At 65.6% G+C, this 57013-nt stretch carries 50 protein-coding genes and 1 pseudogene (2 of these 51 cut by a window edge); 19 read left to right on the top strand and 32 right to left on the bottom strand.

Features of this window, described 5'->3' with window-relative positions; all coding sequences use genetic code 11:
* Positions 1-2448, bottom strand: partial view of a PD-(D/E)XK nuclease family protein gene (locus BSY239_RS07860; RefSeq protein ID WP_236944158.1) — the 5' portion only. It extends 198 nt beyond the left edge of the window; 2448 of the gene's 2646 nt are visible here — the first part of the coding sequence; the start codon lies at positions 2446-2448; its stop codon lies beyond the left edge, outside the window.
* Between the two features lie 121 nt (positions 2449-2569).
* Here BSY239_RS07860 and trxA point away from each other — a divergent pair, with 121 nt between their 5' ends.
* The 4 genes from trxA to BSY239_RS07840 all read left to right on the top strand — a co-directional run bounded on the left by trxA (position 2570) and on the right by BSY239_RS07840 (position 6581).
* A complete protein-coding gene (gene trxA, locus BSY239_RS07855) occupies positions 2570-2902 on the top strand; it encodes a thioredoxin TrxA (protein WP_056274740.1) in 333 nt (110 codons plus the stop codon).
* A gap of 184 nt (positions 2903-3086) precedes the next feature.
* Positions 3087-4349, top strand: a complete 1263-nt coding sequence (gene rho / locus BSY239_RS07850) for a transcription termination factor Rho (RefSeq protein WP_056274742.1) — start codon at positions 3087-3089, stop codon at positions 4347-4349.
* Positions 4350-4448: 99 nt separating this feature from the next.
* Positions 4449-4712, top strand: coding sequence for a type B 50S ribosomal protein L31 (locus tag BSY239_RS07845; protein ID WP_056274744.1), 264 nt, complete (start codon positions 4449-4451; stop codon positions 4710-4712).
* Between the two features lie 141 nt (positions 4713-4853).
* Positions 4854-6581 carry a hypothetical protein gene (locus tag BSY239_RS07840; protein ID WP_069046352.1) on the top strand — a complete coding sequence of 576 codons (1728 nt, stop codon included), beginning with the start codon at positions 4854-4856 and terminating at the stop codon, positions 6579-6581.
* A gap of 7 nt (positions 6582-6588) precedes the next feature.
* On the opposite strand, the pseudogene phoR reads toward BSY239_RS07840, so the two are convergent.
* From phoR to pstS, 7 genes and pseudogenes are all read right to left on the bottom strand, one after another.
* Positions 6589-7908 (bottom strand): annotated as a pseudogene (phoR, locus tag BSY239_RS07835) (phosphate regulon sensor histidine kinase PhoR).
* Positions 7905-8636 carry a phosphate regulon transcriptional regulator PhoB gene (gene phoB / locus BSY239_RS07830; protein ID WP_069046351.1) on the bottom strand — a complete coding sequence of 244 codons (732 nt, stop codon included), beginning with the start codon at positions 8634-8636 and terminating at the stop codon, positions 7905-7907. The pseudogene phoR and the gene phoB overlap by 4 nt, the downstream one beginning before the upstream one ends.
* The gene (gene phoU / locus BSY239_RS07825; protein WP_069046350.1) at positions 8633-9334 is read right to left on the bottom strand and encodes a phosphate signaling complex protein PhoU; all 702 of its coding nucleotides are present in this window, start codon (positions 9332-9334) and stop codon (positions 8633-8635) included. The genes phoB and phoU overlap by 4 nt, the downstream gene beginning before the upstream one ends.
* Before the next feature lie 53 nt (positions 9335-9387).
* Positions 9388-10176, bottom strand: coding sequence for a phosphate ABC transporter ATP-binding protein PstB (gene pstB / locus BSY239_RS07820; protein ID WP_069046349.1), 789 nt, complete (start codon positions 10174-10176; stop codon positions 9388-9390).
* Positions 10177-10221: 45 nt separating this feature from the next.
* The gene (gene pstA / locus BSY239_RS07815; RefSeq protein ID WP_069046348.1) at positions 10222-11076 is read right to left on the bottom strand and encodes a phosphate ABC transporter permease PstA; all 855 of its coding nucleotides are present in this window, start codon (positions 11074-11076) and stop codon (positions 10222-10224) included.
* Position 11077: 1 nt separating this feature from the next.
* Positions 11078-12076 carry a phosphate ABC transporter permease subunit PstC gene (gene pstC, locus BSY239_RS07810; RefSeq protein WP_069046347.1) on the bottom strand — a complete coding sequence of 333 codons (999 nt, stop codon included), beginning with the start codon at positions 12074-12076 and terminating at the stop codon, positions 11078-11080.
* Positions 12077-12170: 94 nt separating this feature from the next.
* Positions 12171-13202: a phosphate ABC transporter substrate-binding protein PstS gene (pstS, locus tag BSY239_RS07805; RefSeq protein ID WP_069046346.1), complete on the bottom strand. Its 1032-nt coding sequence runs from the start codon at positions 13200-13202 to the stop codon at positions 12171-12173.
* Positions 13203-13419: 217 nt separating this feature from the next.
* On the opposite strand from pstS, the gene ppx reads away from it, so the two are divergent.
* Together ppx and BSY239_RS22695 are read left to right on the top strand one after the other, a co-directional pair.
* On the top strand, positions 13420-14904 hold the full coding sequence (ppx, locus tag BSY239_RS07800) for an exopolyphosphatase (RefSeq protein WP_069046345.1): 1485 nt from the start codon (positions 13420-13422) through the stop codon (positions 14902-14904).
* 135 nt (positions 14905-15039) lie between these two features.
* Complete coding sequence (locus BSY239_RS22695) at positions 15040-15489, top strand: hypothetical protein (protein ID WP_216637509.1); 450 nt, start codon at positions 15040-15042, stop codon at positions 15487-15489.
* A 31-nt stretch (positions 15490-15520) separates the two neighbouring features.
* Here the strand turns inward: BSY239_RS22695 and BSY239_RS07790 are convergent, their stop codons facing one another.
* The 5 genes from BSY239_RS07790 to BSY239_RS07770 all read right to left on the bottom strand — a co-directional run bounded on the left by BSY239_RS07790 (position 15521) and on the right by BSY239_RS07770 (position 20938).
* Positions 15521-16003: a SixA phosphatase family protein gene (locus tag BSY239_RS07790; protein ID WP_069048862.1), complete on the bottom strand. Its 483-nt coding sequence runs from the start codon at positions 16001-16003 to the stop codon at positions 15521-15523.
* Between the two features lie 17 nt (positions 16004-16020).
* The gene (gene ppk1, locus BSY239_RS07785) at positions 16021-18099 is read right to left on the bottom strand and encodes a polyphosphate kinase 1 (protein ID WP_069046344.1); all 2079 of its coding nucleotides are present in this window, start codon (positions 18097-18099) and stop codon (positions 16021-16023) included.
* Between the two features lie 85 nt (positions 18100-18184).
* Complete coding sequence (locus tag BSY239_RS07780) at positions 18185-19291, bottom strand: glycosyltransferase family 4 protein (protein WP_083239872.1); 1107 nt, start codon at positions 19289-19291, stop codon at positions 18185-18187.
* Positions 19224-20186 (bottom strand): UDP-2,3-diacylglucosamine diphosphatase, encoded by a 963-nt coding sequence (locus BSY239_RS07775; RefSeq protein WP_083239871.1) that lies wholly within the window; start codon positions 20184-20186, stop codon positions 19224-19226. The genes BSY239_RS07780 and BSY239_RS07775 overlap by 68 nt, the downstream gene beginning before the upstream one ends.
* Entirely contained in the window at positions 20186-20938 is a 753-nt protein-coding gene (locus BSY239_RS07770; protein ID WP_236944190.1) for a GNAT family N-acetyltransferase, read from the bottom strand. Before BSY239_RS07770 ends, BSY239_RS07775 begins: the two co-directional genes overlap by 1 nt.
* Positions 20939-21129: 191 nt before the next feature.
* Between BSY239_RS07770 and BSY239_RS07765 the strand changes: the two genes are divergently transcribed.
* From BSY239_RS07765 to BSY239_RS07730, 8 genes are read left to right on the top strand one after another with little or no spacing between them, the layout of a single operon-like run.
* Positions 21130-22461, top strand: a complete 1332-nt coding sequence (locus tag BSY239_RS07765; RefSeq protein ID WP_216637508.1) for a hypothetical protein — start codon at positions 21130-21132, stop codon at positions 22459-22461.
* A 43-nt stretch (positions 22462-22504) separates the two neighbouring features.
* Positions 22505-23548 (top strand): ArsJ-associated glyceraldehyde-3-phosphate dehydrogenase, encoded by a 1044-nt coding sequence (locus BSY239_RS07760; protein ID WP_069046341.1) that lies wholly within the window; start codon positions 22505-22507, stop codon positions 23546-23548.
* A gap of 2 nt (positions 23549-23550) precedes the next feature.
* Positions 23551-24789, top strand: coding sequence for an organoarsenical effux MFS transporter ArsJ (gene arsJ, locus BSY239_RS07755; protein WP_069046340.1), 1239 nt, complete (start codon positions 23551-23553; stop codon positions 24787-24789).
* A gap of 10 nt (positions 24790-24799) precedes the next feature.
* Positions 24800-25129 (top strand): ArsR/SmtB family transcription factor, encoded by a 330-nt coding sequence (locus BSY239_RS07750; RefSeq protein WP_069046339.1) that lies wholly within the window; start codon positions 24800-24802, stop codon positions 25127-25129.
* Between the two features lie 10 nt (positions 25130-25139).
* Positions 25140-25640, top strand: a complete 501-nt coding sequence (locus tag BSY239_RS07745; protein WP_069046338.1) for an arsenate reductase ArsC — start codon at positions 25140-25142, stop codon at positions 25638-25640.
* Positions 25640-26677: an ACR3 family arsenite efflux transporter gene (arsB, locus tag BSY239_RS07740; RefSeq protein WP_069046337.1), complete on the top strand. Its 1038-nt coding sequence runs from the start codon at positions 25640-25642 to the stop codon at positions 26675-26677. Before BSY239_RS07745 ends, arsB begins: the two co-directional genes overlap by 1 nt.
* Before the next feature lie 35 nt (positions 26678-26712).
* A complete protein-coding gene (locus tag BSY239_RS07735; RefSeq protein ID WP_083239869.1) occupies positions 26713-27258 on the top strand; it encodes a DOMON-like domain-containing protein in 546 nt (181 codons plus the stop codon).
* A gap of 5 nt (positions 27259-27263) precedes the next feature.
* On the top strand, positions 27264-28466 hold the full coding sequence (locus tag BSY239_RS07730) for an exo-beta-N-acetylmuramidase NamZ family protein (protein ID WP_069046335.1): 1203 nt from the start codon (positions 27264-27266) through the stop codon (positions 28464-28466).
* Positions 28467-28473: 7 nt separating this feature from the next.
* Here BSY239_RS07730 and BSY239_RS07725 read toward each other — a convergent pair whose 3' ends face one another.
* The 5 genes from BSY239_RS07725 to BSY239_RS07705 all read right to left on the bottom strand — a co-directional run bounded on the left by BSY239_RS07725 (position 28474) and on the right by BSY239_RS07705 (position 34048).
* Positions 28474-28962 (bottom strand): GNAT family N-acetyltransferase, encoded by a 489-nt coding sequence (locus BSY239_RS07725; protein WP_069046334.1) that lies wholly within the window; start codon positions 28960-28962, stop codon positions 28474-28476.
* Positions 28959-30302 (bottom strand): phosphoglucosamine mutase, encoded by a 1344-nt coding sequence (glmM, locus tag BSY239_RS07720; RefSeq protein ID WP_069046333.1) that lies wholly within the window; start codon positions 30300-30302, stop codon positions 28959-28961. The genes BSY239_RS07725 and glmM overlap by 4 nt, the downstream gene beginning before the upstream one ends.
* Before the next feature lie 103 nt (positions 30303-30405).
* Complete coding sequence (gene folP / locus BSY239_RS07715; protein ID WP_069046332.1) at positions 30406-31236, bottom strand: dihydropteroate synthase; 831 nt, start codon at positions 31234-31236, stop codon at positions 30406-30408.
* Positions 31237-31305: 69 nt separating this feature from the next.
* Entirely contained in the window at positions 31306-33225 is a 1920-nt protein-coding gene (gene ftsH / locus BSY239_RS07710; protein ID WP_069046331.1) for an ATP-dependent zinc metalloprotease FtsH, read from the bottom strand.
* Between the two features lie 145 nt (positions 33226-33370).
* Positions 33371-34048: an RlmE family RNA methyltransferase gene (locus tag BSY239_RS07705; protein ID WP_069048861.1), complete on the bottom strand. Its 678-nt coding sequence runs from the start codon at positions 34046-34048 to the stop codon at positions 33371-33373.
* A gap of 44 nt (positions 34049-34092) precedes the next feature.
* Here BSY239_RS07705 and BSY239_RS07700 point away from each other — a divergent pair, with 44 nt between their 5' ends.
* The 3 genes from BSY239_RS07700 (at position 34093) to BSY239_RS07690 (ending at position 37400) form a co-directional block, all read left to right on the top strand.
* Positions 34093-34569, top strand: coding sequence for a YhbY family RNA-binding protein (locus tag BSY239_RS07700; RefSeq protein WP_069046330.1), 477 nt, complete (start codon positions 34093-34095; stop codon positions 34567-34569).
* Positions 34570-34639: 70 nt separating this feature from the next.
* The gene (locus BSY239_RS07695; RefSeq protein WP_069046329.1) at positions 34640-36721 is read left to right on the top strand and encodes a M3 family metallopeptidase; all 2082 of its coding nucleotides are present in this window, start codon (positions 34640-34642) and stop codon (positions 36719-36721) included.
* Positions 36722-36752: 31 nt separating this feature from the next.
* On the top strand, positions 36753-37400 hold the full coding sequence (locus tag BSY239_RS07690; protein WP_069046328.1) for a glutaredoxin family protein: 648 nt from the start codon (positions 36753-36755) through the stop codon (positions 37398-37400).
* 25 nt (positions 37401-37425) lie between these two features.
* On the opposite strand, the gene rpiA is transcribed toward BSY239_RS07690, so the two are convergent.
* Complete coding sequence (gene rpiA / locus BSY239_RS07685; protein WP_069046327.1) at positions 37426-38097, bottom strand: ribose-5-phosphate isomerase RpiA; 672 nt, start codon at positions 38095-38097, stop codon at positions 37426-37428.
* Positions 38098-38135: 38 nt separating this feature from the next.
* On the opposite strand from rpiA, the gene BSY239_RS07680 reads away from it, so the two are divergent.
* Entirely contained in the window at positions 38136-39218 is a 1083-nt protein-coding gene (locus BSY239_RS07680) for a quinone-dependent dihydroorotate dehydrogenase (protein WP_069046326.1), read from the top strand.
* Here the strand turns inward: BSY239_RS07680 and BSY239_RS07675 are convergent, their stop codons facing one another.
* The 13 genes from BSY239_RS07675 to BSY239_RS07615 form a co-directional block, all read right to left on the bottom strand.
* Complete coding sequence (locus BSY239_RS07675) at positions 39219-40337, bottom strand: NAD(P)/FAD-dependent oxidoreductase (RefSeq protein WP_069046325.1); 1119 nt, start codon at positions 40335-40337, stop codon at positions 39219-39221. It lies immediately after the preceding gene.
* A gap of 13 nt (positions 40338-40350) precedes the next feature.
* The gene (locus tag BSY239_RS07670) at positions 40351-41118 is read right to left on the bottom strand and encodes a S1 family peptidase (protein WP_069046324.1); all 768 of its coding nucleotides are present in this window, start codon (positions 41116-41118) and stop codon (positions 40351-40353) included.
* Positions 41115-42218, bottom strand: a complete 1104-nt coding sequence (locus tag BSY239_RS07665; protein WP_069046323.1) for a nucleotidyltransferase domain-containing protein — start codon at positions 42216-42218, stop codon at positions 41115-41117. Before BSY239_RS07665 ends, BSY239_RS07670 begins: the two co-directional genes overlap by 4 nt.
* Complete coding sequence (locus BSY239_RS07660; RefSeq protein ID WP_216637507.1) at positions 42215-43132, bottom strand: HprK-related kinase A; 918 nt, start codon at positions 43130-43132, stop codon at positions 42215-42217. The genes BSY239_RS07665 and BSY239_RS07660 overlap by 4 nt, the downstream gene beginning before the upstream one ends.
* Complete coding sequence (locus BSY239_RS07655) at positions 43129-43407, bottom strand: hypothetical protein (RefSeq protein ID WP_156775439.1); 279 nt, start codon at positions 43405-43407, stop codon at positions 43129-43131. The genes BSY239_RS07660 and BSY239_RS07655 overlap by 4 nt, the downstream gene beginning before the upstream one ends.
* Before the next feature lie 11 nt (positions 43408-43418).
* Positions 43419-44030 (bottom strand): hypothetical protein, encoded by a 612-nt coding sequence (locus tag BSY239_RS07650; RefSeq protein WP_156775438.1) that lies wholly within the window; start codon positions 44028-44030, stop codon positions 43419-43421.
* Positions 44031-44250: 220 nt separating this feature from the next.
* A complete protein-coding gene (gene prsT, locus BSY239_RS07645) occupies positions 44251-47028 on the bottom strand; it encodes an XrtA/PEP-CTERM system TPR-repeat protein PrsT (protein ID WP_069046320.1) in 2778 nt (925 codons plus the stop codon).
* Positions 47029-47056: 28 nt separating this feature from the next.
* Positions 47057-48418 carry a PEP-CTERM-box response regulator transcription factor gene (gene prsR, locus BSY239_RS07640; RefSeq protein WP_069046319.1) on the bottom strand — a complete coding sequence of 454 codons (1362 nt, stop codon included), beginning with the start codon at positions 48416-48418 and terminating at the stop codon, positions 47057-47059.
* The gene (prsK, locus tag BSY239_RS07635; protein ID WP_069046318.1) at positions 48415-50523 is read right to left on the bottom strand and encodes an XrtA/PEP-CTERM system histidine kinase PrsK; all 2109 of its coding nucleotides are present in this window, start codon (positions 50521-50523) and stop codon (positions 48415-48417) included. Before prsK ends, prsR begins: the two co-directional genes overlap by 4 nt.
* A 33-nt stretch (positions 50524-50556) precedes the next feature.
* The gene (locus tag BSY239_RS07630) at positions 50557-51951 is read right to left on the bottom strand and encodes a TIGR03013 family XrtA/PEP-CTERM system glycosyltransferase (protein ID WP_069046317.1); all 1395 of its coding nucleotides are present in this window, start codon (positions 51949-51951) and stop codon (positions 50557-50559) included.
* Between the two features lie 84 nt (positions 51952-52035).
* Entirely contained in the window at positions 52036-53991 is a 1956-nt protein-coding gene (locus tag BSY239_RS07625; protein WP_069046316.1) for a hypothetical protein, read from the bottom strand.
* 8 nt (positions 53992-53999) lie between these two features.
* Positions 54000-55205 carry a pyridoxal-dependent decarboxylase, exosortase A system-associated gene (locus tag BSY239_RS07620; RefSeq protein WP_069046315.1) on the bottom strand — a complete coding sequence of 402 codons (1206 nt, stop codon included), beginning with the start codon at positions 55203-55205 and terminating at the stop codon, positions 54000-54002.
* The gene (locus tag BSY239_RS07615) at positions 55202-56839 is read right to left on the bottom strand and encodes an acyl-CoA ligase (AMP-forming), exosortase A system-associated (RefSeq protein ID WP_083239868.1); all 1638 of its coding nucleotides are present in this window, start codon (positions 56837-56839) and stop codon (positions 55202-55204) included. The genes BSY239_RS07620 and BSY239_RS07615 overlap by 4 nt, the downstream gene beginning before the upstream one ends.
* A 110-nt stretch (positions 56840-56949) precedes the next feature.
* Between BSY239_RS07615 and BSY239_RS07610 the strand changes: the two genes are divergently transcribed.
* On the top strand, positions 56950-57013 hold the 5' end (the start) of the coding sequence (locus BSY239_RS07610) for an acyl carrier protein (RefSeq protein WP_069046314.1). It continues 197 nt past the right edge of the window; the window shows 64 of its 261 coding nt (coding positions 1-64); its start codon is at positions 56950-56952; its stop codon lies beyond the right edge, outside the window.

Raw genomic sequence — 57013 nt, 5'->3', positions numbered from 1 at the left:
CGAGCCGGGCCGGTCGTTGATGCTCAGATAGGCAGCGCGCAAGGTGTCGTCGGGCAGCAGCGCCGCGTAGAACGCCAGCTGCACATCCTCCAGCGGTTCTTTCAAGCGGTCGGTGGTGGTCTTGCGGCTTTCGGTCTTGTAATCGATCACGAACGGGATCGGCCCTTCCGGGCTGTCCTGCGCGTCCACGCGGTCGAGCTTGCCGTAGAGCTTCCACGGGCCCACGCTGGATGTCATGACCGCTTCAGCTTCCACGAAACGTGGACCTGGCCGATCGGCGGTGGCTTCGAACGTGGCCAGCCATTCCAGGTAACCATCGCGCGTGGCGGGCCACACCACCTCGTAAGGGAGGAAGCCCGCCCCACCCTCGCCCGCGTTCAACCCCATGGCAGCTGCGGTCTCCAGGGCGAGCTGGTCGAGCGCCGCACGGTCGGCATCGACACCGGGTCGTGCATCACCGCGTTGTTCGTGGAACGCACGCAGCACCGCGTGCAGCCAGTTGCCCATGTCCCGCTGGTCGGGCTCGGCTGCGAGTTCGGGTGCATCGACCAGCCGCAGCTGGCGCAATGCAAAGAACTTGTAGGGGCAATCGCGCAGGTCCTGGTAGGCGCTGGCCGACAGCGAGCCGGGCAACACGTCGGCGGCCGAGGGCCCGGGGCGCACGGAAGGGGCTGACACCAGCGCCGTCGGTGTGCGCGGGTCGTCTGAGCCGTGCGCAACCTCGGATTGCAGCGCCAGCACCCAGGCGCTCGGCATCACCGGCTCACCCATGTCCTGTGTGCGCCACAACACGTCCAGCCGAGGCATGCGCAACAACGACTGCCAGGCGCTCGCTGCCGCCAGGGCCAGGGTCTCGCGCGATGGCAGGCCCAGCAACTCGCGCTGCGCTGCCGTCCACGAGCCCGGCGGCTCGGGGCTGGGGTTGAGGTGCACCTCGTCACAACCGGGCACCACCGTGGCGGCGAACGTGCGGCCGAGCATCTGCGCCATCGGCAGGATCACCACCGACGCCTCGCCGGTGCCGCGCGGCATGAAGGTCGCGCCCTCCAGCACGTCGCGTACCCAGGCCGCGAACGGGGCCAGCGGCTTGCGCCCGGAGGATCGGCTGGTCGCAGCCGTGAGCGAGGCTTCGTCGATGTCGGCGAGTTCGCGCGCTGCGCCCTCTTCCAGCCGCAGCACCTGCAAGGCTTGTTGACCTGCCGCGTCCGCCTGAAGCGCGTCCCACAAGCCGGTGGCCTTCAAGGCTTTCGCCCCCGCATCCAGCCATTGCACCAGACTGCGAGGCGCCTGCAGGGCGCCCAGGATGTCGGTCAGCCCTTCCGGCAAGGCATGTGCCAGGCTGGCCGTGCGCACGGCGGCGCGCCACTGCGACACACCGGCTTCGCGAGCGAGTTGCTCCAGCATGAGCACGGATTCCTCTGGCCAGCGTGGCGCTTGTTTGAGCAGATCCAGCACATCGTCCATGGAAGCACGCGGTGACGCCGCGCGCAGCAGGCTCATGAGTTGGGCGGCGGCGTGGGTGGTGGAGAGTTTCCAGCCGGTCTCGTCGCGCACTGCCACGCCAGCACCATGCAGCAGCGCGCTGATGCGCCGCATAAGCAGGCGGTCGGTGGCGATGAGCGCCACGGGCTGATGGCCCTGGTTGATGCGCGCGATCACGCAGGCAGCAGCCCGCTGCGCCTCGTCCTCGGCGTCACCGCAAGCGTGCAGGGCGACATCCGGGTCACCTGAAGGGTCAAGGCTCCACGACAGGTTCAGCACGCGCGCTCCCCAATGCTTCACCAGCGCAGCGGCCAGCGGATCGGTCTGGAAACCTTGCAGCATGACCAGCGCCTGCGCGCCCGAGCCCGGACGGGCCTGCGGGCTCCACAACACGTCGGTGGCATAGGCGGATGTGCTGGCCCAGGTCAGCGCCAGTGTGGCCACCAAACCTTCCCACTGCAGCGAGGCCGGGCCCGGCAACAGGTCCTGGCGCAACGATTCGGCCCAGGCTGCGCGGTGTTCGGGGGGCTGCGCGGCGGCCAGGGGCGCGAGTTGTCGCGCCGCTTCCACGAGGCGCGTGACCATGACCGCGCGCAACTCGGCGTCGGCCCGCGCAGGCGCCACGCGATCGATGAAGGCCGAGGCCACGAGGCTGTCGCGCGCCATGTCCATGGTCAGGTCGGTGGGGCCGGGCATGAAGGGCTGCAGCGATGCCGCCCAGTTGCGGCTCGACTCGAACCTCGGCGCAAAGCCATCGGGATGGTGGGTGGACCAGGCGCGCCGGCCCACGTCCATGAGCTGTGCGTAGGGCACCAGAACCACCGCGCTGCCGGCCTCGATGCCACGCTCTGCGAGCATCCGGGACAGGGTTGCGATCAGCGATGACCAACCGCTGGCACCGCCTTCGATTTCTTGCCCGGGCGAGGCGGGAAGACCGGATTCGGAAGGCGGGTTGGCTGGCGTCATGAAATGGGGGTTTCTGTCACAATGGCGCGGACCGGTTGGCCGGCTGTGACCTTCAAGCTCTTGAAGCCCGCGCATGTGCCCAAACTTTAACCTCCCCATTCAACGTTTTTTAGGATGAATCATGGCGAGCGACCTGATCAAACATGTTTCCGATGCAAGCTTCCAGGCCGACGTGCTGGACGCACAGGCGCCCGTTCTGGTCGACTTCTGGGCCGAGTGGTGCGGCCCTTGCAAGATGATTGCCCCCATCCTCGATGAAGTGGCAGGCTCCTACGACGGCAAGCTCAAGATCGCCAAGCTCAACGTCGACGACAACCGCGACGTGCCCGCCAAGTTCGGCATCCGCGGCATCCCCACGCTGATGCTGTTCAAAGATGGCCAGCTGGCCGCGACCAAGGTCGGCGCCATGAGCAAGGCCCAGCTCACCGCATTCATCGACCAGCAACTGGCCTGATTTCCTTCGACGCGTGCCTGGGTGCAATGCCCGGGCACCTTTTCAGCGGCATTCTTTTCCTGTCATAATTTCCCGCAGGCGGATCCGAGACAGACCCCGCCTCTCATCTGCGCACCGTCCGACATCCGGACGCCAGCGCCCCCTCCCCCGGTTCCCGACCCAACTCCCTCCCGGAGTGAATTCCATGCACCTCAACGAACTCAAGGCACTGCACGTGTCTGAAGTCCTCAAGCAGGCTGAAGCGCTTGAGATCGAAAACACCGGCCGCATGCGCAAGCAGGAGCTGATGTTCGCCATCATCAAAAAGCGCGCCAAGGGCGGCGAGCTGGTGTACGCCGACGGTGTGCTCGAAGTGCTGCCCGACGGCTTCGGTTTCCTGCGTGCACCCGATACCAGTTACACCGCCAGCACCGACGACATCTACATCTCGCCCAGCCAGATCCGCCGCTTCAACCTGCACACCGGCGACATGATCGAGGGCGAGGTTCGCATTCCCAAGGACGGCGAGCGCTACTTCGCGCTCAACAAGCTTGACAAGATCAACGGCCTGCCTCCCGAGGACAACAAGCACAAGATCATGTTCGAGAACCTGACGCCGCTGTTCCCCAAGGAACAGATGCGCCTGGAACGCGACATCAAGAGCGAAGAGAACATCACGGGCCGTGTCATCGACATCATTGCGCCCATCGGCCGTGGTCAGCGCGCGCTGATCGTGGCGCCGCCCAAGAGCGGCAAGACGGTCATGATGCAGCACATCTGCCATGCCATTTCCGCCAACCACCCCGAGGTGGTGCTCATGGTGCTGCTGGTGGACGAGCGCCCGGAAGAAGTGACCGAGATGCAGCGCACCGTGCGCGGCGAGGTCATCGCCTCCACGTTCGACGAACCCGCGGCGCGCCACGTGCACGTGGCCGAGATGGTGATCGAGCGCGCCAAGCGCCTGGTCGAACTCGGCAAGGACGTGGTGATCATGCTCGACTCCATCACCCGCCTGGCCCGCGCCTACAACAACGTGCTGCCCTCCAGCGGCAAGGTGCTCACCGGCGGTGTGGACGCCAACGCGCTGCAGCGCCCCAAGCGCTTCTTTGGTGCGGCCCGCAAGATCGAGGAAGGTGGCTCGCTCACCATCATCGCCACCGCGCTGGTGGACACCGGCTCGCGCATGGACGAGGTGATCTTTGAAGAGTTCAAGGGCACCGGCAACTGCGAGATCCACCTGGACCGCCGCCTGTACGAGAAACGCGTGTTCCCCTCGATCCAGCTCAACCGCAGCGGCACCCGTCGCGAAGAGTTGTTGCTGCAGCCCGAGATCCTGCAAAAGACCCGAATCCTGCGCCAGTTCATGTACAACATGGACGAAATCGAGGCGATGGAGATGGTGCTCAAGAGCATGAAATCCACCAAAAACAATTCCGAATTCTTCGACATGATGCGTCGGGGCGGCTGATTCGGACATTCCTGCTAAAATCGCAGGCTTTGCTAATTGCGACAAGTACAGGGAAATGGTTTCCCTGCGGCTGCCGCACCTGAACCTCAAGGACACGTCATGAAAGACGGCATTCACCCCAACTACCGCGAAGTCTGCTTCCAGGACCTCTCCAATGGCTTCAAGTTCGTGACCCGCTCGTGCGCGAACACGAAAGAGATGATCAAGATGGAAGACGGCCGCGAGCTGCCGCTGTACAAGCTGGACACCTCCAGCGAATCGCACCCCTTCTACACCGGCACGCAGAAAAGCGTGGACAACATGGGTGGTCGTGTGGAGCGTTTCCGCAACCGCTATGGCAAGGCAACGCCCGCCGCCAAGTAAGCGGCTGGCCGGTCAGCGTCCTGCGGGGCGCTGCGTCCTGCACAAGAAAAGCAGCTGGTTGCCCGGCTGCTTTTTTTTCGCCTGTCTTGCGCATTCCTCCTTGCCGTCCCGCTGTCTCGGGCGCCTTGTATATTCCCCGCAGTGAACCAGCCTACCCCCGCCATCGTCACCCAGTCGGCCGTGCGCCGCTTGCCGCGGATCGCCCTCTTCCTGTTCTGCGTCGCTTATGTGCTGCCGGGCTTTCTGGGGCGCGAACCCTGGAAGAACGCCGACGTGTCCGCCTTCGGTGTGATGCTGGAGATGGCCGCGGGCCACAGCGACTGGTGGAGCCCGCGGGTCCTGGGGGTGGCGGTTGAAGAGGCCGGCCCGCTGCCTTACTGGCTCGGGGCGGCGTTCATCAAGCTGCTGCCCTTCCTCTCGCCCGAGTTCGCCGTCCGCGTTCCTTTTGCGATGCTGCTGGCCCTCACACTGGTTTGCACCTGGTACACGGTTTACCACCTCGCGCGCCAGCCGGCTGCGCAGCCGGTTCAGTTTGCATTTGGCGGGGAGGCGAAACCCACGGACTACGCGCGTGCGCTGGCCGACGCCGGCTTGCTCGCGCTCATGGCCTGTCTGGGCCTGGCCCAGCTGTCGCATGAGACCACGCCCGACCTGGCACGGCTCGCGCTGGTGTCGTTGCTGCTCCTGACGGCCTCTCGAATGGCCCACACGGGCCATCGACAACCGCTGCGCAGCGTCGGCCTGTGGGCTGTCACGCTGCTTGCGTTGGTGTTCAGCGGCGCGCCGTGGATCGCGACCACGCTGGGCGGCGGCCTGCTGCTGATCCTGTGGCTCTCACGCCGCCACGCCAGCGAACCCGACACAGCGTGGCTCTCAGACGAAGCACCTTCGCAGCGCGATCCCCTGGTTTGGGCCGCCTCGCTGCTGGTGCTGATCCTGGTTCTCTCGACGCTGGCCGGGCAGGTGCCGGTGCCGGCCCTGCAAACCGCGCTGGCGCAGGTGCAGTGGCGCAGTTGGGGCAAGTTGCTGGTCTGGTTCACCTGGCCGGCCTGGCCGCTGGTGCTCTGGACGCTGTGGCGCTGGCGGCATCAGTTGCTGCGGCCCCATGTGGCCCTGCCTTTGTGGGCGGCCGTGGTGAGCGTGGTGGACAGCGCGCTCTCGCCCGAGCGCGACCGTGCCCTGCTGCTGGCCCTGCCCGCTTTGGCGGCACTCGCCGCTTTTGCGCTGCCCACCTTGAGGCGCAGCGTTTCGGCCCTGGTGGACTGGTTCACGCTGCTCTTTTTCTCGGGCTGCGCACTGGTCATCTGGGTGATCTGGTTCGCCATGCAGACCGGTGTGCCGGCCAAGCCCGCGGCCAACGTGGCCAAGCTCGCGCCCGGCTTTGTGCCGGAGTTCTCGCTGTGGTTGTTCCTCGCGGGCGCGGTGGCCACCGGTGCCTGGCTCTGGTTGGTGGCATGGCGCGTGGGCAAACACCGTCAGGCGCTGTGGAAGAGCCTGGTGTTGCCCGCCGCAGGCAGCACCCTGTGCTGGTTGTTGCTCATGACACTGTGGCTGCCCCTGCTGGACTTTGGCCGCAGCTATGGCCCGGTGTCGCGGCGCATTGCCACGCTGGTGCCGGCGCAAGGCTGCGTGGTGGTGGACGGCTTGAGCCAAGCGCAGATTGCGGCGCTGCAGTACCACGGTGCACTGAAGCTGGTGCGCAGCGGTGGCAACGCAGGGACCGATTGCCAAAGCATGGTGGTGGCCCCCGCGAGCCAGGCCACGTTGCACCAACGCGTCGAACTCACCCACTGGGCCTTCAAGTCCACGGTCAGCCGCCTGACCGACAGCAAGGAAAGCCTGCTGGTCTACCAGCGCGTGGGCAACTGAAACCGGCTCAGCCGGTGACGCGCTCGCGCACCCGGTTGGGCGGCAAGGCGATCGCGAACCGGGAGCCTTCGCCCACCGTGCTGTCGGCGTCGATGTGGCCACCATGGCGCTGGGCCACGTGTTTCACGATGGCCAGACCCAGACCAGTGCCACCGGTTTCCCGCGAACGGCTGCGGTCCACACGGTAGAAGCGCTCGGTCAGTCGCGGCAGGTGTTCAGCCGCAATGCCGGGGCCGGTGTCTTTCACAAAGAATTCCACCCAGCCGTCGCTGCGCAATCGCCAGCCGGTCTCGATGAGTCCACCGCCTGGCGTGTAACGCACGGCGTTGCTGAGCAGGTTGGACATGGCGCTGAGCAGTTCAGTCTTGGCACCCGACACCCAGATCGCGGGCCCGGGCACCGGTTCGATGCGGTGCTGCGTCGTCGAGATGGCCTGGGTCAGACCCCGGGCCTCCTGCACCACGTGCGTGAGCAGTTCTTCGCCGTCGATCCACTCGCCCGGCCCGGGTGCGGGGCTGCCTTCCAGCCGCGAGAGAGTGAGCAGATCGCTCACCAGCGTCTGCATGCGGTGGGCCTGTTGGCTCATGAGGCTCAGGTAACGCGTGCGATCGGCCTCTTCCAACGGGATGCTCTGCATGGTTTCCACAAAGCCGCTGAGAACGGTCAGCGGTGTGCGGATCTCGTGCGAGACGTTGGCCACGAAGTCGCGGCGCATGGTTTCTGCCAGCTGCACGGCCGTCACGTCGCGCGTGATCATGAGCTTGCGCTTTTTGCCGTAGGGGTGGATCTGCAGCGAGATCTTGGATGGCTGGGAGGGGCGCGGCCCGATGCCGTCGATCTGGATCTCGTGGTTGAACTCACCACCCGCGAGGTAGGCGGTGAACGCCGGATTTCGCACCATGTTGCGCACGTACTGACCCAGATCGCGTTGCGGATCAAAACCCAGGTGGTTGGCCGCCGTGAGGTTGGACCACTCGATGCGGCCTGCGGAATCGAGCAACACCACGCCGTTGGGCGAGGCCTGGATGGCGGCCAGAAAATCCTCCAGCCGGGCGTCGCTGTTCTGCGCCTTTTTCTACAGCTTCTTGATCAGCTTGCGGGAGCGGTCCACCATCTCGCCCCAGGTGCCCGAGAGGCGCGGCTGGCGGGTGACGTCGGCCTTGTTGAGCCAACGCAGGAAGCTGCGGGCGCGCAGGCCATCCAGCACCGACCATGCCAGCGCGCCCACCAGCGCTCCGGCAAAGGTCCAGCCCGGTGAATCCTGCGTCCAGCCCAGCACCGCTCCCAGTGCGACCAGGAGCAACAGCTCGATGGCGCGCCGGGTCATGTGGCGGAGATGGGGGTGCCCTGCGCCGGTCGCCCGGTGTTGTTCATCGACGTGAGCCGGTAGCCCGCACCACGCACCGTTTCGATCATGCCGGAGGCTTCACCCAGTGATTCCCTCAATCGTTTGACATGCACGTCCACGGTCCGCTCCTCGATGAAAACATGGTCTCCCCAGACCTTGTCGAGCAGCGTACCACGGGTGTGCACCCGCTCTGCGTGCTTCATGAGGTAGTGCAGCAGCTTGAATTCGGTGGGCCCGACCTTGAGCTCGGAACCGCGGAACGTGATGCGGTAGGTGGCCGCGTCCAGGGCCAGTTCACCCACCTGCACCGAGTCGTTGACGATTTCGGGCGCGCGCCGGCGCAGCACCGCTCGGATGCGCGCCAGCAGCTCCTGGGTTGAAAACGGTTTGGTGATGTAGTCGTCCGCACCTGCGTCCAGCCCCTGCACCTTGTCGCTTTCGTCGCTGCGCGCGGTGAGCATGAGGATGGGGATGGTCTTGGTGCGCTCGTTCTTGCGCCAGCCGCGGGCCAGCGAGGCGCCGCTTTCACCGGGCAGCATCCAGTCGAGCAGGATCACGTCGGGCAACACCGCGTCCACCTCGCGCTGCGCGGCCACCCCGTCGAACACGACGGTGGGCGCGAAGCCGTTGTGCCGCAGGTTGACGGCGATCAGCTCGGCGATGGAGGGTTCGTCCTCGACCACGAGGACTCTGGGCAGCTTCCTCATCCGACCACCGACTCCACCTGGGACATGGGGGTGTGCCGAACGTCTTCACCTTTGACAATGAAGATGATCTGCTCGGCGATGTTCTTGGCGTGGTCGCCCACGCGTTCGATCGACTTGGCCAGGAACAGCAGGTCCAGGCTGGGCGAGATGGTTCGGGGATCTTCCATCATGTAGGTGATGAGCTTGCGCAGGAAACCGTTGTACTCGTCGTCGATGGCGTTGTCGCCCTTGATGATGGCCACGGCCATGGTGGTGTCCAGCCGCGCGAACGAATCCAGCGTCTTGCGCAGCAGGGCCGAGGCCAGGTCGGCGGCCACGCGAAGTTCGGAGCTGGGCAGGTTGCGCGGTGAACCGTTTTCGATGATGGACTTGACCATGCGTGCGATGCGGGCGACTTCGTCACCCGCGCGCTCCAGGTTCTGCGTGGTGCGCGAGATCGCCATGAGAAACCGCAAATCGCGCGCGGTGGGTTGGCGCCGGCCGATGGTGGAGATGATCTCGTGATCGATCTGCAGCTCCATCTGGTTGATGCGGTTCTCGTTTTCGATCACCTGCTCGGCCGACTCCATGCTCATGTGCACCAGGGCGTACACCGCCTGGTGCAGCTGGGATTCGACCAGGCCACCCATTTCAAGGACCTGGGAAGAGATGGAGTTCAACTCGGCGTCGAACTGGCTGGAAATGTGTTTGTCGCTCATGAAAGATCTCCCGTTGTGGCTCGGAACTGCTCGATTTTCAGCGTTGGCTGCAATCAGCCGAAGCGCCCGGTGATGTAGTCCTCGGTCTCGGTCTTGGCAGGCTTGAAGAAGATCTGCTCGGTGGAGCCGAACTCGACCAGCTCGCCGAGGTACATGTAGGCGGTGTAGTCGCTGCAGCGGGCGGCCTGCTGCATGTTGTGGGTGACGATGGCGATGGTGTAGTCCTGCTTGAGTTCGTGCACCAGCTCTTCCACCTTGCCGGTGGAGATCGGGTCCAGCGCCGAGGTGGGCTCGTCCAGCAGCAACACCGACGGCTTCACCGCCACGCTGCGCGCAATGCACAAGCGCTGCTGCTGACCGCCCGAGAGCGACAGACCGCTCTGGTTGAGTTTGTCCTTCACCTCGTTCCACAGCGCAGCCTTGGACAGTGCCCACTCCACGCGGTCGTCCATCTCGCTCTTGCCCAGGTTCTCGTAGAGCTTCACGCCGAAGGCGATGTTGTCGTAGATCGACATGGGAAACGGCGTGGGCTTCTGGAACACCATGCCGATGCGCGCGCGCAGCAGGTTGATGTCCTGCTTTTCGTCCAGGATGTTCTGACCGTAGAAATTGATCTGGCCTTCGGCGCGCTGGCCGGGGTACAGGCTGTACATGCGGTTGAGCGTGCGCAACAAGGTTGACTTGCCGCAGCCCGAGGGGCCGATGAAGGCGGTGACCTTGCGCTCCTCGATGTTCATGTTGACGTTCTTCAGGCCCTGGAACTTGCCGTAGAAGAAGTTGAGGTTGCGCAGTTCCAGCGCGTTCTTGGCGGCGACAGCGGGTTGGGCAGCGGTGTTGGGCATGGTTCTGTCCGGATTTTTGGTTGTTTGGATACGGATGCGCCGGCTTCAGCCTGGCGTCTTCTCGCGCAGGAAAACCCGCGCCACGATGTTGAGCACCAGCACCGACAGGGTGATGAGCAGCGCGCCACCCCAGGCCAGGCGGATCCAGTTGTCGTAAGGGCTCAGCGCGAACTGGAAGATCACCACCGGCAGGTTGGCCATGGGTGCGCCCATGTCGGTGCTGAAGAACTGGTTGTTGAGCGCGGTGAACAGCAGGGGCGCGGTTTCGCCGCTGATGCGGGCCACGGCCAGCAGCAGACCGGTCATGACGCCGCTCTTGGCCGCGCGCAGCGTGACCAGGGTGGCCACTTTCCAGCGCGGCGCACCCAGCGCAAAGGCCGCTTCGCGCAGGCTGCCGGGCACCAGGCGCAGCATGTTTTCGGTGGTGCGCACGACCACCGGCACGGCGATCAGCGACAGCGCCAGGCTGCCTGCCCAACCCGAGAAGTTGCCCACGGTGGCCACGGCGATCGCGTAGACGAACAGACCCAGCACGATGGACGGCGCCGACAACATGATGTCGGTCACAAACCGGGTGAGTTCGGCGGTCTTGCTCGTGTCGCCGTACTCGGCCAGGTAGACGCCGGCAAACACGCCGATGGGCGTGGACACCAGCACCGAGAAGCCGACCATCATCAAGCTGCCCACGATGGCGTTGGCCAGGCCACCACCTTCGCTGCCGGGAGCCGGGGTGGACTGCGTGAACATGTTCCAGTCGAGGGCGGCCAGGCCGTTGGTCAGCAGAACGCTCAGGATCCAGAGCAGCACAACCAAACCCAGCACCATGGCACCCATGGACAAGGTCAGGCCGATGGCGTTGGTGCGCTGGCGGCTTTTGTAAATGGCGTTGTCGAGTTCCATGTCAGAAACCTTTGGCTTTTTCGGCGCGCAACATCAGGATCTTGGCCGCCGAGAGCACCAGGAAGGTGATCACGAACAGCAGGAAGCCCAGCGCAAACAAGGTGGAGAGGTGGAAGTCGGCGGCTTCGCCGAATTCGTTGGCCAAGGTGGAGGCGATCGAGGTGCCTGGCGAGAACAGCGATGTGGGCATGCGGTTGGCGTTGCCGATCACGAAGGTGACCGCCATGGTCTCGCCCAGGGCACGCCCCAGGCCGAGCATGATGCCGCCGATGACACCCTTCTGCGTGTAGGGCAACACCACGCGGCGCACCACCTCCCAGGTCGTGCAACCCAGGCCGTAGGCCGATTCGCGCAAGATGGGTGGAACGATCTCGAACACGTCGCGCATCACCGCCGCCACAAAAGGCAGCACCATGAACGCCAGCACGATGCCCGCAGCCAGAATGCCGAAGCCGTTGGTGCTCCCGCCGAACAGGAAACCCACCAGCGGCATGCCGCCGAGCACGTTCTGCACCGGCACCTGAAAGTAGTCGGCGAACAGTGGCGCGAACACGAACAGGCCGAACATGCCGTAAATGATGGAAGGCACAGCCGCCAGCAGCTCGACCGCCGTTCCCAGCGGGCGGCGCAGCCACACGGGGCAGGTCTCGGTGAGGAACAGCGCGATGCCGAAGGCCAGCGGCACGGCGATCAGCATGGCGATCGACGCGCTGGCGATGGTGCCGACGATGGCGATCGCAGCACCGAATTCTTCATTGATGATGTCCCACTCGACGCGCCAGATGAAGTTGAAACCGAACTTCTGGAACGTGGGCCAGGCGTTGATGAACAGCGAAACGATGATGCCCATCAAGGCGACCAGCACCAGCAGCGAAAAACTCTGTGTGATGCGGTGAAACAGGACGTCGTGAAAGCGTTGCCGTTTGGCAATCGACGCCATGTTGGGGTTGTCCAGTTCAATGGACACGGGTTGCGAACTCATGGTGGTTCCCAGGCTCATGGTGACTCCGATCCGGTGGTTGACCGGCCCCACAAGTCAACATCCGCCGGCCCGACTGAACCGACCGGCGGATGCGACTTGGAAGCAGCCTAACTTACTTGGCGATCTGCGACCACACCTTGGAGCGGATGTCGGCGGTCAGGCTGTCAGGCAGCGGCACGTAGTCCAGCTCGGCGGCCATGCCCTTGCCACTCTTGAAAGCCCAGTCGAAGAACTTCAGCACTTCAGCGGACTGCGCCTTGTCGGCCGGGTTCTTGTACATCAGGATGAACGAGGCGGTGCTGATGGGCCAGCTCTCGGCGCCCTTGGCGTTCACCATCGACACGCCCATGCCGGGCACGCTGAACCAGTCGGCGCCGGCGGCGGCCGAGGCGAAGGTCTTGTCGTCCGGGCTCACGTACTTGCCGTCGGCGTTTTGCAGCTGCAGGAAGTTCATGTTGTTCTTCTTGACGTAGGCGTATTCCACGTAACCCACGCCGCCCTTGACGCGGTTCACGTTGGCGGCCACGCCTTCGTTGCCCTTGCCACCCACCGACGACGGTGCTGGCCACTTCACGGCAGCGCCCTTGCCAACGGTGTCGGCCCAGGGCTTGCTCACGGCGCTGAGGTAGTCGGTGAAGTTGAAGGTGGTGCCCGAGCCGTCAGCGCGGTGGATCACGGTCACGTTCTGGTCAGGCAGGGTTTTGCCGGGGTTCAGGGCGGCCAGCTTGGGGTCGTTCCACTTGGTGATGGTGCCCAGGAACAGCTCGGCCAGCACGGGACCGGTCACGCGCAGTTCGCCCGGCTTGAAGCCGTCGAGGTTGATCACGGGCACGGTGCCGCCGATGATGGCCGGGAACTGGACCATGCCGTCCTTGTCGAGGTCGGCACCGGACACAGGCGCGTCGGATGCGCCGAAAGCCACGGTCTTGGCGCGAATCTGGCGCAGGCCGCCGGAGGAGCCGATCGACTGGTAGTTCAGGCCGGTGCCGGTCTGTGCCTTGTAGGCCTCGGCCCACTTGGCGTAGATCGGGAAGGGGAAGGTGGCGCCAGCGCCGGTGATGTCGGCGGCGATGGCCGAGCCCATGCCGGCAGTGGCCATGGCCGCAGCAGCGACGGCCTGGAGGAAGATGCGTTTGTTGATCATTGGGAAGCTCCTTGCGGTTGGGGAAACAGAACAAGAGCGACTCTAGGCAGGCAATGTGACAAGCTCGTGACATCGCCCGCTTGTCACAGAACGATCTGGGCGGCCCGTTGGCACGATTGCGAACAGAGTCTGGCCCGGGCATGCGTCACAATCCGGACTCCCCCCGCCCTCCCCCGATCTCCGAGAAGCCGTTGCGGCTCGCCGACCTCCCCTTCGCATGCAAAACGGTACCCTTCTTGCCGCCATCGACCTCGGCTCCAACAGTTTTCGGCTCGAAATCGGCCGCTACCACTCGGGGCATATCGAGCGCATCGAATACCTCAAGGAGACGGTGCGCCAGGGCAACGGGCTGGACGAGGAAAAAAACCTGAGCCAGGCGGCCATGGAACGAGGCTGGGAGTGCCTGGCCCGTTTTGCCGAACGGCTGCACGGCTTCAAGCGCCAGCAGGTGCGCGCCGTGGCCACCCAGACCCTGCGCGAGGCCAAAAACCGCGACGATTTTGTGCGCCAGGCCCAGGCCATCCTGGGATTTTCCATCGACGTGGTCTCCGGTTACGAAGAAGCGCGCCTGATCTACCAGGGCGTTTCGCGCCTGCTGCCGCATTCCGACGAAAAACGCCTGGTGGTCGACATCGGCGGACGCTCCACCGAAATGATCCTCGGCGAGGGCTATTCGGCCCGCACCATGGAGTCGTACCGGCTGGGCAGCGTGGCCTGGTCCACGCGCTACTTCCCGCGCGGACAGTTCACCGCCGCCGCCTTCAAGACAGCCGAGGTCGCCGCCAAGGCGGTGATCGACGAAGCGCTGGACAAATTCCCGCCGGCCGACTGGACCGTGGCCTACGGCTCGTCGGGCACGGTGGGCGCCGTGGCGGACATGCTGGCCGCCAACGGCTGGGCGTCCGGCCTGGTCACCCGCGCCGGTCTGGACTGGTTGCAGGACCGCATGATCAAGGCGGGCAACGCCGACCAGTTGCGCCTGGAGGGCCTCAAGGACGACCGGCGTCCGGTGATCGGCGGCGGCGTGAGCGTGTTGCGCGCCATTTTTGACCTGTTCGGCATCGAGCAGATGCTGGTGGCCCAGGGCGCGCTGCGCCACGGTGCGCTCTACGACCTGATCGACCGCGACACCGACGGCGGCGACGTGCGCGAGCGAACCGTGAACTGGCTGACCCACCGCTTTTCGGCCGACGAAGCGCAGGGCAAGCGCGTGAGCACGGTCAGCACCGCCCTCTTCGCCCAGATCGCCGCGCTGGACGCGCAAAACGAGCGCTACTCGCAGAAGCTCGCCTGGGCCGCGCGGCTGCACGAGATCGGCACCCACATCTCCCACGAACGTTCGCACCACCACGGCGCCTACATCCTGGACAACGTGGACGCCCGCGGTTTCTCGTTGCCCGAACTGCACCGCATGAGCCAGTTGGTGATGGGTCAGCGTGGCAAGCTGCGCAAGCTCGAGGACGCGTTGCAGGACGAGTTGTTTGCCAAGCAACTCATGGCGCTGCGCCTGGCGGTGCTGCTGTGCCACGCGCGCCAGATGCCCGAGCACGAGTCGGTCACGCTGAGCTACAAGCCGCGCGCCTTCAAGCTGGCCACGGCGCCGGGCTGGGCCAAGCGCTACCCGCAGTCGGCATGGCTGCTGGGTGAAGAGGTGGTGGCCTGGCAGAAGTCGGCCTGGAAGTTCACAGCGGATATCCGCTAGGACCACCCTCCGCAAACCATTGCCACATAAGCGCTTCTTGCGCCGTCACACATCTGTCACGGTACGGTCACAACCGTATAAACGATTTATACGGTTTATACTGCCCTCCTTTTCACAGCCCAACGGAGTGCATTCATGGCCAGTCAGAGCAACAAGAAGCCCAAGCTCGTGCGCGACAGCTTCACCATCCCCAAGGCGGAATTCGCCGCCATTGAAACGCTGAAGACCCGCGCCATTGCGCTGGGCACCAGCGTGAAGAAAAGCGAGCTGCTGCGCGCCGGCCTCATGGCTCTGCAAGGCCTGAACGACGCAGCCTTCAAGGCCGCGCTGTCCGCCGTGCCCACGCTCAAGACCGGCCGCCCCACCGGCACCGAAAAGAAGCCCGAAGTTGCCAGGAAACCGGTGGTGAAGCCTGCGGCAAAGAAGGTTGCCACTCCCGCTGCGAAAGCCGCAGTGAAAGTGGCTGCCAAGGCGCCTGCCAAGCCGGCGGCCAAAGCTGCTGCCCGACCCGTCGCCAAAAAGGTGGCGACCAAGCCCGCAGCAAAGAAAGCGGCCGCTCCCGCCAAGAAGACAGCCGCTGTCTGAAGTCCACCCGGGGCACGGCCCCGGGTCGTGCTCAGATCAATTCAGGGGTTTGAACCGTCACCACGACGGTCTGGTTGCCGCTGGCGCGCTCACGGTGCCGCAGCCACCACAGGGCGCCCTTCTTCACCGAGCAGTCGTCCTCGGCCAGGTTGAGCAGACGGGCAATCACCCGCCCCAGCGTGGGCTGGTGGCCCACCACCACCACCGGCGATTTGCCGTGCGGCCACTGCACCAGTTCCAGCAGCGCCAGCGGATCACCTTCGGGCAACAACTCTTCACGCAGCTTGAACTTGCGGCCCAGGGCCATCGCGGTCTGTTCGCAGCGTGAGGCGGGGCTGCTGAAAATGCGCGCGCCGTCGGGCAATTGCCGGTCCAGCCAGGCGGCCATGCGCGTGGCCTGTTTTTCGCCGCGGGGCGTGAGGCGCCGCACCAGATCTTTGGCATCACCAGGCACCCCGGCCAAAGGATCCGGATGCTCATGGGCTTCGGCATGTCGCCAGAGGATCAGGTCCATGGTGCGGGCTTCCATTGCTATCCCTTGCTGCCGTAGCGCGCCATCAGGCTGGCCTGCGCTGAGTGCATGACGGCCCGGGTGCGTCCGTTGCCGGTGATGCTGGCGGGCACATAACGGCCGTCGGGTTGCAGCAGCCAGGCGTCCTTGGTGTCGTGCAGGTAGGCCGAGAGGCACTCGTCCATGATGCGGTGGCGCAGCGCGTGGTCGGTCACCGGCCAGGCCAGTTCGATGCGGCGCAGCATGTTGCGGTTCATCCAGTCGGCGCTCGAGAGCCACAGCTCCTCCGCCTCACCGGTGCGGAAATAAAACACCCGCGAATGCTCCAGCAAACGCCCGATCACCGAGCGAACGCGCACGTTGTCGGTGAAGCCGGGCACCTGCGCCGGCAGGATGCAGGCGCCGCGGATGATGAGGTCGATCTTCACGCCCTGCTGCGAGGCCACCGCCAGCGCACGCGCGAGCTGCTCGTCGGTCAGGGCGTTCATCTTCACGATCACGCGCGCGTCCTGCCCGGCCTTGGCGGCCGCGCCCGCCGCATCCAGCTTGTCCAGCATGGCCTTGTGCAAATGAAACGGAGCGATCAGCGCCTTGTTGAGCCTGGGCAGGCGGTTCTGGCTGGCCAGGTGCAGAAAGATCTGCTCCAGATCGGCGGTGAGCGCATCGTCGGCCGTGAGGTAGCTGATGTCGGTGTACAGCCGCGCCGTGCCGGGGTTGTAGTTGCCGGTGGACAGGTGGGCGTAGCGCTTGAGGCCGCTGGCTTCGCGGCGGGTCACCAGCAGCATCTTGGCGTGGGTCTTGAGGCCCACCACGCCATAAACCACCTGGGCACCCACCGATTCCAGCCGCTCGGCGTAGTTGATGTTGGCTTCTTCGTCGAAGCGCGCCTTGAGCTCCACCACGGCGGTCACTTCCTTGCCCCGGCGCACGGCTTCGCGCAGCAGGTTCATCAGCTCCGACTTGGCTCCGGTGCGGTAGATGGTCATCTTGATGGCCAGCACGTCCGGGTCTTCCACCGCCTCGCGCAAAAAGGCCAGCACGGCGTCAAAACTCTCGTAAGGCTGGTGGATCAGCACATCGCCCTGTTGCAGCCGCTCAAAGTACGACTGCCCCGGCGTGAGCTGCGCGGGCCAACCACCGTGGTAGGCCTCGAAACGCAGCGCGGGCGCGTCGACCTTGTCGATCAGCTGGTTCAGTCGAACCAGGTTCACCGGTCCCGGAACGCGGTAGAGCGCCTTGAAGGGCAATGCGAACTGTTCCCGCAAAAAGTCGGCCAGGAACTCGGAGCATCCGGCCGAGACTTCCAGCCGCAGGGCCTGGCCGTAGTGGCGCTGCTGCAAGCCCTTGCGCAGCGCGGTGCGCAGGTTCTTCACCTCTTCCTCGTCCACCGCCAGATCGGAATGGCGCGTGACGCGGAACTGCGAAAACTCCGTGACCTGCCGACCCGGAAACAGGTCACCCAGGTGCGAGCGGATCAGGCTGGAGATGGAGACGAAGTGCGTCTGCTTGGAGCCTTTGATGGGTGGCATGCGGAAGAAGCGCGGCAGGATGCGCGGCACCTTCACGATGGCGATTTCGTTCTCGCGGCCGAACGCGTCCTTGCCCGCCAGACGCACGATGAAGTTGAGTGACTTGTTGGCCACCTGCGGAAAGGGGTGTGCGGGGTCCAGGCCCACCGGCATCAGCAGCGGCTGCACCTCGTTGACAAAAAACTCCTTCACCCAGCGGCGCTGGCGCGGGTTGCGCTCACCGTGCGAGATCAGCTTGATGCCCTTTTTCTCCAGCAGCGGCAGCAACTCGTCGTTGTAGATGGCGTATTGCTGGGCCACCAGTTTGTGGACTTCTTCCGACAGCCACTCGAAGCTCTGCGCGGTGTACAGGCCACGCTGCTCGTTGGCCAGTGCGGCGGTGAGGTGGGGCGCGACACGAACCTCGAAAAACTCGTCGAGGTTGCTGGAGACGATGCTGAGGTAGCGCAGGCGCTCCAGCAGCGGCACGTCGGGGCGGCGTGCCCAGTCCATGACGCGTTCGTTGAAGGCCAGGATGCTGTGATCGCGATCGAGGAAGGGAAACTTGCTGTTGGAGTTGTTGCCGCTCATGTCTGGTCTTGTTGTCGACGGGGGCGTCCGTCCTGTGGCCCGGGACAGTATGCCCAGCCGCCTCCACGAACTCTGTGACGATTATTCAACGGGCGGATGACGTTTGTGTGACAGTTTCGCGAGCAATTCCCCGTCGCGACCCGGCACGCACAAGCCCGGGCGCTGGCTGCCTGGGGTGCCTCGGCAACACCACGAGGTGCGAGAGAAACAAGGCGCTCGCCCTGCCCCAGCCAAAGTGCAGCGCGCGGTCCCGCGCCTCGTGGCGTTTGACTTTGAGCGCCTCGACCCAGGCTTCCCGCAGGTCCTCGCGCATGGCGCCGGCCTGGCTCTGCCCCAGCACCTGCATCGGGCCGTCCACCGGGTAGGCGGCCACCGGCACGCCGCTGGACATGGCCTCCAGCATCGTGCGGCCAAAGGTCTCCCCTCGGGCCGGAAACACAAACACGTCGGCGCAGGCGTACACCTGCGCCAGTTCGTGCCGCGGCAACACACCGAGCCAGTGCACATTGGGGTAACGCGCCCGCAGGCTCGAGGCGAGCGGTCCGACACCACAGACGACCTTGCTGCCGGGCACGTCCAGCGCCAGAAAGGCCTCGACGTTTTTCTCGCGCGCGATGCGGCCGACATACAGGCTCACCGGGTGCGCCAGCGGCCCCAGCGGGGCGCAGGGCTGGCTGCTGTCGGACAGCGCAAACAGGCGCGTGTCCACACCGTGCGTCCACAGGAGCAGGCGGCGAAAGCCGCGTGTCTGCAGCATGTTCAGCACACCCTGGCTGGGGGCCATCACACCGCTGGCGGGCTTGTGAAACCAGCGCAGCAAGGCATAGCCCCAGCTCACCGGCAGGCCAAACGTGTCCTTGAGGATTTCGGGGAACCTGGTGTGGAACGCGGTGGTGAATGGCCAGCCACGCCGCAGGCAGTGGCGCCGCGCTGCCCAACCCAGGGGGCCTTCGGTGGCGATGTGGACGGCGTGTGCGTCGGCGCTGTCCATCAGTTCACGCAGGCGGGCACCGGGAAACCACGCGATGTCGAGGCTCGGAAAGCCCGGACACGGCCGGGTGCGGAACTGCCCGGGCTGGATGACCACGACCTCGTGGCCGCCGATCTGGAGCTGTCGAACCAGTTCAGCCAGCGTGGTGGCGACCGAATTCGCCTGGGGTTGCCAGGCGTCCGTCACGATCAGGATCTTCATGTGGGTCTCCCTGGGCACCAACGGGTGCCGCGGTCTGTGGACTCCAGTGCACGAGTTCCAGGCGACCGTCCATGTGTTCGACCAGGGCCGAGAGGCTTTCCACCCAGTCCCCATCGTTGCAATAGAGGGTGCCGTCGATGGTGCGCATTTCGGGGCGGTGGATGTGTCCGCAGACCACGCCCTGGTAACCGCGCGATCGGGCTTCGGCAGCGACCGCGCGCTCGAAGTCGGTCACGTAATTGAGCGCGCTCTTGACCTTGTGCTTGAGGTACTGCGAGAGCGACCAGTACGGCAGGCCCATGCGTGCTCGCAGCGAGTTGAGGTGGCGGTTGAGCTTGAGGGTGAACTCGTAGGCGTTGTCCCCCAGGTAGGCCAGCCACTTCGCGCACTGGATCACGCCGTCGAAATAGTCACCGTGCACCACCCACAGGCGGCGCCCGTCGGCGGTGGTGTGCACCGCTTCGTTGGCCACCTCGATGCCGCCGAAGTTGTGGCCGTCGAACTGGCGCGCGAACTCGTCGTGGTTGCCCGGCACGAAGACCACGCGGCAGCCCTTGCGCGAGCGGCGCAGCAGCTTCTGCACCACGTCGTTGTGCGCCTGCGGCCAGAACCATTTGCGGCGCAACTGCCAGCCGTCGATGATGTCGCCCACCAGGTAGAGCGTGTGGCTGGGGTGGTGTTTGAGGAAATCGAGCAGCGGACGCGCCTGGCAACCCGCAGTGCCCAGGTGCAGGTCGGAAATGAAAACGGCCCGAAAACGGGCCCGTTCACCACCCTCACCCGGGCCATCGTCATCACCGCCGCCGTCGGCGTCCCACGACCCGCCTGGACTTTGTCCTGGCGGCAAACCGCTCTTGAGAGCCCAGCCACCCAATACGTCGAGGGCGGCTCGCATCAAGCCACCAGGAAATATTTGCGGTAGCGTGCCGGCAGCTCGCGCAGTCGCATGAGCATGGGCAGATCCGCCGCGTTGAAGTCCGGATTCCAGGCCGGCGGCCCCATCACCTTCGCGCCCAGGCGCAAGTAGTCCCTGATGAGCGCGGGCGGCTGCACGCCCAGCGTGTCGTCCAGCCGCTCCACCGGCAGCGGCAGGCGCGGGCGCACATGGAAGTCGATCGGGGCCAGGTGCGTGGCCTTGAGCTGGCGCCAGATGCTGGCCGCCGCGTGGCCACCACCCACCACGCCATGCCGGCCTTCGTGCTGCATGGGGATGCTGGCGCAGCAGATCAAGGTGTCGAGCTGGTTGCGCTCCATGAAACCGGCCAGCCCGCCCCACAGCGCCATCCTCACCGCTCCCTGGCGATGATCTCGGTGCACGCAGCTGCGACCCACCTCCACCAGGCGTTCGCGGACACCGCGCAGGCGGGTGAGGTCAAACTGGGTGTCGCTGTGGGTGCTGCCCACGCGTTCGGCCTGGGCCGGCGTGAGCACACGGCAGGTGCCGATCACCTGGCGGGTGGCCTTGTCGCGCACCAGCAGGTGTTCGCAGAAGTCGTCGAACAGGTCGACGTCGTGGCCGGGCAGTGTGTTGGGCAGGCGCGCACCCATCTCGGTGGCAAACACGTCGAACCGCAGTTTCTGCGCCTCCTGCACCTCGCCCTGGTGCCGGGCCCAGGAGACCTCGATGCCGTGCGGGCCCGGTCCCATGGAAACGGGCACAACGCTCTGCTCTGGGGAAATGGCGTGGGGGAGGAAGGCTGTGTTCATGACCCTGCAGTTTGAAAACCGGTCGTGACCCTCCCAAGGCAGTCCCATGAAGTTTTGATGACACCGCACTCACCCGAGGTCATTTTTATCCTTCAAGTATTATTGAATCCTTGACACACCCCACCCCTGCCATGAACCTTGCCGACCAACTCAATCTGGGCTGCGCCTGCCAGACGCTGTCCCTGCCCCGCTTGCGGGAACAGCTGGAAACCGGCCCTGCGCTCGACGGCCTGGCCGCGCGCCTGAGCGTCAGCCACCCGCACCTCTTTTCGGCCACTGCGGTGTTCATCGACCCGGGCATGGCTCAGCGCATCCAGGATTCGGTGACAACCATCGAACGCGTGATTGCCCTGCCCGCCTGGCAGCAGCAGGCGCTGGCCCGGGCACCCGCGATCGCCGCGCTGGACCACGGCCCGGCGGGCGTGTTCATGGGTTACGACTTCCACCTCACCGACCACGGCCCGCGCCTGATTGAAATCAACAGCAACGCGGGGGGCGCACTGCTCAACGCGGCCCTGGCCCGCGCGCACAGCGCCTGCTGCCAAGCCATGGGCGAAGTGGTTGACCCGGTGGGTTCGCTGCGCGCGATCGATGCGGCGTTTGCCGACATGTTCCGCGCCGAATGGACGGCACAGCGGGGCGATGCCCCCCTGCGCACCGTGCTCATCGTGGACGACGCGCCCGCGCAGCAGTACCTCGCGCCCGAGTTCGACATGTTCCGCGAACTCTTTGCCTCCCACGGCCTGACGGCCCTGGTGGCCGACCCCGCCGAGCTGCAGTGGCACGCCGGCGCGCTGCACCACCCAGCCCTGCCGCCCGGAACTGCGGTGGACCTGGTCTACAACCGCCTCACCGACTTTTACTTGCAGGACGAGGCCCACCAGGCCTTGCGGCTCGCCTTTGAGGCGGGTGCGGTGGTGCTGACACCGAACCCCCGCACCCACGCGCTGTACGCCGACAAGCGCAACCTCGTTGCCCTGTCCGACGCCGACCTGCTCGCAAGCTGGGGCGTGAGCGAGCAAGACCGTGCCTTGCTGAGCGCTGTGGTGCCCGCCACGCATCGGGTAAGCGCCGACAACGCGGACGCGCTCTGGGCCGGACGCCGGAGCCTGTTCTTCAAACCAGCCGCCGGCTTCGGCGCGCGCGCGGCCTACCGCGGCGACAAGCTCACCCGCCGCGTGTGGGGCGAGATCCTGGCGGGCGACTACGTGGCCCAGGCACTCGTGCCGCCCAGCGAGCGGCTGGTTCGGGTACAGGACGGCACACAACGGCTCAAGCTGGACATTCGCGCCTACGCCTACCGGGGCCAGGTGCAGCTGCTGGCCGCGCGCACCTGGACCGGGCAGACCACCAACTTCCGCACCGAGGGCGGCGGCTTCTCGCCGGTGGTGGTGGTGCCCGACCCGGCCAGAGCGCTGTCACAGAGCGGTCATGAAGCCCTTCAACAATTCAATACAGATTGAATCAACCAGCGCGTCGCGCACTTTTCCCACAGGACATTCCCGCATGAAAGTTGGCATCAACGGCATGGGCCGCATCGGCCGCCTGGCTTTGCGCGCCGCCCTCGGCGCAGCCGAACGCGAAACCACCGACCCACGCGCCGGCAACCGGCTGCAGGTGGTGCACCTCAACGAGTTGAAGGGCGGCGCCGCCGCCACCGCCCACCTGCTGGCCTTTGACAGCGTGCAAGGCAAGTGGCGGGCCGACATCGAAGCCGAGGGCGAAGACGCCATCCGCATCGACCAGCAACGCATGTCGTTCAGTTCGCACGCCACCGCTGGCGATATCCCATGGGGTGACCTGGGTGTGGACCTGGTCCTGGAGTGCACCGGCAAGTTCCTCACGCCCGAGACCATCCAGGGCCATCTGGACCGTGGCGCCAAACGCGTCATCGTGGCAGCACCGGTGAAGACCGGTGGCGTGCTCAACATCGTGGTGGGCGTGAACGAAACGCTGTACGAACCCGCGCGCGACCGCATCGTGACCGCCGCCTCGTGCACCACCAACTGCCTGGCGCCGGTGGTGAAGGTGGTGCATGAGGCCATCGGCATCCGCCACGGCCAGATCACCACGCTGCACAACCCGACCAACACCAACCTGGTGGTGGACGCACCGCACAAGGACCTGCGCCGCGCCCGCAGCGCCCTCATGAGCCTGGCGCCCACGACCACCGGCAGCGCCACCGCCATCGCGCTGATCTACCCCGAACTCAAGGGCAAGCTCAACGGCCACGCGGTGCGGGTGCCGGCGCTCAATGCGTCGCTGACCGACTGCGTGTTCGAGCTGCAGCGCGAGACCACGGTGGACGAGGTGAACGCTTTGTTCGAAGTCGCTGCGAAGGGGCCTCTGGCCGGCATCCTGGGCTACGAGACACGCCCGCTGGTCAGCGTGGACTACGCGCGGGACACACGCTCCAGCATCGTGGACGCGCCCTCCACCATGGTGACCGACGGCACGCTGCTCAAGGTCTACGCCTGGTACGACAACGAGATGGGTTACGCCTGCCGCATGGTCGACCTGGCCTGCCACATGCACAAGGTTGGCATCTGAAGATGAACACCGCCGAACGCAACTACGCCATCGTCACCGCCGCCTATTGGGGGTTCACGCTCACCGACGGCGCGCTGCGCATGCTGGTGCTGCTGCACTTCTACGGCCTGGGCTACTCGCCGTTCACGCTGGCGTTTCTGTTTCTGCTGTACGAAGCCGCCGGCATCGTGGCCAACTTCGTCGGCGGCTGGCTGGCCACGCGCTACGGCATCACGCGCATGCTCACCGTCGGCCTGGTCACGCAGATCATCGGCTTCACCGTGCTGTCTTTCCTCGACCCCGCCTGGAGCGCGGCCATGTCGGTGGCCTGGGTGGTGCTGGCGCAAGGCATCTGCGGTGTGGCCAAGGACCTCACCAAGACCGCGAGCAAATCGGCCATCAAGGTCACGGCCGACCAGGCGAAGAACCAGGGCTCGGGCCAGCTCTTCAAATGGGTGGCGTGGTTCACCGGCAGCAAGAACGCCATGAAGGGCGTGGGTTTCTTCCTGGGTGGTTTGCTGCTGCAGACGCTGGGTTTCCAGCAGGCGCTGTGGGCCATGGCGGCGCTGCTGGCACTCGTGCTGGTGGGCGTGGTGAGCGCGCTGCCGCAGATGATGGGCAAGAGCAAGGCGTCGAAATCGGCCAGGGAACTGTTTGCGAAGAACACCGGGGTGAACGTGCTGGCCGCAGCACGCGTGGTGCTGTTCGGTGCGCGCGACGTGTGGTTTGTGGTGGGCGTGCCGGTGTACCTGTATTCACAGGGCTGGACCTTCACCATGGTCGGCACGTTTCTGGCCGCCTGGACCATCGGCTACGGCGCGGTGCAGGCCATGGCACCGGCGTTCGTCAAACGCAGCACCGACGGACTGAGCACCGAGGTGCCGGCCGCGCGGCTCTGGTCGGCCCTGCTGGCCTTGGTCCCCATCGGCCTGGCTGCAGCCGTGGCGCTGAAAGTGCCGCACCTGCCCTGGGTGGTGGTGGGCGGGTTGGGCGTTTTCGGCTTTGCGTTCGCGGTGAACTCGTCCGTGCACTCCTACCTGGTGCTGGCCTACGCCGGCTCGGAGAAAGCGGCCGAAGACGTGGGCTTTTACTACGCCGCCAACGCACTGGGCCGATTCAGCGGCACGCTGCTCTCGGGCCTGCTCTACCAGTGGGGCGGGTTGCTCTATGCCTTGCTGGGCTCGGCCCTCATGTTGATCGTTTGCTGGCTGGCCACGCTCAAGCTGCCCACCCAAGCCACCCTGCAACACACCACCGCCTGAAGGAGAACCCATGGACGAAACCCTCGCCGTCAAATCCCTTGGTGCCCTGGCGCAAGAGACGCGCCTGCGCATCTTCCGCGCGCTCGTGGCGCAGGGCCCCCAGGGCCTCACGCCGGGTCAGCTCAGCGAATCGCTCGGTGTGGCCAGCACGGCACTGTCGTTTCACCTCAAGGAACTCAGCCACGCCGGGTTGGTGTCGCAGGAGCGCGATGGCCGCCACCTGATCTACCGCGCCGAGTTCGGTGCCATGAACGATTTGCTGCAGTTCCTCACCGCCCATTGCTGCCAGGGTGAGCCCTGCGAAGTCACAGCCTCTGTTCCTGTCTGCACCGCCTGTTGAAAGGCTTTCCATGACCATGTCCACCTACAACGTCCTGTTCATCTGCACCGGCAATTCGGCGCGCAGCATCATGGCCGAGGCCATCCTCAACCAGATGGGAGCGGGCCGCTTTCGCGCCTGGAGCGCGGGCAGCCACCCCACAGGCGAGGTCAATCCGCACGCCATCGAACTGCTGGAGCGCAACCGCTTCAAGACCACCGGCTTGCGCAGCAAGAACTGGGACGAATTTGCGGCGATCGATGCGCCGCGCATGGACTTTGTGCTGACCGTGTGCAACAAGGCCGCCGGTGAGGTCTGCCCCATCTGGCCCGGCCAGCCCATGTCGGCCCACTGGGGTGTTGAAGATCCCGCCGCGGTCAGGGGCAGCAACGAGGTCATCCAGCGCGCGTTCAACGACTGTTTCATCGTGATGAACCGGCGCATCGCGCTGCTCACCGTGCTGCCCATCGACAAACTCGACAAGCTGGCGCTGAAAAAAGAGCTCGCCGGCATCGGCCAGGTCAAAGCCTGATGGGACTGTTTGAACGCTATCTGTCCGTGTGGGTGGAACTCGGCATCGTGGCCGGCGTGGGGCTGGGCCTGGTCGCTCCGTTGGTCTTTCAGGCCGTGGCGGCCATGGAGGTTGCGCAGGTCAACCTGGTGGTGGCTGTGTTCATCTGGGTGATGATTTATCCAATGATGATCCAGATCGACTGGCACGCCGTGCGCGATGTGGGCAAGAAGCCGCAAGGGCTCGTGCTCACCCTGGTGGTCAACTGGCTCATCAAGCCGTTCACCATGGCCGCACTCGGCGTGCTGTTCTTCCAGCACTTGTTTGCGCCCTGGGTCGATCCGCAATCGGCCAGCGAATACATCGCCGGCATGATCCTGCTGGGCGTGGCGCCCTGCACCGCCATGGTGTTCGTGTGGAGCCAGCTCGTCAAAGGCGACGCCAACTACACGCTGGTGCAGGTGTCGATCAACGACCTGATCATGGTGGTGGCGTTCGCGCCCATCGCGGCCTTTCTGCTCGGCGTGACCGACGTGACCGTGCCTTGGGAAACGCTGCTCCTGTCCACCGTGCTGTACGTGGTGATGCCCTTGGTGGTCGGCATGCTCACACGCCAGCTCTTGCTGCGACGCGGACCCGCTGCCGTGACGGCGTTTGTGGCCGCGCTCAAGCCGTGGTCGGTGATCGGGCTGATTGCCACCGTGGTGCTGCTGTTCGGTTTCCAGGCCGAGACCATCGTGCGCCAGCCGCTCGTGATCCTGCTCATCGCGGTGCCGCTGGTGCTGCAGAGCTACGGCATCTTCTTCATCGCCTGGTGGGGTGCGAAGTGGCTCAAGCTGCCGCACAACATCGCCGGCCCGGCCTGTCTGATCGGCACCTCCAACTTCTTCGAATTGGCTGTGGCGGTGGCCATTTCACTCTTCGGCTTGAACAGCGGCGCGGCGCTGGCCACGGTGGTCGGTGTCTTGGTCGAGGTGCCGGTGATGCTGTCGCTGGTGGCGCTGGTCAACGCCCGGCGACCGGCCGATCCCACGCAGCTGAAGGACGCGGGCGCCTGAGACAATACGGCGCTGTGACTTCCCACCAGCCCTCCTTGACCGTCGACCTCACCTGCCACCCGGCCACACCGGCGTCTGCGCCGTGGGAATTGAAGGCGACCGTGAGCCCGACCCGCATGGGCTTGCGCCTGGTGTACGCGCTGAGCGGCGACATTGCCGGACTGCGCATCCCCTCCGCCACCACGCCCGGACAGGCCGATGGCCTGTGGCAGCACACCTGCCTCGAAGCCTTTGTGGCAGCCGAGGGAGATGCGGCCTACCGCGAATTCAACTTCTCGCCCTCGGGCCAGTGGGCGGGCTACCGCTTTGCCGGCGAGCGGCAACGCGACACCTCGCCCGCACCCGACCTGCCCGCGCCTGCGATGCAATTCGCCATCACACCGACGTGTCTCACGCTGGACGTGCACCTGCCACTGGCTGCCCTGCCCTCGCCCGCCCAACACCTTGCACTGGCGCTGTGCGCTGTGATCGAAGAACACGACGGGCGCCTGAGCTACTGGGCGCTGCAGCACCCGCAAGCCCGCCCCGATTTCCACCACCCCGCCGGGCACTCGCTGCGCCTGGCCCTGCCCGCGAACTGACCGCCATGCAATTCGGCCTCGATCGTTTCCTGCAAGACCCCGCCATTCGCGCGCCGCTCAAAGGCCAGCGCGTGGCCTTGCTGGCCCACCCGGCCTCGGTGACGCGCGACCTCACACACGCACTCGACGCGCTGGCCGCCCTGCCCGACGTGACGCTGAGCGCCGCCTTCGGGCCGCAACACGGTCTGCGTGGCGACAAGCAGGACAACATGGTCGAGTCGCCCGACTACCTCGACCCGACACTGGGCATCCCGGTGTACAGCCTCTACGGTGAAGTGCGCCGACCGACCGACGCGATGATGGCCAGCTTCGACGTGCTGCTGGTCGACCTGCAAGACCTGGGCTGCCGCATCTACACCTTCATCACCACGCTGCGCTACGTGCTGGAAGCCGCGGCGCAACACGGCAAGGCGGTGTGGGTGCTGGACCGGCCCAACCCGGCCGGCCGGCCCATTGAGGGACTCACGCTGCGCGAAGGCTGGGAAAGTTTTGTGGGCGCCGGCCCCATGCCCATGCGCCACGGCATGACCATGGGCGAACTCGGCCACTGGTTCATCGCCACGCTGGGCCTGCGCGTGGACTACCGCGTGATCACCATGACGGGCTGGGAGCCGGAGGCCGCCCCCGGCTTTGGCTGGCCCACCGAGCGCAGCTGGATCAACCCCAGCCCGAACGCCGCTAACCTGAGCATGGCGCGCGCCTACGCCGGCACGGTGATGCTGGAGGGGACGACGCTCTCCGAAGGCCGTGGCACCACACGTGCGCTCGAGCTGTTTGGTGCGCCGGGCATCGACGTGCCGCGCCTGCTGGCCGACATGCGCCGCATCGCGCCGCAGTGGCTGCTGGGCTGCGTGCTGCGGCCGTGTTTCTTCGAGCCGACCTTCCACAAACACCAGGGGCAGTTGTGCGCCGGTGTGCAGATCCATGTGGAAGACCCGACCCACTACGACCACGCGGCCTTCAAGCCCTGGCGGCTGCAGTCCCTCGCGTTTCGCGCGCTGCGCCTGCAGGCGCCCGAGTACCCGCTGTGGCGCGATTTCGCCTACGAGTACGAGCACGAGCGCCTGGCGATCGACCTCATCAACGGCGGGCCGCTGCTGCGCGAATGGGTGGACGATGTGACCGCCGCGCCCGAGGTGCTGGAGACGGCGGCTGCCGCCGACGAAGCGGCCTGGGCGGCGGAACGCGCGCCCTTCCTGCTCTACTGAAGCGGGTTCAGCTCAACCACTTCTGGAAGAACCGGGCGGAGCCCATCGCCGGGTCCAGCTGGTAACCCGCATAGCCAATGCGCTCGTACAGCCGCACAGCGGGATGGTTGCCCGAAAGCACTTCCAGCGTCATCTTGACCGCGCCACGCTCGACGGCAATCGCTTCGGCGAGCGCCAGCATCTGCTCGGCAATGCCACGCCCGCGGTGGCTGGCGAGCACCGCCACGTCGTGCACGTTCACCAGCGGCTTGCAGGCGAAGGTGGAGAAACCTTCGATGCAGTTCACCAGACCCACCGGCTGCGCGCCGTCGAAGGCCAGCACGCTGTAGGCCTGCGGCCGCGCGGCGAGTTCGCGCACGAGGCTTTCCTTGGCAAAGTCCGACAGGCCCTCGCCACCCCCGGCCGGGTCGCTGGCGTACGCGTCGAGCAGCAGCACCAGAGCCGCCGCGTGTGCGGGATCGGCGTAGTCGGCGCGAACGGTGGTCACGGCGCTCACACGGGCACCTGTGCACGAACAGCGGCCACCAGCCGCTCGGCGCAATCCAGCGCCTTTTGGGGATCCCGCGCTTCGACCATCACGCGCAGCAAGGGCTCGGTGCCGCTGGCGCGGATGAGCACCCGGCCGCTGTCACCCAGTTCAGCCTCCACAGCCTGTGTCTGTTGCGCGAGAAAGGTGTTGGTCTTCCAGTCCTGCCCGGGCTGCAGGCGCACGTTGATCAGCGTCTGCGGGAACAGTGTCACGTCGGCCAGTTGCTGCGCCATGGTCTTGCTGCTGTCCACGCAGGCGTGCAACACCTGCAAGGCCGACACCAGGCCGTCGCCGGTGGTGTGGCGGTCCAGCACCAGCAAGTGGCCCGAGCCCTCGCCGCCCAGGATCCAGCCGTGTTTCTCCAGCTCTTCGAGCACGTAACGGTCGCCCACCTTGGCGCGCACGAACTTCACACCACGCGCTTTCAGCGCCACCTCCACCGCCATGTTGGTCATGAGCGTGCCCACCACACCAGGCACGTCGTGGTCGCGGGCCAGCCGGTCGGCCACGATCAGGTACAGCAGCTCGTCGCCGTTGTACAGGCGGCCGTCGGCGTCCACCATCTGCAGGCGGTCGGCGTCGCCGTCGAGCGCAATGCCGTAGTGCGCGCCGTGCGCCTTCACCGCTTCCACCATGGCCTGCGGGTGCGTGGCGCCCACGCCGTGGTTGATGTTCAGGCCGTCGGGTGTGCACCCGATCTTGATGACCTCGGCGCCCAGCTCGTGGAACACCGCGGGTGCGATCTGGTAGGCCGCGCCGTTGGCGCCGTCCACCACGATCTTCATGCCCTTGAGCGAGAGGTTGTGCGAGCAGGTGCTCTTGCAGAACTCGATGTAACGACCGGCGGCGTCTTCCAGACGGCGCGACTTGCCGAGATCGGCCGCCGCCGCCCACACCGGTGGCTCGTCCAGCGCGGCTTCCACCGCGTATTCCCAGTCGTCCGGCAGTTTGGTGCCCAGGGCGCTGAAAAACTTGATGCCGTTGTCGGCAAACGGGTTGTGGCTGGCGGAGATCACCACGCCCAGGCTGGCGCGCTGGGCGCGCGTGAGGTAGGCCACGGCCGGCGTGGGCACGGGGCCGAGCAGCACCACGTCCACACCCGCCGAGTTGAAGCCGGATTCGAGCGCGGCCTCCAGCATGTAGCCGGAGATGCGGGTGTCCTTGCCGATGAGCACCGTGGGGTGCGCCTCGGTGCGGCGCAACACGCGGCCCACGGCGTGCGCCAGGCGCAAGACGAAGTCGGGGGTGATGGGGGCCTGGCCGACCGTGCCGCGGATGCCGTCGGTGCCAAAGAATTTGCGGGGCATGGGGTGTCCTCTGTGTTGTTCTGTGTGGGGAGCCTGCTGGCGCCGCGTCAACGGGTGGCGCAACGCGAGGACCGGGTTGGATTATCGCGGGGCGGCGACACGCTCACGCGGGCTGGATGGCTTGCCAGATCCTCAAGGCGTCCACTGTTTCACGCACGTCGTGCACACGCACCACGCGCGCGCCGCGCTCCACCGACAGCAAGGCCGCGGCGACGCTGGCGGCCACCCGATCGGCAGGCACTTCGCGCCCCGTGACGGCGCCCAACGACGATTTGCGCGACCACCCCGCCAGCATGGGCCAGCCCAGGGCCATCAACTCGCTCTGGCGCGCCAGCAGGCTGAAATTCTGCGCCACGGTCTTGCCAAAACCCACGCCGGCGTCGAGCACGATGCGCTCATGAGCGATGCCGCGTGCCGTGAGTGCGTCAGCCCGCCCGCGAAGGAAATCGGCCACCGCCGGCAACACGTCGCCCTCCATCGGTGCCACCTGCATGGTCTGCGGGTCGCGGTGCATGTGCATCAGGCACACACCACAGCGCGGATGCGCCGCCACCACGTCCAGCGCGTGGCCACGGCGCAGCGCCCAGATGTCGTTGACGATGTCGGCCCCTGCGTCGAGCACGGCTTGCATCACCTCGGGCTTGTAGGTGTCCACCGAGACCGGCACACCCAGCTTCACCGCCTCGCGGACCAAAGGCAACACCCGCGCAAGTTCTTCATCCAGCGGCACGGCCGGACTGCCGGGTCGGGTGGACTCACCGCCGATGTCCAGCAGGTGAGCGCCGTCGCGAATGAGCTGCTCGCAGTGTTTGAGGGCTGCGGAGGTGCCTGCGTGTTGACCACCGTCGGAAAAGGAATCGGGCGTCACGTTGACGATGCCCATGACCTGCGGGGTGGCGAGGTCGATGTCGAAGCGGGTGGTCTGCCAGTGCATGAAGGTGTTCGAATCGGAAACGACAACGGGGCCGAAGCCCCGTGTGTCTGGTTGGAAACCCCGGGCCGCTCAGGCGGCCGTGGGTGCCGGGTCGGCCGCCACGGCGGGCGAGCCACCGCTGCCGCCACCACCACCCACCGAGGGGTTGCGCGGCGTCCAGTCCTTGGGAGGACGGGGCGGCTTGCCGGCCATGATGTCGTCAATCTGCTCGGCGTCGATGGTTTCCCACTCGAGCAAAGCCTTGGCCATGGCGTGCATCTTGTCGCTGTTCTCTTCGATCAGGTCGCGCGCCAGTTTGTACTGCGCATCGATGATGCGGCGCACCTCGGCGTCCACCTTCTGCATGGTGGATTCGCTCATGTTGGTGGTTTTGGTCACCGATCGGCCCAGGAACACTTCACCTTCGTTTTCGGCGTACACCATCGGGCCGAGCGCGTCGGTCATGCCGTAACGCATCACCATGTCGCGGGCAATCGTCGTTGCACGCTCGAAGTCGTTGCTGGCACCGGTGGTCATCTGGTTCATGAACACTTCTTCGGCGATGCGGCCACCAAACAGCATGCTGATCTGGTTCAGCATGTAGTCCTTGTCGTAGCTGTAGCGGTCCTGTGCCGGCAGGCTCATGGTCACGCCCAGCGCACGGCCGCGCGGGATGATGGTGACCTTGTGCACCGGATCGCACTTGGGCAGCAGTTTGCCGATCAGCGCGTGGCCGGACTCGTGGTAGGCCGTGTTGCGTCGCTCCTCCTCGGGCATCACCATGCTCTTGCGCTCGGGGCCCATGAAGATCTTGTCCTTGGCCTTCTCGAAGTCCTGCATCTCCACCACACGTGCGTTGCGGCGCGCGGCCATCAGGGCGGCTTCGTTGCACAGGTTGGCGAGATCGGCACCACTCATGCCGGGCGTGCCGCGCGCGATCACGCTCGGGTTCACGTCGGTGCCCAGCGGCACCTTGCGCATGTGCACGTTCAGGATCTGCTCGCGGCCGCGGATGTCGGGCAGCGTCACGTAGACCTGGCGGTCGAAACGGCCCGGGCGCAGCAAGGCGGCGTCCAGGATGTCGGGGCGGTTCGTGGCGGCGACCACGATCACACCCAGGTTGGTCTCGAAACCGTCCATCTCGACCAGCATCTGGTTCAGGGTCTGTTCACGTTCGTCGTTGCCACCGCCCAGGCCGGCGCCACGCTGGCGGCCGACGGCGTCGATCTCGTCGATGAAGATGATGCAGGGTGCGTTCTTCTTGGCGTTTTCGAACATGTCGCGCACACGGGCCGCGCCCACGCCCACGAACATTTCCACGAAGTCCGAACCCGAGATGCTGAAGAACGGCACCTTGGCTTCACCCGCAATACCCTTGGCGAGCAGTGTCTTGCCGGTACCGGGCGGGCCGACGAGCAGCAGGCCGCGCGGAATGCGCCCACCGAGTTTCTGGAACTTGGCCGGGTCTTTCAGGAAGTCCACGACCTCCTTCACCTCTTCCTTGGCCTCGTCGCAGCCTGCGACATCGGCAAAGGTAACGGTGTTGTTGTTCTCGTCCAGCATGCGGGCCTTGCTCTTGCCGAAGCTGAACGCCCCGCCCTTGCCGCCGCCCTGCATCTGCCGCATGAAGTAAATCCACACGCCAATCAGCAACAGCATGGGGCCCCAGCTGACCAGCAAGGTCATGAGCAGCGAGCCTTCTTCGCGCGGACGCACGTCGAACTTGACATCGTTGGCAATCAGGTCGCCCACGAGGCCGCGGTCGAGGTAGGTGGCCGTGGTGCGCACGCGACGATCGTCCTGCGTGATGGCCACGATCTCGGTGCCGCCCTGGCCCTCCTGGATGGTGGCGCTCTTGATGCGTCGGGCTTTCACCTCATCGAGAAACTCGGAATAGCCCACGTAGCCGGAGCCGGCGGCAGAACGTGTGTCGAACTGCTTGAAGACGGTGAAAAGCACCATGGCGATCACCATCCACACGGCGATTTTCGAAAACCACTGATTGTTCAAGTGCAGCTCCTGGAGTCGGTATTGGCGGTTATGCGCATGTGGGAGTCATTCTAGGACTTTCAAGCGCCGGTGCCTCATGCAGGTGACGAGGCTGTGTCAATGGAAGGGTTGGCTTTTGCCTATGGCGGGCCACGAGGCGCCGTACTCAGCCCCGTACTGTGGATTTGAGACCCATGCCGACCAGAAAGGTTTCAGACGATTTGTCGCGCGACGCCTTGGGTTTGACCGCCTTCACCGTGCGAAAAGTCTGGCGAAACAGGGCGACCATGGGGTCATAGGCGCCACCGTGGAAGAGTTTGACCACCAGCGCGCCGTCGATCTTGAGGTGCTTGATCGAAAAATCCACCGCCAGCTCGACCAGATCCGTGATGCGGGCGGCGTCGGTCATGCCGATGCCCGAGAGGTTGGGCGCCATGTCTGAGATGACCACATCAACCTGGTGAACACCGCGGTCGGTCAGGGATTTCTCCAGTTCTTCCAGCACCGCGGCTTCGCGGAAGTCGCCCAGGATGAAATGCACACCTTCCACGTCTTCCATGGGCAGCATGTCCAGCGCAATGATGGTGCCGTGCAGTTCACCCACGGCCGCGCCCTGCGGGCTGAGCCGGCGGCGCGCGTACTGGCTCCAGGCGCCGGGTGCCGAGCCGAGGTCGACCACGCAGTCACCCGGGCGGATCAATCCCAGGGTTTCGTCGAGTTCCTTGAGCTTGTAGGCAGCGCGCGCACGGTAGCCGTCTTTTTTGGCCAGGCGAACGTACGGGTCGTTCACGTGCTGGTTGAGCCAGGCCTTGTTGACCTTTTTGCTCTGGGTTTTGACTTTCATGCCCATGAGGGTTGCCTGAGGTCTGTGTAAACGATAATTGTCCCATGCCCCAGATCACACTCACGCCCGCCCAGCGCAAAGTTCACCGCGCTGAAGCCCACCACCTCGACCCCGTTGTCCACATCGGCAACGACGGATTGAGCCCCGCCGTCAAAAAAGAAATCGGGGCGGCGCTCAAGGCGCACGGCCTGATCAAGGTCCGCGTGCTCAGCGATGACCGTGTCGCCCGCGAGGCCATGCTGCACACCCTGGCCGACGAGCTCGACGCCGCACCCATCCAGCACATCGGCAAACTGCTGGTGCTCTGGCGCCCTGTGGAAGAGAAGGTCAAGGTGGTCGACGAAGACCGCATGCCAGGCCCGCGCGACGTGAAGGTGCTGAAGTTCAGCAAACGCGGCGGCCAGCGCCCCGAGGTGAAGGTGGTGCGCGTGCTGGGCAACCAGCGCCTGACCACCGGCGGCCAGATCAAGCGGGCCAAGGTCATGAAAAAGAGCGTGAAGAAGAGCGCCCAATCGCAGTAACAGCCAAGCCCGACGTTCGTTCATGCCGTCGCGGCTTGAACTTCACCCCCAGCGCCACATCTGAGAACGCATGAACGACCGTACCGCCCCCTTCGCCCAAAACCCCCTGCTCAACTTCGACGACCTGCCCCTGTTCGATGCCATCACGCCTGCGCTGGTGGGTCCGGCCATTGACGAACTGATGCAGGCTTCCAGCGTTGCGCTGGAAGCGGTGACGGCCAGCGACTTCCCCGCCGACTGGAAGCGCATGTCGCAAACCCTGGACGTGCCGACCGAGCGCCTGTCGCGCGCCTGGGGCGCCGTGAGCCACCTCAACAGCGTGGCCGACACCCCCGAACTGCGCGCCGCGTACAACGAAGCGCTGCCCAAGGTCACCGAATTCTGGACCCGTCTGGGAGCCGACGAGCGCCTGTACGCCAAGTACAAGTCCATGGACCCGGCCAGCCTGACCAGAGAACAGGCCCGCGCCCACCACAACGCCATGCGCGGCTTCGTGCTGGGCGGCGCCGATCTGCAGGGCGAGGCCAAGGTCCGTTTTGCGTGGCTGCAGGAGCGCCAGGCCGAACTGGGACAGAAATTCAGCGAAAACGCCCTCGATGCCACCGACGCCTTCGCGCTGTATGTGACGACAGACGAACTCGCCGGCGTGCCCGACGACGTGGTGCAGTCCACCGCCGCCGCCGCGCTGGCCGAAGGCAAGACCGGCCACAAGCTCACCCTGAAGATGCCGTGCTATTTGCCTGTGATGCAGTTCGCCCACAGCAGCCCGCTGCGCGAGAAGCTCTACCGCGCCTACGCCACCCGCGCCAGCGACCAGGCCGAAGGCGATGCGGTCAAGTTCGACAACGCCGCCATCATGGGCGAGCTGCTGGCCCTGCGGCACGAAGAGGCGCAGTTGCTGGGTTACCGGCACTACGCCGACGTGTCGCTGGTGCCCAAGATGGCCGAATCGCCCGAGCAGGTGGTGGCCTTCCTGCGCGACCTGGGCACCAAGGCCCGCCCCCACGCCGAAAAAGACCTGGCCGACCTGCGCGCCTTTGCTGCCAGCGACCTCGGTTTGAGCGACCCTCAGGCCTGGGATTGGCCCTACATCGGCGAAAAACTCAAGGAAGCGCGCTACGCCTTCAGCGAGCAGGAAGTCAAACCCTATTTCACAGCGCCCAAGGTGCTGGCCGGCCTGTTCCAGATCGTCGAGACCCTGTTCGAGGTGGCCATCCGCCGCGACCAGGCACCGGTGTGGAACGCGAGCGTTGAGTTCTACCGTATCGAACGCTCGGGCCCCCAAGGCACCGAGCTGGTCGGCCAGTTCTACCTGGACCCGGCTGCGCGCAACGGCAAGCGCGGCGGCGCCTGGATGGACGACGTGCGCGCCCGCTGGCTGCGCCCCGACACCGGCGCGCTGCAGACGCCGGTGGCGCACCTGGTCTGCAACTTCGCCGAAGGCGTGAACGGCAAGCCCGCGCTGCTGACCCACGACGACGTGATCACCCTCTTCCACGAGTTCGGCCACGGACTGCACCACATGCTCACGCAAGTGAATGAGCGCGATGTGTCCGGCATCAGCGGCGTGGAATGGGACGCAGTGGAATTGCCCAGCCAGTTCATGGAGAACTTCTGCTGGGAGTGGGACGTGCTCAAGCACATGACGGCCCACGTGGACACTGGCGAGCCGCTGCCGCGCGCGCTGTTCGACAAGATGCTGGCCGCCAAGAACTACCAGAGCGGGCTGCAAACGCTGCGCCAGGTGGAGTTTTCGCTGTTCGACATGCTGTTGCACAGCCTGCCCCAGCCCGCCACCAGCGGCGAGGCCATCCTCGCTTTGCAACAACAGGTGCGCGACGAGGTGGCGGTGTTGCAGCCCCCCGCCTACAGCCGCTCGCCCCACACCTTCAGCCACATCTTTGCCGGCGGCTACTCGGCCGGCTACTACAGCTACAAGTGGGCCGAGGTGCTGTCGGCGGACGCCTACGCGGCGTTCGAGGAAGCCGCACAGCAAAACGGCCGCAGCACGCTGGACGTGGCCACCGGCCGCCGCTATCGTGAAGCGATCCTGGAAGCCGGTGGCAGCCGCCCGGCCATGGACTCGTTCAAGGCCTTCCGGGGCCGCGAACCCAGCATTGAAGCCCTGTTGCGTCACCAGGGCATGGCTTGATTTGTTTCCTTGCTTGCCGATAGGAGTCGACATGAACATCTTCACTCCCCCCCACTTGCGCATGGCCGCGCTCGGTCTCGTGCTGGGTCTGGTGTCCGTCTCTGCCCTGGCCCAGGGCGTGTACCGCATCGTCGGGCCCGATGGCCGGGTGAGCTATTCGGACCAGCCACCGCCCGCAGCCAACGCGCGCCCGGTGGCGTCGGGATCTTCCGGTGCGGGCGGTGGCGCCAGTGCCCAGTTGCCGTTTGAACTGCGCCAGGTCGCCAGCCGCTACCCCGTGGTGCTCTACACCAGCCCCGAGTGCGCACCTTGCAACAGCGGGCGCAACCTGCTCAACGCGCGCGGCATTCCCTACAGCGAAAAGACCATCACCACCTTCGAGGACGCCGAGGCGCTCAAACGACTGAGCGGCCAGAGTTCGTTGCCCTTCGTGACCATCGGCAGCCAGCAGATCAAAGGGTATTCGGACGGCGAGTGGACCCAGTTCCTCGACGCAGCCGGCTACCCCAAACAGTCGGCCCTGCCCAGCGCCTACCGGCGCGCTGCCCCCACACCCCTGGTGGCGGTGGCCCCAGTTGCAGCACCTGCACCAGCCACCACGGCGCAGACGCAACCGGTCGAGGCACCGGCACCGTCGGTGGCGCCCCCGGTGACCAACCCCGCCGGCATCCGCTTCTGACCCGGCGTCGGGCGCCGACTTAGACTTAAAACGTCAGCGTCTTCACGCCATCCGACGTGCCCAACAGGCACACGCTCGCCTTTTGGTGGGCGAACACGCCCACGGTCACCACGCCAGGCCACTGGTTGACCTGGCTCTCGAACGCCAGCGGGTCGGCGATCTGCAGTCCGGTCACGTCCAGGATGTGCTGGCCGTTGTCGGTCACCAGCGGCGCGCCGTCTTTCATGCGAACACGGGCCTGACCGCCCATGGCAGCGAACTGGCGCACCAGACGCGCGGTGGCCATCGGAATGACTTCCACGGGCAGTGGAAACGCGCCCAGCGCTTTCACCAGTTTCGATTCGTCGGCGATGCAGACGAAGCGGCGCGACTGCGCCGCCACGATCTTCTCGCGCGTGAGCGCGGCACCACCGCCCTTGACCATGTGGCCCTGGGCGTCGATCTCGTCGGCGCCGTCGATGTAGACCGACAGTTCACCGACCTCGTTGGCCTCAAACACGGCAATGCCCAGGGCTTTCAAGCGCGCGGTGGAGGCCTCGGAGCTGGACACAGCGCCGGGGATCTGGTCCTTGATGCTGGCCAGTGCGTCGATGAACTTGTTGACGGTGGAGCCGGTGCCCACCCCCACGATCTCGCCGGGGGTCACGTATTGCAGGGCCGCCTGGCCAACCAGTGCTTTGAGTTCGTCTTGGGTCATTTGAGACAATCGGTGAAACAACAGCCCTGGATTATCCGATGTCGCTTCTGCCCTATGCCGCCGCCCGCCCCTTCCTGTTCGGCATGGACCCCGAAGCCGCCCACGAACTGACCCTCGGTGCCATCGCAAAACTGCAGCGTTCGCCGTTGACCTGCCTGTACAGCGAGCCCCGCATTCACGACCCCCACACGGTGGCGGGCATCCAGTTTCCCAACCGCGTGGGTCTGGCGGCGGGCCTCGACAAGAACGCCCGCTGCATCGACGGACTCGCGGCCATGGGCTTCGGGTTCGTGGAGGTCGGCACCGTCACGCCGCTGGGCCAGAGCGGCAACCCCAAACCGCGCATGTTCCGCCTGCCCAAGGCCAACGCCCTGATCAACCGGCTGGGCTTCAACAACGAAGGCCTGGACGCATTTGTCGCCAACGTGCAGCGCGCGCGCTTTCGCAGCCAGGGCGGCGCCAGTCCCATGGTGCTGGGTCTGAACATCGGCAAGAACGCGAGCACGCCGATCGAGCGGGCCACCGACGACTACCTCACCTGCCTCGACGGTGTGTACCCGCACGCCGACTACGTGACCGTAAACATCTCCAGCCCAAACACGCAAAACCTGCGCAGCCTGCAGAGCGACGCGGCGCTGGACGCCCTGCTGGGTGCGGTGGCCGAACGGCGCGAATTGCTGGCGCAGCGCCACGGCCGGCGCATCCCGGTGTTTCTCAAGATCGCGCCCGATCTGGACAACACGCAGATCGAGGTGATTGCAGCCACGCTGATGCGCTACGGCACCGACAGCGAGGGCCGAGCCACGGACGCCATGGGCGTGATCGCCACCAACACCACACTCAGCCGCGACGCGGTGAAAGGCATGGACCACGCCAACGAGGCCGGCGGCCTGTCGGGCGCTCCGGTGCTGCAGATGAGCAACCAGGTGATCCGCCAGCTGCGCGCCTGCCTGGGCAAGAGCTTCCCCATCATCGGCGTGGGCGGTGTGCTCAGCGCAGCGGATGCCGTGAGCAAGGTCCAGTCGGGCGCCAACCTGGTCCAGATCTACACCGGCCTCATCTACAAGGGCCCCTCGCTGGTGTGGGAATCCGCCCGGGCCATCCAGGCCATGGGCACCTGATCAGCTCAGTGCCGCCACCCGGTCGGCAATGGCCAGGCAACTGGTGAGGCCGGGCGATTCGATGCCGAACAGGTTCACCAGACCGGGCACGCCGTGCTCGTCGGCCCCCTGGATGCCGAAGTCGGCCGCCGCTTCGTGTGGCCCGCTGATCTTGGGTCGGATGCCCGCGTAACCCGGCTGCAAGGCGCCTTCGGGCAAGGCGGGCCAGTAGCGGCGCACTTCGGCATAGAAGGCATTGGCACGCGCGGGGTTCACCTGCAGGTCGTCGGGTGACGCAGTCCACTCCACGTCGGGTCCGAACTTGGCCTGACCACCCAGGTCCAGCGTGAGGTGCACACCGAGTCCGGCCAGATGCGCATCGGGCTCGGGTGCCGGGTAGATCAGGTGCGTGAAAGGCGAGCGCCCGGCCAGCGTGAAGTAGCTGCCCTTGGCATACCAGGGCTTGGGGACCAGCCGCGGGTTGAACCCGCGGATCTTGCGGGCCAGGTCACAAGCGTGCAGCCCCGCCGAGTTGACGACGGTTCGAGCGAGCAGACGTGTGCCGTCGAGCGACTCCACCTGGATGCCCCGCGGCGTCACCGCCAGTTCACGAACACCGCTGTGGCACGCCACCAGCCCTCCGTGGTTCTCCAGGTCCCCTTGCAGTGCGAGCATGAGCGCGTGGCTGTCCACGATGCCGGTGGATGGCGAATGCACCGCGCCGAGGCATTGCAGCTGGGCCTCCATGGCCTGTGCTTCCTGCTGGTTCAGCAACACCAGATCCGCCACACCGTTGGCGGCCGCCTGGGCCACGATGCCGGGCAGGCTGGCCAGTTGGGACGGCGTGTTGGCCACGATCAGCTTGCCGCAGCGTCGGTGGGCAATGCCGCGCTCGGCGCAGTACGCGTAGAGCGCCTCGCGCCCTTGCACACACAGCTGTGCCTTCAGCGACCCGGCCGGGTAGTAGATGCCCGCGTGAATCACCTCGCTGTTGCGCGAGCTGGTGCCGGTGCCGATCGCGGCCTCGCGCTCCAGCACCATGACCTCGCGTCCGGCCATCGCCAGCGCGCGCGCCACCGCAAGCCCGATCACGCCGGCACCGATGACCAGCGCGTCGACCTTTTCCAGACTCGGGCTCATGTCAGTGTCAGCCTCAGCGATGCCGGTCCAGCATCTCGCGCACATGCACGCCGGGAATGGCGTACGAAATGCCCGAGGGCTGGCTCAGCGCCGACTCGCGCGTGCCCTTGATCAGCACCATGTTCAGCACACCCAGCACCTCACCGGTCTCGGGGTGAAACAGCGGTCCGCCGCTGTTGCCGGGGTAGGCGGTGGCATCGAGCTGAAAGATGTTGAAAGTGCCATTGCGCAGTCCGCGGATGGCCATTTCGCTCAGGCGCCCGGCCGAAGGGCTGGGCAGCGCTGCCGGTGTGATGCTGGAGACCGTGGCGCGGTGCGTCACAGGCGAAAAGCCCAGCACCCCACCGATGGGGAAACCCATGAAGGCCAGATCGTCGCCTTCGCGCACGGAATTCGAATCGCCGAGCCGGGCGGCCGTGCCCGGCGCGCCTTCCATGCGCAGCAGGGCCAGATCGACCGCCGGATTGGTTTCCAGCATCACCGCAGGACGCATCTGCCATTCGCCCGAGGCCTGTCGCACCTGCACCACCAGCGCGGGAGCGTCGCCCCCTGCGGGCGCGGGCAGCACATGCGAGTTGGTCACCACCAACTGGCCGTTGCCCACGATGAAACCCGTGCCCCGAAGCTGGAAACGAGGGCTGTCGGTGGCCTTGAAGGTTCCGATCAACACCACCGAGGGTTTGAGCTTGACGATGGCCTCGGCCAAACCGGCCTGCACGTGAGACGTTGCCAGCAGAAACAGCCCTGCGAGACCTGCCAGATGGAATTCGCGTCGAATCATGGGGCGGTCCTTTGGGTGAGCAGGCTTTTGAACATCTTTCGCAGCAGGTGCCAGCCCAGCAACGCCGGCGGCATGCGCAGCCAGTGTCCGCGCAGGTACAGCATGGCGCGCGCCAGCGGCGTCCAGCGGTCGGCAGCGGTTGCATGGTCGGGACGCAGCGCGCGCAGGAACAGCGCATCCTGCAGACCCTCGGGCATCACGGCGCCACGGCGTTGCGCAGCCGCCTGCAATTCGGTTTCGAACCCCTCGGGCGCGGGCGTCTGCAACAGCAGGCGCGTATAGCGCAAAGCCAGGTACAGCGGCCCGGCCAGATCAAGCCGCAAGGCCCGCGATTGCAAGGCGGGCCAGAAGTCCAGGTCGCGGCCGAACTCGCGCAACAGCGCGTCGAGGTCAACCAGTCCACGCAAACCCATCTCCAGCTCGCCCTCATGAAACAGGTGTGCGGCGCTGTGCAACACCATGTCGGGTCTGGCGAGCACACGAACGCGCTCATCGTCGCCCGCTGCCACCGAGTCCACAAGCAACAGTGCCGAGTCGGGCTTGAGCCGCGCGGTCGGCGGCAGGATGGCGTGGTGCACGTCGAGAACCGAGCCGCGCTTGACGTGGCGCAACGGTGGGAGCTCGTGCATCCATTGGCGGTAGTACTGCTGGTCGTAGGCGTCGCGGTTGGTTTGCACCCAGCCGGCCATCATCAAGGCAGATTCGACTTCCGTCAGGCGCTCCCGCGGCACCAGGATGTCCACGTCCGACACCATGCGCCCACGCGCAACGGCCAGCCCCGCCTGCACGTAAGCGGCGCCCTTGAGCAGCACCACTGGCTCGTCCAACGGCGCCAACGCCCGGGCAATCGCCTGCACCTCGTGGCGCAGCTCCACATGCTGGCGCTGCGCCAGCTTCATGGCCGATTCCAGATGCCTGCGGGGCTGCAATGGCAGGTCGTCCCACACACCATGAAAGCGGGCGTTTTCGCCGACGCGGGCAAGCACGTCGGCGCGACGACCCTGGCGCACCAGCAAGTCCCACTGCGCCATGGACAGCTCGGCCAGGCTGGCCGGCCGGACCAGGGCGTCAAGCAACACGGCGACGGAATGGGGCGTCATGCCTGACCCTCCAAGGCGTCAAACCAGGCCAGTGCCTCGTCCAGCGACGCGTATTCGAGATCGTGGCAGTCACAGCGCTCGACCAAGGCGGCGAGAGCCTCAAAGCCGGTGCGGCCATGCACGTGGTGGTTGAAACTGTTGGAGGCCAACTCCACCAAGGCCTGGGACTTGGGATGCTCGCTCACCGTCAGAGGCGATCCCTTGGTGTACTTGGGGAAAACCACCCAGGCAGGCAAGGCAGGCACATGTGCCTTCGCCAGGCTCTCGCGCGACACTTGCATGTGTGCGACGGTGCCCTTGAGCGTGTCGTGTGCCGTGGGGCCGAAGCTCAAGCCGCGGGCACGCTGCCGGATGACCTCAATCGAAGCGTTCTTCAGGCTCACGGGCCTGGGCGCAGGCGTGACCAGGCCGGTCTCCGGATCCAGCAAAGCCATCTCGTCGGACAACAGCCGCCAGCCGTGCAGCATCAGCGCCGCGCACAGCGTGCTCTTGCCCGATCCGGGGGGCGCTGGCAGCAACACGGCACGACCATTTTTTTCCAGCACGGCCGAGTGGATGGTGAGCCAGTTGTGGCAATGGCTGGTGATGCACCAGTTCATGCCCCACTCGAGGAAGGCAAACGCTTCGCCGTAGGCCAGTGGCGTGAAAGGCTTGAAGCCGTCCATCTCGAACACGCACAGCTTCTTGTACAACAAGTGCTGCGTCAGGACTGCCACGTGAAAATCAGCAAAGGTCCCGACCTCATCAAGCCATTCATTCTCGCCGTACAAGGCCAGCAAGCCTTCAGCGACCACGGGAATGGGACTGCGGATCTGCATGACGAACGGCGGCACTCTGAGGACGATCCCATCTTCCGCCAATCGATGGGCCAGATCGGGCAAGGACAACACGTTCAGGGTCGTTGGCTGGCTCACGTCGTTGTGTATTCCGCAAAGCCCAGGCTGACCAATTCATTCAACAGGACGCGAACCTGTTCCAGTTCGGATTCGATCGGTTCTTCCACCAGAATCAGGCGCAACAACTCAAGGTCAGACAATGCCGTGTTGCAGATCAGGTGCCCTAGCGCTTCACCGGCGATCGGATTGAGTGCATGCAGGCTGCCGTCGCGTTCATCAAACACGGCCACCCCGTCTTCAAAGACGTGGAGTGCAAGTTCAAGAGGCCTTTGGCAGCGGCAGCGAACCTGCATGCCACTTTCCCTCACAAGAAAGATGGACCGAACACCTTGTCGAAATAATTCATGGTGTCGACAAGAGTCCAATTGGCACCAGCAAAAGGCGACCAATTGCCCTGACCGTTCCAGATCGCCTGGCACTGGGAGACGGTCAACAGCACACGCTCGGAATCGTTACCCACAGACTTTGCCGACAAGAATGCCGCGACCACATGACGCGCCAAGGCCTTGTTGTTCCGGTTGCCTCCCATGTCGAGAACATCTTGCAGCGTCTTGCCAGTGAACGCGCCACCCGGGTTCTCAATGAAGCCCGTCACCGACGAGTCCAGAAACAGCGTTTGCTTGAAAGTCGAGGTCAGGTTTCCGTTGTGATTCTTCCAGTAACCATGGGATTTGCATTCAAAGTCGTCGCGGATGACACGGCCTTTGCTGACCGTCATCTCAGCAAGCTTCAACGACGAAAACGAAGAAGGACGGATACAGGTGTGTTCGCTCCCCCCGGCCAATACGGAATTGCTTTTCAAGGCAGCCAGGACCGGCGCAGATGCAAGGCCTGCTCGCACCAATCGCCGACGGCTGAGACCGTTCGAAGCCTTGGCAGGCGTTTGATTCGTTGAAGGCGTGCTTTTGTCGTTCATGTGAGGCTTCCTGCTTCCCGGGCTGTCGGTCTGTGTCGCGGATTCGAGCGGTCGAGACTTGTGAGGTCGAGCGTCAGGTGGGTTTTGGATGGTGCAAGCAAGAATCCTGCCGAAACTAACAGCTGCTTACAAGTCCTTGATTTGGTGAGGCAATTGGCGCTGGCTGATTTTCCCTCGGGCCTGAGGCACCCAAGATGTAAAGAATGCCGACGCACGGGTCTCACAGCGAACCCTTGAGTTGGGTGACTTCCGCTTGACCGGAAAACTTGTCTCCCAAGGCGGTCAACTCATCCAGCAGCGGTTTGGCAGCGGCCTTGTCGCCGGCCTTGATGTGGATCTTCGCCAGGTTGAGCTTGAACAAAGGCGTGTTGGGCTGGAGTTCCACCACCTTCTTCTGCAGGGTAAGCGCGCGCGCGTGTTCGTTCTTCTCGGAAAGCAACAAGGCCAGTGTGTCCATGAAGGCAGGCTGGTTCGGAGCCACCTCGTTGGCCTTTTCCGCCAGCGCCACTGCGTCAGCCCGGCCCAGCTTGCCCGCCACCCATGCCATGTTGTTCAAGGCGAGCGCGTTGTTGGGCTGCAGGGCAATCACGCGGTCGTAATGGCGCTGCGCTTCGTTCAGCTGGTTGCTCGCAATGGCGCGGTCGCCGAGGTACAGCGGCACGGCTGCGTCGTTCGGATTCGAGCGCTGCCATTCGGTGGTCAGGCGCTGCGCATCGGCGGCCTTGCCGCCTTGCGTGAGTGCGGTGTGCAGCTTGATGACGAGTTCGGGCCCAGGAGCCACTTTCAAGCCGGCCTGGTAGGCCGCGGCGGCCGCGGGCCAGTTTTTGTTGGTCGCCTGCACATCCCCTTCCAGCAGGAAGCCCGCGCTTTCCTTCGGCCGCTGGGTCTGCACGGTCTTGCTGATGGCCACCGCCTCGCTGGCCTGGTTGGTCTTGAGCAACAGCTCCGCCAAGCCGCGCTGGGCCGCCAGCAGGTTGGGTTGTGCATCCAGTGCCTTGCGCAGGCTGGTGATGGCGGCGGAGTTGTCCTTGGCGGCCACGTGCACGGTGGCCATACGCAGGTAGGGCAAAGGCGACGTCGGCATCAGCCCGACCAACTTGTTGAAGCTGCTCATGGCCTGGTTGTTTTCACCATTGGCGGCCTGGGCGCGACCCAGCGCATCCACCAGCTCGGGTACGTCGGGCAAGGCCACAGCCGCGCTTTGTGCGGAGGTCAAGGCGGCCTTGGCGTCGTTCTGGCGCAGGTGGTACTCGACCAGCATCAACCGGGGGGTCTTGTCGGTGGGCGCTGCGTCGATCGCTTTCTGGATCAAGTCGATGACCTCCTGCTTGCCCGCGCCCGATCCAGCCTTGATTTCGGCGAGGGCCATCAAGGCCTGGGGGTTGGCGGGGTTGGTCTTGAGCACCGCCTCCATCCGCTGCTGCGCGTCTTGCGGCTTGCGGTCCACGATGTCCAGCGCGGCCAGAGCAGCGGTGGCGGCAAAGTAGCCGGGGTCGATCTTGAGGGCTTGCTCGAACGAGCTGCGTGCCGCCGCGCGGTCGTTGCGCAACAGCAGTGCGCGGCCGCGCAACTGGTGCGGCAGCGGATCGTTGGCGCGTTTTTTCTGCAGTCCGTCGATGGCCACCAAGGCCTTGTCCACGTCGCGGCGGCGCATGTGGGCGTTGATCAACGCCATGTCGGCCACCACGCCGGCGTCGGACGACGCGATGTCCTGCAGCTCACCGAGCGCCGATTCGGCATTGCCCGTCGCCATCTGGCTCAGGGCCAGCGTGGTGCGTTTCGTGGGGTCGGTGGGGTCGAGCCTGGAGGCGCGGGTGAAGAACTGCTGCGCCAGCTCAACATCTCCCTTGACCATGTGCGCTTGCCCGGCCACCGACAGGAGCGCCGGGTCGGAGTCGTTGGTGGCGATGTCGGCGGGCAAGGCGGCGATGGCGCGATCCACCTGACCGGTGCGCAGGTAGGTCAACACCAGCACCCGGCGCGCCACGCGTAGTTGCGGCGCGGCCTGCACCGCGCGCGCCAGCAGGGCTTCGGCCTGCACCATGGAGTTGAGCTGGTACTCGATCGAGCCGGCGAGCTCCAGCGCAGTGGGGTTGTTCGGCGTGAGCTTGAGCAGTTGCTGCGCGTGTTCGCGCGCGGCGGGCAGTTCGTTCTTCTGCAGCGCCAGCTGGGCCTGCAGGGTGAGGGTTTGCGGGTAGCCGGCCGCGAAGGTCTTGAGGGTTTCGATTTCCTTGGCAGCTTCGTCGAGCTTGCCCTGGCTGAGCAACACGCGCACCACGCCGCCCTGTCCTTCCTGGAACTTGGGCCGGGCAGCGGCCGATTCGCGGTAAGCGGCCAAGGCCTGGTCGGGCTCGTTCTTGCCGTAGAGCAGGATGTCGCCGCGCAGCTTGAGCGCGTCTTCGTTCTTGGGCGATTTGGCCAGCAGCGCCGTCAGAACACCCAAAGCACCGTCAAAGTCGCGCTGGGCCGCCTTGAGCCGGGCCTGTTCAATCAGCGCCGGCTCGTGGTCGGGTTTGGCGGTGAGCGCCTCTTGCAGACTTTTCTGGAAGGCATCCTGGTTGCCCTGCTGGCGCCAGGCCACAGCCACCAGGGTCTTGAGGGTGGCGTTGGACTCGGCGTTGCCCAGTTGCACGGCGGCGTAGTCTTTGGTCACCCCGGCGAACTGACCCTGCATCAAGCGGCTGCGGGCCAGCAAGGGCGTGACTTCGTCGGCTGCGTGACCCAGATCCAATGCTTTTTGCAGTTCGGTCTGGCCACCCACCGGATCGCCGTTGGCGAGCAGTGCCTTGCCCAGCAGGAAGCGCGCTTCGGCGAGGTCGGGCTTTTCCTGCAGTGCGTTCTTGAGCTGGATGATCGCCGCGGCGTTGTCCTTCTTGTCCATGTACTCCCGCGCGGACTCCACCATCTTCTGCGGATCGCTGTTGCCGCAAGCCGCGAGCAGCAGGGCGATGGACAAGGCCACCGGCGCAATGCGCCATGGGTTGGTTGTGTGTTTCATGGAGTGCTCCTCTTGATCAAGCGGGGTGTCATTTCAAACCGAGGCGGTGCATCAGGTCGTACAGGGTGGGTCGACTCACACCCAGCAGCTCGGCCGCCTTGAGCACGTTCCCGTTGGAGCGGGCCAGCGCAGCAATCACCGCCTTTTTCTCGGCCTCGTCACGCACGGTGCGCAGGTCCAGCGACGCATCACCCTCTTCGCCCGCCGGGACCGCCAGCCCCAGGTCGTCCGCAGTGACCTGGCTGCCGTCGGCCATGATGGTGGCGCGTTTGATGCAGTTTTCAAGTTCGCGGATGTTGCCTGGCCAGGTGTGCGCCTCGATGGCCCGCAGCGCGTCCTCGGACAGAGACAGGTTGCGCCGGTTTTGTTCCATTGCAAAACGCTTGGTGAAGGCGTGGGCCAGCAAGGCGGCATCGCCCACACGCGCGCGCAGCGGGGGGATGTTGACCACGATCTCGGCCAGCCGGTAATACAGATCTTCGCGGAAGCGGCCTTCGGTGGTGAGCTGCTTCAGGTCCTGGTGGGTGGCGCAGACGATACGCACATCGACCGGGATCTCCTGGCGGCCGCCCACCCGTTCGATGACACGTTCCTGCAAGAAGCGCAACAGCTTGGCTTGCAACGGCATGGGCAAGTCGCCGATCTCGTCGAGCATGAGCGTGCCGCCGTTGGCGGTTTCGATCTTGCCCAGCGTGGTCTTGGCCGCGCCGGTGAACGAACCCTTTTCATAGCCGAAGAGCTCGCTCTCCAGCAGATTCTCGGGAATGGCCGCGCAGTTGATGGCCACAAAGCGCCCTGCCCTGCGGTTGGACGACTGGTGCAGTCCTCGGGCCAGAACCTCCTTGCCGGTGCCACTCTCACCCAGCAGCATCACGGTGGCGCCGGTGTTGGCCACCTTTTCGATGGTGCGGCACACACGCAGCACGTCGGGATCGCGCGTGATCAGGCCGGACAAGGTGTCGGCCTGGCGCATGGACTGCAGGCGTGCGTTTTCGGTTTGCAGCTCGTGCAGGCGGAACGCCCGCTCCACCGTGAGGTTGAGCATTTCAGGCTCGAAGGGCTTGGCCAGGAAGTCGTAGGCACCCATGGCAATGGCCTTGAGCGCGTTGGACTGGCCGTTCTGACCGGTGAGCACAATCACCTTGGTGTCGGGCGACGAGACCACGATCTGCTCCAGCAACTTGAAGCCCTCGTCGGTGCCGTCCGCGTCGGGCGGCAGGCCCAGGTCCATGGTGACGACGGCGGGCGCGTGGCGACGCAGTTGTGTGAGAGCGCTCTCTCGATCGTCCGCGGTGGCGGAAGCGAACTGGTCGAGCGACCATTTGATTTGTTTCTGCAGTGCCAGATCGTCTTCCACGATCAGCAACTGCGGGCCTTTGTCTGCGCTCATGCCTCTCCCAATTGATGCCAGTCGGATTCCTGGAACGACTCGATCAGCGGCAGCAGGAGCGTGACCACGGTCCCCTCGCCTTCCCTGCTGTCGACGCTCACCTTGCCCCCCAGCTCCTGCACGTACTGAAAACTCTCGTAGGCGCCGATGCCCATGCCGGCTTCCTTGGTGGTCTGGAACGGCTTGAACAGCCGCTCCTGCACGAAGCTCTCGGACATGCCCATGCCATTGTCCCCGACTTCCACGCGCGCATGGCTGCCAAAACGGTCGATCTTGAGCCACACCCGTTGGGGCGATTCGGTGGCGTCCAGCGCGTTGTTCACCAGGTGGCCCATGACGCGCTCAAGCCGGTCTTCATGGCCCCGCGTGGCCACACGGGGCTGCACATCGACCTCAAGCTCGCGACCACGGCGCGACACGCTTTGCGCCAGGCCTTGCGCGATGCGGCCCAGGTCGACCCCCACCGCCGCTCCGCCCGGAGCAGCCCCCTCGCGCAGCTGCAGCATGAGCTGGCGCATGCGCTCCAGCGAGTTCTCCACCGTCATCAGCATGTCGGCCTGGAACTCGGGGTTGTGGCTCAGCCGCTTGGCGTTCTTCACCATCAGCGAGAGCTGGGTCACGATGTTCTTGAGGTCGTGCACCACAAAGGCCGACATGCGGCTGAAGGCTTCGAACTTGCGCGCCTCCAGCAAGGCTTCGGTCGACTGCATCTGCGCCAGAAAACTCGCGGCTTGGCGACCTGCGGTCTTGAGCAGATCGGTGACTTCCCAGTTCACGTCCATGCGGGTTCGGGGGCTGCCCAGCACCACAAAACCCAGCAGCTCGTTGCCCAGCCACAGCGGCACCAGAAGCCAGGCCTGCGCTTGTGCCTGCAACCAGTCGGGCAAGGTGAGGTTCTCGTAGCGATCGGGTGAAACGCGGTATTCCTCGAGGTTGACCACCCAGCCGGTGCGGTGCATGAAGTCCAGCAAGGCCGAGTCCACCGGTTCGGTCTGCGACTGCTGCGGCAGGTTCCAGCGCGCCACCTGGCGGTAGAGCTTTTCATCAGGCCGGCGCAGCCACAGTGCTCCGGCCGGGCTTTCCAGCATGTCGGCCAGGCCACGGATCACGTTCAGCCCCGTCTCCCCCGGTGCGCTCTGGGTGGACAGCGTCTGGGTGAACTTGAGCCACTCTTCGCGGTAGTCGTACCGGTAGCTGAAAAAGTGTTTGCCCAGCATCACCCGCAGGTGCGCCCGGAACGAGCGCGACAGCGCCAGTGCAATCAACAACACCAGCGCCAAGAACACCAGTGCCAGCTGCAAGGCGCGGCCCCAGTCGCTGCCGAAATAGCGCACGTAGTAACCAACGCCGGCAATGAACAGCAGATAGCCGCCGGCCATGAGCAGCGTGGCCGAATGGAACACCACCTTGCGCGAGACGCGGATCTTGGCGATCCAGTTGCGGTGCCGCGTGGTGGACAGCAGCAGCAGCGGCATCAAGGCCGCGTGCACGATGCCGCGGATGTTCCAGGCGTCCTGGTCGATGCCGGCAAACAGCACCGCCTGCGAGTACAGATACAGGTCGAACAGGAAGATGCCGGCCAGCCCCAGACAAATCGGCTTGGCGCTCCAGAGCGCGTCTTCGGGCAGGTTGCGAAACAGCTGCTCCACCAGCACCAGACCCAGCACCGACAGCAGCATCATGCTCAGGAACAGACCGACCGGCGCTCCGCCTGAAGGCTGGAACCAGATGGCCGAAAACACCAGGCTGAGCAGGCTCAACAGTGGCAACGCCACGGCCAGTGGTGCCATCCAGGGCGCAGCATCCAGCGCCCTCCCCTGATCGGCGCTGGCCCGGAAGAGGAACACGATGAAAGCAAACCACGCGGCGTAGCGGCAGACATCGGCCACCGCAGCCCACACCCACCAGATGGGTGCCGCCAGGGCCAGCAGGCTCAAGCCCGCCCAAGTCGTGGTGAGCACAGCAGCCAGCAAGATGGCCACGCCGGGGCGGTTCACCGGTCGCTTGAGGTAACCCTGGCGGGCCACCAGGAAACCCAGCAGCGCATAGGCCAGGGCCGCGGCAGCAAAGCCCCAGGCCATCAGGGAGTTGTCGACGCCGATCATGCCGGTTGCCGCGCCGTCACGGGTCCGAGCGCTTTACTGGGCACCTTTGCCCGTCAGCACCACGCCGATGGTCTCGAAAAGGATCACCAGATCGAGGAAGAGCGAGTGGTTCTTCACGTAGTAGAGGTCGTATTGCAGCTTCTCGACCGTGTCTTCGCGCGACGCGCCGTACTGGTAACTGACCTGCGCCCAGCCAGTCACACCTGGTTTCACGCTGTGACGAACCGCGTAAAACGGAATGTCCTGCGTGAGCTGGTCCACAAAATAAGGCCGCTCGGGGCGCGGGCCCACGAGGCTCATGTCGCCCGTGAGCACGCCGAACAACTGAGGCAACTCGTCAATGCGCAGTTTGCGGATCACGCGGCCGATGCGGGTGACGCGGCTGTCGGCCGCGGTGGCCCAGCGCGGCACGCCGTCTTTTTCGGCGTCGGTGCGCATGCTGCGGAACTTCACCACGTTGAAGGTTTTGCTGTCCAGGCCCACGCGCTCCTGGCGGTACAGGATCGGGCCCGGACTCTCCAGCTTGATGGCCAGCGCGGTCAACACCATGATGGGCAGCGAGACCACGATCAGCACCAGCGCACCGGCGATGTCGAACAGGCGTTTGACCGAGGTGCGCACGAAGCCCTGGTTGAAGCCTTCACCAAAGATCAGCCAGCCGGCTGAGGCCGACTCCAGCCGGATCTGGCCCAGGTTTTGTTCAAAGTAGGTGGCGATGTCGGACACGCGCACGCCCTGGAGCTTGCAATCGAGCAGCTCGCGCATGGGCATGCTGCCGCCACGCCGTTCGGTCAGAGCGACCACGATTTCGTCCACGCCGGTGCGCGTGACCAGATCGTTGAGGCGCTCACCAGGACCCAACGTGGCCCAAGACGTCACGCGGTGGTCGGTTTCATTCGGGCTGGCATAGTAGCCCACCAGCTCGACGTTGGCGCTGGCGTGGGTCAGGGACTTGCCCACCATCTGGGCGCGTTCACCGGTGCCGTACACCAGCACCTTGCGCCGGGTCAGCGACTTGGGCAGCATCTCGCCCACCAGAACCCGGTGGGTCAACATGAACCCCGTGGTGCCCAACACGACCAGCGCGACCCATTTGGCATCGTAAGAAGGCTCCAGCGGCAGGAACCACAACACGCCCACGGCAATGACGCCAGACAGTACAAAAGACAACACGGCGCGTGCGCGCATCTGACCGGTGGTCTTGCTGCGGGTGCGTTCGTAGAAGCCAAGCGCGGAATTCACGGCCAACATGCCCAGCGCCATGAGCACACCGCGGCTCAATCCTTCGGTGACCACAGAGGCGTTGAGCACTGTGGAATTGGACTGGACGAACATCGCCACGATCAGTGCCCCCACCACCAGACCCATGTCAAGCATGACCTGGAGCACCGTTCGACGGTGGAAATAGTGGTTAAAAATCTTGATCAAAACAGAACGTCCATGTGTATTTTCGAATCATGGTGTCAAGCGACTTTTGACACCACCGGGTACCTTACCGCGTAATCCAAATGACTACAACCGGTTACACCGTGAAACACCCTCTATTTGTCCACGAATCGTGCCGCTTGACCACAGCAACAGGGTCAGTATCAGCAGAACACGCGGCACTTCCGTGACACTGATCACGGAACCCAGACTCAACATTCCAAGCACGGCGCCGGCCATCACCCAGGCTAGGGGATTGCGCCTTTGCAAGCCCCCATACAGCGAAATGCCCACCCAGAACACCCAGAGCGCAAAGACAGCCAGACCAACGAGACCGCGCTCGATCAGCACGTCCAGATACAGGTTGTCGATGTGCCAGGGCTGGAAATAGCCCAGGGCCATCGGAAACCAGTGCTGCAGGCCGGCGCCGAACTCATGGTTCTTCAGCAGTTGACGCCCGCCCGCGTCGAACAACTCTAGGCTCTGCACGTGCACGGTTGAACCGCCCTGCGCGGGGGCCACGGCCAGCACGCCCTGGCGCAGCTGCTCTCGCGCGCTGCGGTCATCCAACGCGTCGCCGGCCAGCACGACCTCGATGAAGCCTTCGCTGACCTCGGACACGGGCACGGCGACCCACTGCCACTCACACCGAAACTCGTAAAGCAAGTGCCGCTCGCAAACACTCACCAACAGATCCGCCGGCTGATCGCTGTGGGCGCGCAAGCGAACGCGATGGCCGCCCACCGTGCCCACGTCGACCCGCTGCGTCAGCGCAAAGTAGCCTTCGCGCTGACCTTCGGACGCGGGACCGGACAGCGCAACCTGCGGCACACCGGCGGCGGAACGCTGCCAGTCGGCTCGGCCTGGGTACCCACCGCCCTGCACTTCGCGGCTGTAATGCGCTGAAAACCGCCCAACACCCAGCCCCTGCACCCAGTCAGCCGGCGCCTTGAGCAAGCCCACGCCGGACTGCCAGTGCACGACGCGCCCCACCAGGTCGACATCCGAACTCGCGAGCCGGTTCGCCATGAACGAGCCCCCTCCAAACACCAGCAGACCCTCCAGGCCCAACACCAGCAGCAGGCTGCCCAGCGTGCGCCGGCCCCAGGCCGCCCCCGCGGCGGGCGCCAGTTTCAAACGCCAGGCGCTCACCGCCATGAACACGAGCGAGATCAACACCGCGAGGTAGACGCCGCGCGAATAGGTGGTGAGCACGGTGTACACCGACACCACCACCAGGCCATTGGCCGCTGCCCAGCGCCACGCGGTGGGCGCTGTCCACACGGCCCAGAAGGCAAAGGGCAGCGCCATGGCGAGGTAAGCGTCGATCGCGCCGCCGCCCACGTGCATTTCCCAGAACCAGGCGCTGGTGCGGTACGGCAGGCTGAAATCGAACAGGCCGGCGTAAACCACGCGTTCCCACAGCACCACCAGGCACACCAGCACCAAACCGGCCACCATGCCGCGCGCCACCCAGGCGGCTGGCTTGAGCGCCGGCGAGTGCGCCCACATGAGCGCGCCCAGCAGGAGGGCCCAGACCAGGCTCTTGGCCACACGCAGGGTGTTCCAGGCGCTGTCGTGCGGTGCGTACAGTGCGGCCTCGTCCCGCAGCAGCGCCGGCCAGTCCGCACCTGCGTCACGCAGTCCCAGCCAAACGCCCCAAACCAACGTGAGCGCGAGCAAGCACCACAGGGCCACGAAGACGCGCTCACCTAATTTTCTTGCATCGTCTTCGCGCGAACTCCCGTTCAGCGCACATCGCACGAACCCGCCCACCAGGCAGGCCATCACCAGCAGGTCCGACTCGTCGATCAGCGTCCAACCGGTCCAGGGCGCAAAACTCATCACCGGCAGCAAGGCGGGCAGCAGAAACCACATCGCTTCGGGCCGCCAGCCCACCCACACCGCAGTCAGCAAGATCCCCACCGAAACCACCATCGGGGCCACGGGATGCCGGGTCGACAAGCTCAGTGCGGCCAGCCCCAGCAAACCCGCCAGCAGCAGCACGCCCGCACCCCGCCAGCCCGGCGCCCACCGTGCCATGCGCGGCTTCAGACCAGCACTTCCGCGCAGCGCGGGTGGCCCAGAAACGCCTGCGGGCTGGCGCTGGGACCGTAGGCGCCTGACTGGAACACGACCACCAGATCGCCCGGCTCGGCACAGGCCACCTCCATGCGCTCGGCCAGCACATCCAGCGGCGTGCACAGCGGACCGACCACCGACGCCACTTCACGCTCCGTGGCGGCCATGCGGTTGCCGATGGCCACCGGGTAGTTGCGCCGGATCACCTGCCCGAAGTTGCCCGAGGCCGCCAGGTGGTGGTGCATGCCGCCATCGGTGACGAGAAACACCTGGCCGCGCGAGACCTTGCGGTCGAGCACACGGGCCACGTAGACACCGGCCTCGCCCACGAGGTAACGGCCGAGCTCCAGCACCGCGTGGGCGCCGGGCAGCTCAGCCGCCATGCGCTGCAGGACGCCAGCCAGCGCATCGCTCACCGGGGCCAGGTCCAGCGGTTGTTCGCCCGGGAAATACGGAATGCCCCAGCCGCCGCCCAGGTTGACGTGTTTCACCGGCGTGGGCGCATCGCTCGCCAAACGCACCACCAGTTCGTGGCTCTGGGTCAGCGCCTGCGCGATGAGATCACCCTTGAGGTTTTGTGAGCCCGGGTACAGGTGAAAGCCTTCGAACTGCAGGCCCGCAGCGCCGATGGCCTTGAGCACCGAAGGCACCTGCTCGGTGTCCACACCGAAGGGTTTGGCGCCACCGCCCATGCGCATGCCGGCGCCGCGCAAGTCGAAGTCGGGGTTGATGCGCACGGCCACGCGCGCAGGCAGGCCCAGGCGTTGCGAGGCGCTCGCGAGCAGCGCCACTTCGCGCATCGACTCCAGGTTCACCAGCACGCCAGCAGCTACCGCCTGTACCAACTCCACCTCGCGCTTGCCAGGTCCTGCAAAGCTCACGTGCAAGGGGTCGGCACCCGCGTCGAGCGCCACCGCCATTTCGCCCGCAGAAGCCACATCGAGCCCATCCACCAGTGGCCGCATGAAGCCCACCAGTGCCGGCATCGGATTGGCCTTCACGGCGTAGTGAAGGCCAATGCCCGCCGGCAAGGCCGCGCGCACGGAGGCCACGCGCGAAGCCAGCAAGGTGCGGTCGTAAGCGTAAAAAGGCGTCTGACCCACGCGCTCGGCCAGCCGTGTCAGCGGCAAACCGCCCACGCACAGTTCGCCATTCAAGATATCGGTCGGTCTCATGTCGGGCCTTGGTTGTGGGGGCTTTGAAGGCTGCGTTCCCATTCGGCTTTCCAGCGTGGGCGGTCCAGTTTGCCGTTGGGGTTGCGCGGCAAGGGTTCAGTCGACCAGTGCACGGCGGTGGGCACCATGTAGCCGGGCATCTGCGCGCGGCAGTGGGCCAGCAGCGCCGCGGTGTCGCCGGCATCCACCGCAACCGCAGCCACATGGATCACCTGCCCCAGCGTCTCGTGCGCCACACCCACGGCCAGCACTTCGCGCACCAACCCGCTGGCGTGCACCGCCTCCTCCACCTCGGTCGGGCTCACCCGGTAGCCCGAGGTCTTGATCATCTCGTCGCGACGACCCACGAAATACAGGAAGCCGTCGGCATCGCGCCGCACCGTGTCGCCCGAGAACACCGCGATCTCCGTCGAAACCAGGCCTTCTCGACCGGCCGACAGCGCAGGCGGCAGGGGGCGAAAACGCTGGGCCGTCTCATCGGGCCGGTTCCAGTAACCCAGGGCCACCAGTGGGCCGCGGTGCACCAGTTCGCCGGGCTCATCCGGGTCGCACTCGGTGCCGTTGTCGCGCAGCACGTGAATGTGCACGTTCGGGATCGCCCGGCCCATCGAATCGGGCCGCCGGTCCACCTCGGCGGGTGGCAGGTAACTGGATCGGAAGGCTTCGGTCAAGCCGTACATCAAAAAGGGCTGAGCCTCGGGCACACAGTCGCGCAAACGATCGAGCGTGGCCCGTGGCATGCGCCCACCCGTGTTGGCCCAGTAGCGCAGCGAGCGCGTGGCCTCGGCCGGCCAGTCGAGGGCGGCCAGTTGCATGTAGAGCGGCGGTACCGCCGTCAGGCCCGTGACCTGTTCTTTCGCCATGGCCTGCAGCACGTCGCGCGGCAGCAGGTAGTTGAGCAAGACCACGCGCGCGCCCACCAGAAACGCCGTGGTCAGCTGGCTGAAGCCGGCGTCGAACGACAGCGGCAAGGCCGCGAGCAAGGTGTCCGACGCGCGGTTGTTGAGGTAGCCCGCCACGCTGATGGCGCCGGCCACCAGGTTGCGGTGCGACAGCACCACCCCCTTGGGCCGCCCGGTGCTGCCCGAGGTGTAGAAGATGGCGGCCACGTCGGATTCAAGCCGCGCCGGCAGGGTGGCCGGAGGCGTCAGCAGCAGATCGGGCCACGCCTGCACGGCGAAGCCCGATGAAGCAACGGTCGTGGCTCCCTCGCACACCACCACATGGCGCAGCGTTGGACATTCGTCCAGCGCGGCGCCCAATAGGGCAAGGCGTGAAGCAGAAGTCAGCAGCACCCGCGCGCCCGAGTCCTGAAGGATGTGCACCACCTGCGCCGGCTTGAGCAGCGGGTTCACCGGCACCAGCACGCCACCGGCGGCCGGCGCGGCAAAACTGGCCGCCACGGCTTCCACACGCTTTTCCAGAAACACCGCCACGCGTTCACCCGGGCTCAGCCCCAGGGACAACAACCCGCTGGCGAATGCGTTCACCTGCGCTTGCAGCTCGACGTACAAGAGGTGTTGATCGCCCGATGTCAATGCGCGCTGTGTCGGCCACAGAGCTGCGGCGCGGGCCGGCAGATCGTGCAGCAAAACGGGGGGCAGACTCTCGCTGAAATCCGGCGCGTGGGGCATGCGGCGGATGTTAAGCCATGGCCGCACGGCATCGCGCTCGCCAGGCACGCCCTTTCTCTAGAATCCCAGCACGCCCCGTCCCTTCTCCGTCAGCCCACCCGATCGCCCTCATGAACGTCACCGACCAAGTCCTGCGCGTGCTCGACCAAGCCCTCAGCCTGCAGGGCCGCGCCC

The organism is Hydrogenophaga sp. RAC07 (assembly GCF_001713375.1).
Classification (GTDB): domain Bacteria; phylum Pseudomonadota; class Gammaproteobacteria; order Burkholderiales; family Burkholderiaceae_C; genus Hydrogenophaga.
The sequence above is the reverse complement of the archived record's forward strand: the minus strand, read 5'-3'. Positions and strand labels throughout refer to the sequence as shown.

Bases quoted from the DNA above. Each gene is read 5' to 3' on its own strand.
- arsJ (WP_069046340.1), top strand. From the start codon at position 23,551: ATGAACACCGCCGAACGCAACTACGCCATCGTCACCGCCGCCTATTGG.
- BSY239_RS07705 (WP_069048861.1), bottom strand. From the start codon at position 34,048: ATGAAAGTCAAAACCCAGAGCAAAAAGGTCAACAAGGCCTGGCTCAAC.
- BSY239_RS07760 (WP_069046341.1), top strand. From the start codon at position 22,505: ATGAAAGTTGGCATCAACGGCATGGGCCGCATCGGCCGCCTGGCTTTG.
- BSY239_RS07745 (WP_069046338.1), top strand. From the start codon at position 25,140: ATGACCATGTCCACCTACAACGTCCTGTTCATCTGCACCGGCAATTCG.
- prsK (WP_069046318.1), bottom strand. From the start codon at position 50,523: ATGATCGGCGTCGACAACTCCCTGATGGCCTGGGGCTTTGCTGCCGCG.
- ppx (WP_069046345.1), top strand. From the start codon at position 13,420: ATGCAAAACGGTACCCTTCTTGCCGCCATCGACCTCGGCTCCAACAGT.
- BSY239_RS07770 (WP_236944190.1), bottom strand. From the start codon at position 20,938: ATGGGACCGGGCCCGCACGGCATCGAGGTCTCCTGGGCCCGGCACCAG.
- trxA (WP_056274740.1), top strand. From the start codon at position 2,570: ATGGCGAGCGACCTGATCAAACATGTTTCCGATGCAAGCTTCCAGGCC.
- BSY239_RS07680 (WP_069046326.1), top strand. From the start codon at position 38,136: ATGTCGCTTCTGCCCTATGCCGCCGCCCGCCCCTTCCTGTTCGGCATG.
- prsR (WP_069046319.1), bottom strand. From the start codon at position 48,418: ATGAGCGCAGACAAAGGCCCGCAGTTGCTGATCGTGGAAGACGATCTG.
- BSY239_RS07700 (WP_069046330.1), top strand. From the start codon at position 34,093: ATGCCCCAGATCACACTCACGCCCGCCCAGCGCAAAGTTCACCGCGCT.
- BSY239_RS07615 (WP_083239868.1), bottom strand. From the start codon at position 56,839: ATGCCCCACGCGCCGGATTTCAGCGAGAGTCTGCCCCCCGTTTTGCTG.
- BSY239_RS07670 (WP_069046324.1), bottom strand. From the start codon at position 41,118: ATGATTCGACGCGAATTCCATCTGGCAGGTCTCGCAGGGCTGTTTCTG.
- pstC (WP_069046347.1), bottom strand. From the start codon at position 12,076: ATGAGCCTGGGAACCACCATGAGTTCGCAACCCGTGTCCATTGAACTG.
- BSY239_RS22695 (WP_216637509.1), top strand. From the start codon at position 15,040: ATGGCCAGTCAGAGCAACAAGAAGCCCAAGCTCGTGCGCGACAGCTTC.
- arsB (WP_069046337.1), top strand. From the start codon at position 25,640: ATGGGACTGTTTGAACGCTATCTGTCCGTGTGGGTGGAACTCGGCATC.
- BSY239_RS07625 (WP_069046316.1), bottom strand. From the start codon at position 53,991: ATGGCACGGTGGGCGCCGGGCTGGCGGGGTGCGGGCGTGCTGCTGCTG.
- rho (WP_056274742.1), top strand. From the start codon at position 3,087: ATGCACCTCAACGAACTCAAGGCACTGCACGTGTCTGAAGTCCTCAAG.
- phoU (WP_069046350.1), bottom strand. From the start codon at position 9,334: ATGAGCGACAAACACATTTCCAGCCAGTTCGACGCCGAGTTGAACTCC.
- prsT (WP_069046320.1), bottom strand. From the start codon at position 47,028: ATGAAACACACAACCAACCCATGGCGCATTGCGCCGGTGGCCTTGTCC.
- BSY239_RS07775 (WP_083239871.1), bottom strand. From the start codon at position 20,186: ATGCGAGCCGCCCTCGACGTATTGGGTGGCTGGGCTCTCAAGAGCGGT.
- BSY239_RS07650 (WP_156775438.1), bottom strand. From the start codon at position 44,030: ATGAACGACAAAAGCACGCCTTCAACGAATCAAACGCCTGCCAAGGCT.
- pstA (WP_069046348.1), bottom strand. From the start codon at position 11,076: ATGGAACTCGACAACGCCATTTACAAAAGCCGCCAGCGCACCAACGCC.
- BSY239_RS07790 (WP_069048862.1), bottom strand. From the start codon at position 16,003: ATGGACCTGATCCTCTGGCGACATGCCGAAGCCCATGAGCATCCGGAT.
- BSY239_RS07765 (WP_216637508.1), top strand. From the start codon at position 21,130: ATGAACCTTGCCGACCAACTCAATCTGGGCTGCGCCTGCCAGACGCTG.
- BSY239_RS07695 (WP_069046329.1), top strand. From the start codon at position 34,640: ATGAACGACCGTACCGCCCCCTTCGCCCAAAACCCCCTGCTCAACTTC.
- rpiA (WP_069046327.1), bottom strand. From the start codon at position 38,097: ATGACCCAAGACGAACTCAAAGCACTGGTTGGCCAGGCGGCCCTGCAA.
- folP (WP_069046332.1), bottom strand. From the start codon at position 31,236: ATGCACTGGCAGACCACCCGCTTCGACATCGACCTCGCCACCCCGCAG.
- ppk1 (WP_069046344.1), bottom strand. From the start codon at position 18,099: ATGAGCGGCAACAACTCCAACAGCAAGTTTCCCTTCCTCGATCGCGAT.
- BSY239_RS07690 (WP_069046328.1), top strand. From the start codon at position 36,753: ATGAACATCTTCACTCCCCCCCACTTGCGCATGGCCGCGCTCGGTCTC.
- pstS (WP_069046346.1), bottom strand. From the start codon at position 13,202: ATGATCAACAAACGCATCTTCCTCCAGGCCGTCGCTGCTGCGGCCATG.
- phoB (WP_069046351.1), bottom strand. From the start codon at position 8,636: ATGAGGAAGCTGCCCAGAGTCCTCGTGGTCGAGGACGAACCCTCCATC.
- BSY239_RS07675 (WP_069046325.1), bottom strand. From the start codon at position 40,337: ATGAGCCCGAGTCTGGAAAAGGTCGACGCGCTGGTCATCGGTGCCGGC.
- BSY239_RS07845 (WP_056274744.1), top strand. From the start codon at position 4,449: ATGAAAGACGGCATTCACCCCAACTACCGCGAAGTCTGCTTCCAGGAC.
- glmM (WP_069046333.1), bottom strand. From the start codon at position 30,302: ATGCCCCGCAAATTCTTTGGCACCGACGGCATCCGCGGCACGGTCGGC.
- BSY239_RS07620 (WP_069046315.1), bottom strand. From the start codon at position 55,205: ATGAGACCGACCGATATCTTGAATGGCGAACTGTGCGTGGGCGGTTTG.
- pstB (WP_069046349.1), bottom strand. From the start codon at position 10,176: ATGCCCAACACCGCTGCCCAACCCGCTGTCGCCGCCAAGAACGCGCTG.
- BSY239_RS07665 (WP_069046323.1), bottom strand. From the start codon at position 42,218: ATGACGCCCCATTCCGTCGCCGTGTTGCTTGACGCCCTGGTCCGGCCG.
- BSY239_RS07780 (WP_083239872.1), bottom strand. From the start codon at position 19,291: ATGAAGATCCTGATCGTGACGGACGCCTGGCAACCCCAGGCGAATTCG.
- BSY239_RS07655 (WP_156775439.1), bottom strand. From the start codon at position 43,407: ATGCAGGTTCGCTGCCGCTGCCAAAGGCCTCTTGAACTTGCACTCCAC.
- BSY239_RS07730 (WP_069046335.1), top strand. From the start codon at position 27,264: ATGCAATTCGGCCTCGATCGTTTCCTGCAAGACCCCGCCATTCGCGCG.
- BSY239_RS07750 (WP_069046339.1), top strand. From the start codon at position 24,800: ATGGACGAAACCCTCGCCGTCAAATCCCTTGGTGCCCTGGCGCAAGAG.